We start from the raw sequence: 43,661 nt of genomic DNA, 5'->3' as shown, positions 1-43,661 counted from the left end.
CGGGAAGCTCGCTTAAACGTACTGCGGTTGCCTTGAACTGCATGCTGTAACGATGCACTTTTGGCGGTCTTGATTTGCCCATAAAACACCTCCGTTCCGTTAGGGGGAGGTGTCAACTATTTTGGGGGAAGATTAGCGTCCCTCTCGAACGCAATGTTAGGCATTGCGTTCAATGTGCCACTGTCTTGGAAAAAAGGTTAAGCACGATTACACCAGAAACAATGAGGGTGATGCCGATGATTGCGCCAATATCGAGTGACTGATGATAGACCGCCCACCCAACGAGTGCGACAAGGGCCACCCCAACACCAGCCCAGATAGCGTAGGCAACGCCGAGCGGGATGGTGCGCAACGTGAGTGAAAGAAAGTAGAACGCTGACGCATACCCGACGACGACAAGCACGGAGGGTACCCAGCGGGTAAAGCCCTCTGCGGCTTTGAGTGCGGAGGTTGCGATAACTTCCGACACGATTGCTATTGCCAGATAGATCCACTGCATATGTTGTGAATGCCTAACTAGAAATAGACAGCCCATATGATGTATGATTTTGCATCATTGTAGCAATAATATAAATTTTATATTTATAGGTCAATAGGTTATACAGTCATGCTAACTAAATAAAGAATTAAATTACCCCCGCCCAACGTTGCGGGTTGTGGACAGGAGTCTTTCAGATGTTCCGGCTATACAGCCGAAGCTGCTGGAGCGGATGCGTGATGCGATTCGTTATAAGCACTATAGCATTCGCACTGAGCAAAGTTACCTCGGCTGGGTGCGGCGGTTTATTTTGTTTCATGACAAGCGTCACCCGGAAACGATGGGCGAGCATGAAATCACCGCGTTTCTGACTTCGCTCGCTAAACAAAACGTCACGGCTTCGACGCAGAATCAGGCGCTTTCGGCGTTGCTGTTTCTTTACCGCGAGGTGCTGAAAAAGGAGTTGGCGTGGCTGGATGATGTGGAGCGGGCCAAGAAGCCTTCGCGTTTGCCGGTGGTGCTCTCGCAGCGTGAGGTGAATGATGTGCTGGCGCGGCTTGGCGGTACCAAGTGGCTGATGGCGAGCTTATTATATGGCGCGGGTTTGCGTCTCATGGAGTGTTTGCGGCTGCGGGTGAAAGATGTTGATTATGAGCAGCACCAAATCACGGTGCGCGATGGCAAGGGAATGAAGGATCGTGTGACGATGTTGCCAGACAGGCTGGTGGAGCCGCTCAAGCTGCATTTACAGAAGGTGAAGGCATTACATCAGAAGGATTTGGAGGAGGGCTTCGGCGCGGTGTATCTGCCGTTTGCGCTGGAGCGGAAGTATCCGGCTGCGCCGCGTGAATGGGGCTGGCAATATGTGTTCCCTTCGGCCAAGCGTTCGGTGGACCCGCGCAGCGGCGTGGTGCGGCGGCATCACGTGGATGAAAATGTTTTGCAGCGCGCCGTGAAGCAGGCGCTGCGCGATGCAGAGATAGCTAAACCGGCAAGCTGCCATACCTTACGCCACTCTTTCGCCACACATTTATTGCAGGCGGGATATGATATTCGTACGGTGCAGGAACTGTTGGGCCATAAAGACGTAAGCACGACGATGATTTACACGCACGTGCTGAACCGCGGCGGTAAGGGTGTAAAGAGCCCGCTGGATCAGCTATTTTAGAGGGCCGATGACCAAGACTGTAAAAACGTATGATGCCGGCGCCATAGGGCGCGGACAGGTTTACGTGCAGGCGGTGCGTAATTTGGTGCTTGATGAGTTGCGTGACATACAAGCGCGCGTTTATCTTTTCGGTTCATGGGCGCGGGGCACGCCGAAACGCACTTCTGATGTGGATATCGCCGTGGAGCCGCTCGAAGCCCTACCACCTGGTGCATTGGCGCGCTTGCGTGAAAGGATGGAATAAAGCACCATCCCTTACCGCGTGGAGGTGGTGGATTTATCCAATGCGGATGATGGCTTTCGGCAACGCATAAAAGAGGAAGGTATTTTATGGAGCGCTTGAGGCATCGCTGAAGTGCGACGTGCTGCTCTAACTGGAGGAAATCATGACAAGTTTACTGACGAGAATCACAGTTGATCCGGAAAAATGCGGCGGACGGCCGATCATTCGGGGTATGCGTATCCGGGTGGTAGACGTTCTGGATTTATTCGCAGCAGGGCTGAGTGCCGAGCAAATACTGAAGGAAATGCCTGACTTGGAGGTGGATGACCTGAAAGCGGCGCTGCTCTATGCCGCAAGGAGAATTGATCATCCCGTAATTGCGGCATGATTATCTGGGTGGACGCCCAGCTTTCTCCCGCCCTACCCTCCTGGATGAGAGAGCAGTTTTCAGTTGAGGCCAACGCCTTACGAGACTTAGGGCTTCGAGATGCAAGTGATGAACGGATATTTTTTGCTGCGAGGGAAGCATCCGCAGTGGTAATGACCAAAGACGCCGGTTTTGTGCGCTTGTTTGAGCAACATGGGGCACCACCACAGATTATTTGGATCACCTGTGGCAATACCTCGAATGCTTATCTCCAACAGGTTTTTATCAAGGCTCTCCCAGCGGCATTAAAGCTTTTAACATCCGGGGAAAGTCTAGTGGAAATTAGCAATACCTGAACAAACTGTACTATGCAGTACCAAAATAAATTCGATGTCATTATCGTCGGCGGCGGGCACGCCGGCACCGAAGCGGCTCTGGCGTCGGCGCGCATGGGTGCGCGCACGCTGTTGCTCACGCAGAGCATCGAGACGCTGGGCCAGATGAGTTGCAATCCGTCCATCGGCGGCATCGGCAAGGGGCATCTGGTGAAAGAGGTCGATACGCTCGGCGGCCTGATGGCGCACGCGGCGGATCAGGCCGGCATACAGTTTCGTATTTTGAATGCGAGCAAGGGTCCGGCGGTGCGCGCCACGCGCGCGCAGGCGGACCGTGTGCTGTACCGGCAGGTCGTGCGCCATGCGCTGGAGACGCAACCCAATCTTTCGATTTTTCAGCAGGCGGTGGAAGATTTAATTATCGAAGGCGAGCGCGTCACGGGTGTGGTCACCCAAATGGGCGTGCGTTTCAATGCGCAATGCGTCGTGATGACGGTGGGCACGTTTCTCGCCGGGCGGATTCATGTCGGGCTTTCCAATTATCAAGGCGGGCGCGCGGGCGACCCGCCCGCGAACGCGCTGGCGAGCCGCATGCGCGATTTGCCGTTTCGTGTGGGACGTTTGAAAACCGGCACGCCGCCGCGCATAGACGGGCGCACGATAGATTATTCAAAGCTCACGCCGCAGCCGGGGGACGATCCGCTGCCGGTGTTTTCCTTTATGGGGCGCGCCGAAGATCACCCGCGCCAAGTGTCCTGCCACATCACGCACACCAACGAAAAAACGCACGAGATCATTCGTAACGGTCTCGACCGCTCGCCCATGTACACCGGCGTGATCGAGGGCGTGGGGCCGCGTTACTGCCCGTCCATCGAAGACAAGATCGTGCGCTTTGCCGACAAGACTTCGCACCAGATTTTTGTCGAGCCAGAGGGGCTGACCACGCACGAAGTCTATCCCAACGGCATTTCAACGAGCCTGCCGTTCGACGTGCAGATGGAATTGGTGCGCTCCATCAAGGGTTTTGAAAACGCGCATCTCACGCGTCCCGGTTACGCGATTGAGTACGATTATTTCGATCCGCGCGATTTGCAGCCGTCGCTCGAAACCAAAATTATTAGTAATTTATTTTTCGCGGGCCAGATCAACGGCACCACCGGCTATGAAGAGGCCGCCGCGCAAGGCATCATCGCGGGCATCAACGCCGCGTTGCGCGTGCAGGATAAAGCCCCGTGGTGTCCGCGCCGCGACGAGGCCTATGTCGGCGTACTCATCGACGACCTCATCACACGCGGCACGAGTGAGCCTTATCGCATGTTCACCAGCCGCGCGGAGTATCGCTTGTTGCTGCGCGAGGATAACGCCGACCTGCGGTTGACGCCCAGGGGGCGCGAACTCGGTGTGGTGGATGACGCGCGCTGGCGCATATTTGAAACCAAACGCGAGGCGATAGAAAAAGAGCAGCAACGCCTGCAGACGACTTGGGTGCGGCCGGAATCGTTATCTGCCGGCGATGCCGAGCGCGTGCTCGGCCAGGCGATAACGCGCGAATATAATCTGCTGGATTTGCTGCGCCGTCCGGATGTCACTTATCGCTCCTTGATGACGTTGCCGGGCGCAGGCGAGGCGCTGGCGGACGACAAGGCCGCCGAACAGGTGGAGATACAGGCAAAATACCACGGCTACATCGAGCGCCAGCACGATGAAATCGCACGTCAGCGCAGGCACGAAGAAACCGCGTTGCCGTCGGATTTCGATTATATGAACGTGCGCGGGTTGTCCAGGGAAATCCAGCAAAAACTGAACAGCCACAAGCCAGCCACGCTGGGCCAGGCGGGCCGTATTTCCGGGGTTACGCCCGCAGCCCTTTCGTTGTTGCTGGTACACATCAAACAGTATCGCGCACGGTAACCTCATGCCCGAGCCGCTGAGGAACCTGCAAGATAAGGTGTTGCGCCTGGGTCTGAAGGAGTTGGGGTTGGCACTGCCCGCTGAGACCGGGCGGCGCCTGCTGGACTACGTGGCGCTGCTCGACAAGTGGAACAAGACCTATAATCTCACCGCGGTGCGTGATCCTGTGCAAATGATTACGCACCATATTCTCGATAGTCTGGCGGTGCGGCCGTTTCTGAAGGGGCCGAACATCCTGGACATCGGCACCGGCGCCGGCCTGCCGGGGATTCCCTTGGCCCTCGCTTGCCCGCAGCATCAATTTACCTTGTTGGACAGCAATGCCAAAAAGACCCGCTTTGTGCTTCAGGCCAAGGGTGAGCTTGGGCTTGACAACGTGCAGGTGGTGCACGAGCGGGTAGAGAGGTACCGGCCGGCGCAAAAATTCGATACACTGCTTACACGCGCCTTTGCGAGCCTTGCCGAGATGTTGAGGCTTGCGGGGCATCTCTTGACGGAAGACGGCGAATTTCTGGCCATGAAAGGCAGCTACCCCAAAGACGAGCTGGGACAGGTCATCTCACCCTTCAAGGTTCTGGAGGTCTGCAAGCTGGTGGTGCCCGGCCTGGACGAGCAACGTCATCTCGTGCGCATCGGTAAAAATGTAATTTAATGGGAAAAATCATTGCATTGGCCAACCAGAAGGGCGGCGTCGGCAAGACCACCACCGGCATTAATCTGGCCGCCTCGCTGGCCGCGTGCGGGCGGTGCGTGCTGTTGATTGATCTCGACCCGCAGGGCAACGCCACCATGGGCAGCGGGATAGACAAGAATACACTGCAATCCTCCTCCTATGAAGTGCTGATGGGCCAGGCTACGGTCGCCGATGCCGCCGTCGAGACGCGCATCAAACGGTTCTTTGTGCTGCCCGGCAACTCCGACCTCACCGCGGCCGAGGTCGAACTGATGCAGCGTGAGGATCGTGAGTCACGGCTGCGCGCCGCGCTGGAGCCGGTGCGCGACCAGTACGACTACATCCTGATTGACTGCCCGCCCTCCCTGAACATGCTGACGGTCAACGCCCTGGTGGCGGCGCACTCGGTGCTGATTCCCATGCAGTGTGAGTACTATGCGCTGGAGGGTTTGTCCGCCCTGCTCAGCACGATAGACAAGATCCGCGAGGCGCATAACCGCACCCTCAGGATCGAAGGCCTGTTGCGCACCATGTTCGACCCGCGCAACAATCTCGCCAACGACGTGGCGGCCCAGCTTGCCCAGCACTTCGGCGACCAGGTCTACGCCACCGTGATCCCCCGCAATGTGCGCCTGGCCGAGGCCCCCAGTCACGGGCTGCCGGCGCTGGTCTATGACCGCGCCTCGCGGGGCGCGCTTTCCTATCTGGCCTTGGCCGGCGAGATGCTGAAAAAAGACGCCGGGCTGGCCGGGGCGGCCAATGAGGCGGCGTCTGGCGCTGCGGTTTAGAAAAGGAGACGAGGCAAGGTGACAGTCAAGAAACGCGGCCTGGGGCGCGGCCTGGAGGCGCTGCTCTCCGGCGCTCGCGCCGATGAGGGAAAGGGCGGTACTCAGGGAGCGCTACGCCATCTGCCGCTCGACGTCATCCAGCGCGGCAAATATCAACCGCGCACGAACATGCACACCGAGAGCCTTGAAGATCTCGCCAACTCCATCCGCGCCCAGGGCGTGGTGCAGCCTATCGTGGTGCGCGCGTTAAGCACACCGGGCAGTTATGAGATCATCGCCGGCGAGCGCCGCTGGCGCGCGGCCCAGCTTGCGGGCCTCACCGAAATCCCGGCGGTCATACGCAATGTGCCCGATCAGGCCGCCGTCGCAATGGCGCTTATCGAAAACATCCAGCGCGAAGACCTCAACCCTTTAGAAGAGGCCAACGCGCTGCAACGCCTCATCAACGAATTTGAGCTGACTCACCAGCGTGTCGCCGAAGAGGTCGGCCGCTCGCGCGCCGCAGTCTCGAATCTGCTGCGCCTGCTCACACTCAACGAGGATGTGAAACGCCTGCTCGAAGAAGGCAACCTGGAGATGGGCCACGCCCGTGCGTTGCTAGGGCTTGAAGGCGGGCCGCAGAGCGAAGCGGCGCATACCGTGGTGGCGAAGGGGCTATCGGTGCGTGAGACCGAACATCTGGTGCAGCGCTTGCAGGCTCAACCCAAGCCGCGTTCGCCAACGGGCAAACCGCTCGATCCCAATATCCGCAACCTCCAGGAAGAACTCTCCGAAAGGCTCGGCGCCAGCGTCATCTTTCAGCAGGGCAGCAAAGGCAGGGGCAAGCTAGTCATTCAGTATAATAGCCTGGATGAACTGGAAGGCATTCTAGCCCATATCAAATAGTGGGTTCTCAGAACGGTATCCAAGTTTTTTCTTTGGTGTAGTTGATATAACCTAAATTCACCCCGCCGCGCAGGCCTACTCCCACCCGGATTGGCGCGAGGATGATGTTGCCCCGCTGCTGGTAATTGATGCCTGCCCCGGCCACGTAATAAAAACTGCCCTCGACGGCGGGATAGCGCTGATAGATGGCGTTAGCGTTCGGCAGATGGTAGACCAGCACAAACACCTTGGAGGCGTTGGCGCCCACGTCGAAACCGATCGAAGGCCCCGTCCAGTGCACTTTGCGGCCGCCACCCTTTTTCAGGGTAAGGCTGCCATTGCCATAGCGCAGCCCCACACCTAAAGCGCCGCTCACCTCTTCACCTTTAATATAGCCGTTTGGACGGCCCTGGTCGGCAAAGGCCTTTTCGATCACCCCGGCAAGTCCCGCCGTGGTCTCGCCGAAGAAGGAATTAGCCTCTTTGAGGATAGAGTCTTTGTCGTAAGTGTCGTTATCGTTGCCGGCGGCACAGACAACGGCGCTGAACAGACTGATGAGCAAAAAAGAGAGCACACGCATACCGAGTTACCTCCTTAGCGGTCTACTGCCGATAAGCATAATACAACAGCTTGGGAGAGTATACTTTTCCTGTGTTACAGCCCGCTATACATAGCGTCATAAATCTACTGCGCGGCTTTGATGCGGGTGCGTGCGGTGCTCGGAATCCTCATGTACTCTTATGTACACTCCGGTTCCTGCGCTCCGCCGCCCCCGCCTGAAACCCGCTCGCTACGATTTCTGTCGCTATGTATAAAACAATCGAAGCTGCATTTTGGAACCTTCCGCTCGACGCGCTGCTTGCTCGGCTCGACGCGCGCCCGGAGGGGTTGACCCAGGCCGAGGCGAAGGACCGGCTACGCCGCTACGGGCCCAACGTATTGCAAAAGAGGCCTGAGCGGGCCCTGATGATTCAGTTTTTGCTGCGCATCAATAATCCGCTGATTTTGCTGTTGCTCGCCGCGTCGGCGGTGTCGGCCTTCACCGGTGAGGTGACGGGAGCGCTGATCATCGGCGTCATCGTGATGTCCAGCGTCGCGCTCGACTTCGCACAGGAACGGCATGCCGAACGCGCGGCGGAAAAGCTGCGCCAGTCGGTCGCCGTGCACGCGCAAGCAGTGCGCGACGGTCAATCGCGCGAGGTGATGGTCGCCAAGATCGTCCCCGGCGACATCATGCTGCTGACCGCCGGTGATATCGTGCCCGCCGATGGCCGGGTGCTGGAGGCACGCGATTTCTTCGTCAACCAGGCCCTGCTCACCGGCGAGCCCTACCCGGTTGAAAAGCACCCGGGCGACCTTGCGGGCGCCGTCGAGGAGATGGGCGGCGCGCAGAACACGGTGTTCATGGGCGCATCGGTAGTGAGCGGCATGGCGAAGATACTGGTGTGCGCGACAGGCGCGGAAACGTCTGTCGGCGGCATTGCCCAAACGCTTGCCCGCAAGGCCCCGCGCACCGCCTTTGAGCTGGGCACCCGCCAGTTCGGCCTGCTCATCCTGCGCATGACCTTCCTGCTTGTAGTGTTTGTCTTATTGGTGAATGCGCTGTTTCACCGGCCGATGCTGGAGTCGCTGCTGTTTGCGTTGGCGCTCGCGGTGGGATTGACGCCGGAACTGTTGCCGATGGTGGTGACGGTCACGCTGGCGCGCGGCGCGCTGCGCATGGCCGAGAAGCACGTCGTTGTCAAACAGATGATAGCGATACAAAACCTGGGCAGTATGGATGTACTCTGCACCGACAAGACCGGCACGCTCACAGAGGCGCGCATTCGTCTCGAGCGCCACCTCGACGCCTACGGGCGCGACAGCACGGAGGTGCTCAGGCTCGCCTACCTCAACAGCTATTTTGAAACCGGCCTTAAAAGTCCGCTCGATGAGGCCATCCTCGAACACGAAGAGATTGACGTCAGCGCTTGGCAAAAGATAGACGAGGCGCCGTTTGATTTCGAGCGGCGGCGCGTGTCGGTGCTGGTGGACAACGGGGCTACGCGGCTCCTCGCGGTCAAGGGCTCGCCGGAGGATATTCTGCGTCTCTCCACTCACTACCTCGCCGGCGCCGAAGCGGCGCACCAGCCGCTCGATCAGGCGACGCTCTCCAGGATTCAATCACTCTACGATGATCTGGGCCGCGAGGGCTTCCGGGTGCTCGGCATCGCCTTTCGTGAGGTGGCGCGCGACCATCCGCACGCGGTAGTGAGCGATGAGACCGGACTGGTGTTTGCCGGTTTGGCGGCCTTTCTCGATCCTCCGAAACAGAGTGCGGCGGGGGCGCTGGCCGCACTCGCGGGCAGTGGTGTGGCGGTCAAGGTCATCACCGGCGACAATGAACTCGTTACCCGTCACGTGTGCAAGGAGTTGGGGCTGGCGGTCACCGGCATGCTGAACGGGTCGCAAATCCAGCAGTTGGACGACCCGGCGCTGCAGGCGCAGGCCGAGGCCGTCAATCTCTTTTGCCGCGTCACGCCCGCGCAAAAAAACCGCATCATCCTGGCGCTCAAGGCAAGGGGCCATACCGTGGGTTATCTCGGCGACGGCGTCAATGACGCGCCCTCGCTGCACTCGGCGGACATCGGGATCTCGGTGGACAGCGCCGTGGATGTCGCCAAGGAGGCGGCGGAGATGATTTTGCTGAGGCGGGATCTGCATGTGCTCCACGACGGCGTGCTGGAAGGCCGCCGCACTTTCGGCAATGTCATGAAGTACATCATGATGGCGACCAGCTCCAACTTCGGCAACATGTTCAGCATGGCCGGGGCGGCGCTGGTCCTGCCGTTTATCCCCATGCTGCCGTTGCAGATCCTGCTCAACAATTTCCTCTATGACATCTCCGAGATCGCGATACCCCTGGACAGCGTGGATGAAGACGATCTCAAGCGCCCGCGCCACTGGGACATGGCCTTCGTGCGTAATTTCATGTTGAGCATCGGGCCGGTCAGTTCCGTGTTTGATTTTCTCACTTTTTACGTGATGCTCAAGGTCTTGCACGCCGGCGAGGCCCTGTTTCAAACCGGCTGGTTTGTGGAATCGCTCGCCACGCAGGTTTTAGTGATCTTTGTAATCCGCACCCGCGGCAATCCGTTCAAGTCCAGACCCCATGCCTGGTTAATTTGGAGTTCTTTGACCGTGGTCGCCATTGGGGCGCTGCTCCCGTACACCCCCCTGGCCGCGCAGTTCGGTTTTGTGCCGCTGCCGCCGGCCTTTTTTGTTATCCTCGCGGCTATGGTTGCGGCCTATCTGGTCATCGTGGAAATGGGCAAGCGCTGGTTCTATCGCCATTTCGTAACGTCATAAGCGAGTTTGAGCGCCGTCAAAGTGATCGGGAGTCGCGGTTGGGCCTCGTAAGGGTGAAGAGGTAATGAGCCTTGGATAATCATCAGACTTGCCGCGGACCGTGCATTTAGGTAAAATTTACATTCTTTGTACATCGGGAGCAGCGCAATGAAGACCTTTAACGCCAAGTCCGAGACCGTCCGGCGTGACTGGTATGTGGTAGATGCCGCAGGCAAGACCCTGGGCCGGCTCGCGAGCGAGATCGCCCGCCGCCTGCGCGGCAAGCACAAAGCCGAATTCACCCCCTACATGGACGCCGGCGATTATATCATCGTCGTCAATGCCGAAAAGGTGCGGGTCACGGGCAACAAGGCCCAAGACAAGCTCTACCACCGGCACTCCGGCTACATTGGCGGGCTCAAGACCATCACCTTCGCCAAGCTTATCCAGAAGGCCCCGGCGCAAGTGCTCGAGATCGCCGTCAAGGGCATGTTGCCTAAGGGCCCGTTGGGGCGCGACATGTTTCGCAAACTCAAGGTGTATGCCGGCAGCCAGCATCAACACGCCGCGCAACAACCGCAAATCCTGGATATTTAGCAGAAAACTATGGCAGACAAACTTTACTACAGCACCGGCCGCCGCAAGAGTTCCACCGCGCGCGTCTATCTCAAGCCCGGCAAGGGCGCCATCACCGTCAACCGCCGCACCCTCGATAATTACTTCGGGCGCGAAACCGCGCGCATGCTGGTGCGGCAACCCCTGGAGACGGTGAATCTGGTTGATAACTTCGACATCAGCGTGGTGGTGCGGGGCGGCGGCAGCAGCGGCCAGGCCGGCGCCATCCGGCACGGCATTACCCGCGCCCTGCTCGAATACGACGCGGCCCTGCGCCCCGCCCTGCGCAAGGCCGGTTTCGTCACCCGCGACGCCCGCGAAGTCGAGCGCAAGAAGGTGGGTCTGCACAAGGCACGCAGAGCGCCGCAATATTCGAAGCGCTAAAGCGCAGATACAAGATACAAGGGAAAAGATACAAGCTAGGGCGTGGATGCTTTTGAGAAGCTTGAAGTATGGAAGCGCAGCTCTCGCCTTTGTGCCGAAATTTACAAGACTCTAGATAATTGCAAAGACTGGGTATTCAAGGATCAAATTACTCGATCTGCATTGTCAGTACCTTCCAACATAGCGGAAGGTTACGAAAGAAGCTCGGCGAACGAGTACGCTCGTTTTCTTAAGATTGCCAAAGGTTCTTGTGGGGAGTTGCGTACCCAGCTTTATATCGGCATTGAAGTAGGGCTGCTTGATAAAGTAAGTACCGGGCGCTTCATCCAAGAGGCCACTGAGATAGCGCGAATGCTACAAGTCCTCATTCAAAAAATCAGCAGTACCGGTAAATAGACGCTTAGCTTTACTCTTCCCCCTTGTATCTTGTATCTTTTCCCTTGTATCTGTTGTCAATTGGGGGATCGTCTAGCGGTAGGACTACGGACTCTGACTCCGTTAACCGAGGTTCGAATCCTCGTCCCCCAGCCATACAACGACAGATACAAGATACAAGCTTGAGGGAAGGGGCGTATAGCTTCTTTAACTTGTATCTTTGCCCTTGTATCTTGTATCTGTATTTCAAGTCCACAACCGCTCCCCCCTGGCCACCCTGGCCGCCATCTCCTGCTGAAAGGCCGCGGGGCCATAACCAAACCACTGCTCATTGATCTGATACATAAACGGGCGCATCGTTTTGGTGGAATAGTCACGATACCAGCCCAATATCCGCTCATCCGGGTCACGCCCGGCGGATACCAGCACATCCACCGGTTGCCCGCGCCATTGCGAACGGCCGGTGAGCACGATCACGCCGGTTTTATTGGGCCACATCCACTCCGGGAGATGACTCCCCGCCTCCGCCCAGCCGCAGAAAAACACGCGGCACGGATCTTCCGGCCGTCTTTCATGTATGGTGCAACGATGCCCGTCGCTGTAGACGCAGGGGTGGCCGAGATAAATATCATGGCCGAGCACATGCGTCCTGAGCCAGCCGTCGCAGCACAGCGAACAGTCTCCGCAAGGGCGCGGCGTACCGACCTGCGTTTGACTTCTTGTCCCTATCATGGAAATAGGGATAACCTTGGGCGCCGCCGGTTTGGCGGCGCCGTGGCACTTTTTATATTTTAGTCCGCTGCCACAGGGGCAGGGGTCATTGCGTCCGGGGGCGTTCAATGAAGCCTCACTGATTGACATCCATTCAAGTTGATATAAACTAGTTTAGCAACCAGACTGAACAGAGGATATACATGAAAACTGTCGGCGCTTTCGAGGCTAAAACCCATTTATCAAGCCTGCTCGATGAAGTCGCTAAGGGTGAAGAGATTACCATAACCCGGCACGGTACGCCCGTGGCCAAGCTCGTTTCCGCATCCCTTCAGGCAAAACCCGATATAGAAAAAGTAATTGAGGAGCTGCGCGCCTTCAGTAAAGGTAACAGGCTCGATGGCCTGACCATCCGGGAAATGATCGAAGAAGGTCGCCGCTACTAATGAGCTTTGTGCTGGATTGTTCCGTCACGATGTCCTGGGCTTTCGACGAAGAGCGCGATGCCTGTTCCGATGCCTCTCTTGAACTCTTGAGGGAGGGTGATGCCTGGGCGCCCGCCATCTGGTCCCTGGAGGTCATGAACTGCCTGCTGGTGGCTGAACGAACGCGGCGTCTCACCAGGGCAAAGGTGGATTACTTCACCAACCGGATCTCCAAATTTAGAATACATATTCGCTCAATCGAATTTGCCCCCGTGATAACAGTGCTATTACCCCTTGCCCGTGAATATAAGCTCTCCAGCTACGACGCGGCCTATCTTGAACTCGCCATGCGGGAAGGCTTGCCGCTCGCCACGCGAGATGGCCGATTGAAAGCGGCGGCCAAACGGGCCGGTCTGGCCTTAGTCACCGGATAAAACTGTATCTTTTTTACAACAATAAAAATATTTTGTGGTTTTTTTCAAAAAAACTGTTGCAATGCTGAACAGTCTTGATATATTTACCCCCGTCAATAGACGCTTTGTAACCCTAATTAAGGAGAAACAAATGAATAAAAAACTACTTGCTGTAGCAATCGCAGGCGCCATTACCGCCCCAATGACTGCGCTTGCTGATGAAGGCAATGTTAAGCTCTATGGTTCGGCTAACGTATCTGTCGACTCCATCGATAACGGCAAAGACCGTACTACCAATGTATCCAGCAATCAGTCCGTACTCGGCGTAGAAGGCTATGAAGGCTTGGGCAACGGTCTGAAGGCCGTATTCCACTTTGACGTCTTCGCTGGTTACGATACCGGAAGCAGTGCTACCGGGCTGGGCGGACCTGCCTTCTTAGGGGGTGCCCGTGACAGCTGGGCCGGTTTAGCGGGCGCCTTCGGCACCGTCGCCCTTGGCGCGCAAGGCCGCCCCTGGAAAACGGCTACCAATAACGTAGATATCTTTGTAAACACCATCGCCGATTACAGCTCAATTATCGGTAGCACGAAAGGCGGTGTCTATCTCGACAGTGGTATTGGTAATTCCATCATCTGGTTTGCTCCTTCTGTCAATGGCTTTAGCGGGCATGCACAGTATGGCTTTGACGAAACTCCGTCCAAGAACAGTGATCAATGGGGCGCCCAAGTCAATTATAGCAATGGACCCTGGGGTGCTACCTATGCCTATAGTGACCAGAAGAATGGCGTTGGTCTCGAAGACATCACCGCCCATAAGGTTTCACTAAGCTATACCTTCGGCGGTGCTACAACCGTTAGCGCCATCTATGACAACATCCAGTCGGATGCATCAGCCAGCGCCAATGAGCGTGATGCTTGGTGGTTAGGTGTGTCACACAATCTGGGCAATAACACCTTCAAGCTGGCCTATGCTAAAGCCGATAACAGTAATGCTCCGGGCGGCAATGATGGCGCTACGTTCTGGGCCGCTGGTGTGTCGCACCACCTTTCCAAGCGTACTGAAGTCTATGGTTTGTATGCCAGAACCAACAATGACAGCAATGGTAACTACAACCTGGGTGGAAGCCAAAACGCCACCAGCGGCGTTACCTTTCCTGCCTCTCCCGGACAAGATGTCAGTGCCTTTTCAGTTGGCTTCAAGCACAACTTCTAAGTCTACCTAATAACAATAATAGTTGTTTAAACGGGCGCCTCGGCGCCCGTTTTTTTGGAGGCGAGGCAGGGGTATTCAGTCCTTCCTCGCTCTCACTTCACTTTGCAGATCGCGTGCGCCGTTGCGCAGTCACCCCGGTCTTTGGCCGCTTTTGACGTGGCGCCGTTGCGCGTGATGGCTTTATATAAAGCAGATCGCGGAATTGCTGTACCACCTGACGCACGTATTCCTCTCGGCCTTCAATGCGGGCGGCCAGCATAGCGCCTTCAAGACTGCTGAAGATCAAACGCGCCATATTGTCAGGATCTGTCTCGGGCTTGAACACGCCTTGAGTGATTCCGGTTTGGATCACTTCTTTCAGCCATTCCTCATTAACGCGGCAAAACTCAGCGATGGCCCTGTGGATGGTTTTTGGCAGAGTAAGGAGCTCCGCACCCATAATCCCCCCGAGACAAAGCTTTTCATAATTGGAGCTGCTCAGGGTGTAGTCAAACAGGTAACAATAGGCTTCGATCTGTGCACGTGGACTGGTGTGCTCCGCGGGTATGTTATGTATTATTTCTGAGAATTTCTCGGTGTAGCGCTTGATGAGTGCAAGTCCGATATCTTCCTTTTTTGGGAAGTGGTGATGAATGCTTGCCTTGCGGATGTGGACTCTATTGCAGAGGTCCTGATAACTGAAGGCATTGTATCCACGACGCTGAATAATGTCCTGCGCGACATCCAGGAGTTGTTCCCTCCGGTCTTTCATTAAAGTTTAATCCTTTGGTCCCTGCGACGGAGTTTATTCTGATGAAGTAAAGGGCTCAGAACAGGCTTGCCGCGGCTCGCCCTGCGCTCAGCGTGCCGGTGTACGATGCGCCGTACATGGCAGCTAAAACCCGCGGGTCCGCTTGCAGTAGTATAGTTAAATTGCTTAATTATTATACCAAAAGCAACGCCAGAAGTAGGCAGGGTCGCCGCAAAGAAGCATCCCTCACTTCAATAAAAAGTTGACGTGCGAAATTCGCACCCGCGTAGGTTCAATCCTAAGTCCTGAGTTTATCGAAGGACGGAGGGCCGAATTGATTCGGCCACTATCGAGCAGTCAACGAGTTCGACCGATATGGGGAGCGGGAGAATTTATGGCTATGAGTTAAACGATGACTATTCGCCCAAAAGCTGTCCCAAGCGTGCTTGGCCTTGGTATAACCGGCAGCAATCTGTTCTACACTGCTCGGATCAGTGTCAACGATTTCATTGATGGCCGCTCGCACCTTTTGGCGATGTTCGATGTCTACCTCTCCGGTATGAATCTCCCAGAAGGTCCAATCAATGTTGTTTTTTATTTTTAGGATGACCGGATTTTTGAGCAGCTGTTTGAACACGGCGGTAAGGTAGATCTGGCATAGACACTCGCCACCCATGCCGCGTAACCCGATCGCGTACGCCGGAGGGTTCGCCAGCATAAGCTGGCGTGCCTCCTCCAGCAACAAGGCGTTTTCAGATTCGAGCGAGTTTTCCAGGTCCTCGCCATCTACCCCTATACCCAGCAGGAAATGGTCCAACAACTTAGTGTGAGCGCGCACAGGGTCGCCGTTTCCCAGCTCTTCGTAGAGGATCTCGGCCATCAGGCTTTTGAATTTCCCATCAGGTACCTTAAAAATCAGCAGTCCTAAGTCACCACTGTAATATTTTGTGAAATAGCGGTACTGAAGAAAGATGTTTTGCAGGGCCTCAAGTGAGGCGCTTTGTAAGCTGATGACAAGATGATCTACGGTGTATTCTGTTTGTAGGCGGGTGTCATCCACCATTTCCCAAAGCTCCGTGCTATTCATTCGCATAGTATGCCTCCTGAGGTTAGTCAAGGTATGTACACGTAGGTGTAGATACAGCCGCGGCGTTGACGTAAGTAACCGTAGACCTCGCTTTATGCTATCCGGCGCTTTTTAGGCCTTTGTGATCGGTAATGTCCCTTGCAGGCTGGGTGATTCACCCTGCGTACCAAATCTGTGCGCCGGCGCCTCCCCCAGTGATGCTTTCCGAGAGAAATACTACCTATAGGATGGTAGATACGTTAGTCAGTACCCGAGGTCTTGTCAAGGTGATGTTAAGCCAGCGCTTGATGAGCTGAACCCGATCCCCGCTTATCTTCAAATTATCCTGAAAATACAGTGACATGTACTTCATAAGGTCTGTCCATGCAACTTATTGGGGGTGGGAGCCAAGGGCGGTGTTATTACTCAGGAGTCACAAAGTAAGGCAACAATGCTTATGAGGTGACTCCTGAGTAAATACCCTATTTTACTACCCCCACCCTGTCCCGCCCCCTACACAGGGGGCGGGGACGCGATCGGAAGTGTGTCTTACTTACTGACCTATGAGTAACTATTTAAAGAGTCACTTTTAAATTTAATTACTTAATTAGAGTTAGAGCTTATCCTGAAGTCTACCTACTAGTAGGTATTTACAGCGACCTAAGAGAACGATTAAATAGGACCGAGTCGAGCTGATCCGATCCAACAAATCAATCATCCGGGTGTTTGATTCCTGTAGGCAAGCCCGGCGCGTGCACTCATTTAAGGGCTTGACGCAAGAGTTTTCAGATTTTTCTACAGATATTTCACTCATTCGATACCCATGAGGGATGCTAGGAGGCATGGCATGAATCCACTAGACGGCATTGATATTGAAGCACTGGAGAAAGAAACAGAGAGACTATATGACAAACTCAGCAAGACGGGTTACCGCAGGGATGATTGTGAGGTCATTGCCCCGTTTACCTATGCCATCAACAAACTAAAAAGAGAAAAGAACGCGCTCATCCTGGCGCATCACTATATGACACCGGACATCGTCTATGGCGTGGCGGATTATGCGGAGGATGCCTTGGGGCTCATCCGGCGGGGTGAGGAATCCGATGCCGGGGTGATTATCGCCTGCGCGGTGACCTCGCTTGCCGAGATGATCAAGATCGGCTCGCCTGAGAAAACGGTGATCTGTCCCAGTATAGAGGCAGGCTGCTCCGTGGCGGACAGCATCACGGTGGACGAGGTGCTGGAACTCAAGGCGCACCACCCCGGTGCCCCGGCGGTGGCCTACGCCACGACCACCGCCGAGGTGAAGGCGGTATCGGATTATATCGTCACCTCAGCCAACGCGCGTAAGGTGATCGCAAATATTCCCGCCCCCAAGGTATTGTTTTATCCCGATCATGCGTTCGGCAAATCTCTGCAGCAGGAACAGCAGGCGTTGAACAAGGAGATCGTCACCTGGGAAGGCAAGTGCGTGGTGCACGATACGTACACCGTGGATCAGGTCATCAGCTTTAGAAAAAAGCACCCTGACACGGCGGTGTTATTTCACTCCGAGGTGGATCCTTCGCTTTATAGCCACGGGGATATGCACGGCGGCACCGGCGCAATGAAGAAGTTTGTCGCGGATCATCCCGAGATCAACAGCTTCTTTATGGTGACCGAATGCGGCCTGAGCGATCAGTTGCGGGTTGAATACCCGGGCAAGAAGTTCATAGGCACTTGTTCACTATGCCCCTTCATGAAAACCATCAATCTGGAAAACATACTGCTTGCACTGCAGGGAGAACTGCCGATCGAGAACACCATCATTTTTACGCCGCCGATACTCGAAAGCATCCAGGCCGCTTATCAGCGCAGCGAACGTATCATGCACCAAGCGGCGTGAGGACGATATGAAAATTCATCCCGTGACAACCGAAACGATACGGCCGGCCGTTCTGTCCGATACTCCTCAGTTTACCCTGGATAGCAGCAATTGTTCATGGTTGCTTGCGGAGTTCATTGGGAGCGCCGTACTGCGCTGTTGGGCTCCTTGGTGCGCGTCATGTCGTATTCTTGAACAAGAGTTATTGAGTTTTCTACGGGAGTATCCCGGGGCGTTTCAATTGGTGGAACTGAATGTGGATCGAAACTTTGGGGTGGCGCGCGATCTGGGCGTGAAGTACCTGCCGGAATTAATAATTCTCCATGATGGCCAGGAAGTGCACAGAATCATCGGGGAGGTTGCTCATTTAAAAGAAGAGTTGCAGCAGTATATTCCTTCAATTGGATAGGCTGCCCGTTAACTTTCGTCCAACACCAAAGCCAATGCGGAAAATCTGCGCTGCAAGGTCCGGATCCTGAACGGGAGGAGGACAGGCAATGAACATGAAAGCCACGATGCGCCTAGGCGGAAGACGTACAATGAGTGTCGTTTTTTAACACAAATTGAAATCATATAGGCCATGAATAAAAAAATTATCGCATTAGCCATCGCTGAAACACTGGGCATGGCGCCGCCTCTTCAGGCGGATGAGGGTCAAGTGACGCTCTACGGCCAGGCCAATTTGGCCGTGGAGATCAGCTCTCAAGGAGGGGGAGGGTCAAACCTGGGACAACGAACCAATATCGCGAGCAATGGTTCACGCCTTGGCGTGAAGGGTTGGGAGGGATTGGCTGGAGGTTTAAAAGCGGTATTCTTGATAGAAGCCAGCGCCGACGGCATGGACAGCGGCGCGGCGCCGGGTGCGGGCGGTTCGTTCTTTGGCGCACGTGAAGGCTATGCGGGTTTGAGCAGTGCCGAATACGGGACCGTCGCGTTAGGGTTTTTTGGTCAACCGTATAAGACCGCCACGGCTGCGCTGGATGTGTTCGGCGGGATCATCGCCGATTACGCCTCGATCATGGCCAATGTGCATGGCGCCAATCTCTACGATACGAGCATCACCAATTCCATCATTTATTTTGCACCGAAATCGCACGGGGTTGGCGGCCAGTTGCAATACGGTTTCGGCGAGAACGAGGGCAATAATCGCGACCGCTGGGGCGCGCAGATCAATTACAGCAACGGACCCTGGTACTTTACCTACGCGCACGCGGCACAAAATAATTTTAACGTCGCTAATAGCCGCAGTGCAGACAAGTTCGCCGGCAGCTATGCCTTCAATGGCGCCACGACGCTGATTGCCCTCTACGAATCCCTGCGCTCAGATGAGGATACGGCCACGACGCCACGGACCTCCGACCGCGACGCCTGGTATTTAGGGTTGACGCATAAACTGGGCAACAGCACGTTGCGTTTCGCTTATGCCAAAGCTCAGGACAGCGATGGAAGTTTAGCCGATGACGGCGCGCGTTATTTCGCCCTTGGAATATCTCACACCTTTTCCAAACGCACCGAGATCTACGGTCTCTACACACGTATGGATAACGCGGCCGACGGTACTTATGGCTTAGGCCAGACCGGCTCGACTAATATTGTGCTCCCCGGCATTCCGGGCAGAGACCCGCATTCCTTTGCCTTGGGGGTGTTGCATAAGTTTTAGGATGTGTGTCTTACGCAATCATCCCCGCCGCGACGGTGTTGTTGCTGTGCTCGTCTATGACGATGAAGGCGCCGGTGGCGCGGTTGTCGCGGTAGGAATCACACAGCAGCGGCTTAAGGGTCTTGACGCGCACGCGCGCGATGTCATTCATCTTTAATTCAGCCGCCGCGTTGTGCGCCAAAGTGTTGATGTCCACCTTGTATTCGATCTCAGGCATCATGGCCTTGACGGTTTGCGTGGTGTGTTTGATGAGATATTTGCGATGGGGCGCAAACGGTTCGTTACTCATCCAGCACAGCATGGCGCTGAATTCCTTGTCCACTCGCGGCGGCTGCGCGGAGCGCACCAACATGTTGCCGCGGGAAATATCAATCTCGTCGGTGAGCGTGAGGGTGACGGATTGCGGCGCACAGGCGGTGCGCAGCGGGCCGTCATAGGTAACAATCTCCTTGATATGGGAGCGTAGCCCTACAGGCAACACGGTGATTTCGTCTCCCACCGTGACCCTCCCCGATTCGATGCGACCCATGTAGCCACGGAAGTCCTGCATATCTGGAGGGCGGCATACGTACTGGACCGGGAAGCGAAAATCACGCTGATTGATGTCCTGGGCGATTTTTACCGTCTCCAAAACATCCAGCAAGGTTTCGTCCTGATACCAGGGCATGTTCGCGCCCTTGTCCACCACGTTGTCGCCGTACCAGGCGGAGAGAGGAATATAGCGCACGTCTTTGATACCCAGCTTATCGGCAAAGGCGCTGAACTCGGAGCGTATGGTTTGGTAAATATCTTGGGCGTAATCCACCAGGTCCATCTTGTTCACCGCCACGACGATGTGCGGGATGCCGAGCAGATGGGCGATGTAGGCGTGACGCCGTGACTGAATAAGCATACCCTTGCGCGCATCAATAAGTATGATGGCAAGATTGGCGGTGCTGGCGCCGGTCACCATGTTGCGCGTGTATTGCTCGTGGCCGGGGGTGTCGGCGATGATGAATTTCCGCTTGGGGGTGGCGAAGTAGCGGTAGGCGACGTCTATGGTGATGCCCTGCTCGCGCTCGGCCTGCAGGCCGTCGGTGAGCAGGGACAAGTCCACGATGGCGCCGCCACGGCGCTGCGTGGTGAGTTCGATAGCCTTGAGTTGATCCTCGAAGATGGATTTGGAGTCGTAGAGCAAACGGCCGATGAGCGTGCTCTTGCCGTCGTCCACGCTGCCTGCGGTGCTGAAGCGTAATAGGTCCATCAGAAATAGCCCTCGCGCTTGCGCAGTTCCATGGAGACCTCCGAGGTCCGGTCGTCCATGCGCGTGGCGCCGCGTTCGGTGATGCGGGTCGCGGCGGTTTCTTCAATGATCTGTTCGGGCGTCGCGGCGTCGGACTCCACCGGGCAGGTGCAACTCATGTCGCCCACGGTGCGAAAACGCACCATGAGATTTTTTACGTCCTCCCCTTCCTTGGGCTGCACCAAATGTGACACCGGCAGCCAGCCGCCGCGCCACACCACATCGCGCTTGTGCGCGTAATAAATGATGGGTACTTCGAGCTTTTCCTGCGCGATGTATTGCCAGATGTCCATCTCTGTCCAGTTGCTCAGGGGAAACACGCGCATGTGCTCGCCGGGGTGCACGCGGGTGTTGTACAGGTCCCACAGTTCGGGGCGCTGGTTTTTCGGGTCCCACTGGCCGAATTCGTCGCGGAACGAAAAGATGCGCTCCTTAGCGCGCGCCTTTTCCTCGTCGCGCCGCGCGCCGCCGAAACAGGCGTCGAAACCGAATTCCTGTATGGCGTCGAGCAATGTCACGGTCTGCATCACGTTGCGGCTTTCGTTTTCCTGGCGCAGCTTCACGCGCCCCTTGTTTATGGAATCCTGCACCGAACGCACGATGAGGCGTTCGCCGAGTTCGGCGGCGCGTTTGTCGCGGAATGCGATCACCTCGGGAAAGTTGTGCTCGGTGTCTATGTGCATGAGCGGAAACGGGAAGCGCCCCGGACGAAACGCTTTTTCCGCCAGACGCAGCATGACGATGGAATCCTTGCCGCCGGAGAATAACAGCGCCGGGTTTTTGCATTCGGCGGCCACCTCACGCATGATGTGGATGGCCTCGCTCTCCAGTATCTGCAAGTGCGTGAGCACCGCGCCTGGCGCGGTCGCCGTAGAAATATTAAGTTCCATAACCAATGTATTCATTGCTGTGTTACATCTGTCGTCTGTTTCGGATGCAGGCCGCATTCTTTGGCAGTCTCTTCTTCCCACCACCAACGGCCGGCGCGTTCATCCTCGCCCATAGCGAGGGCGCGCGTGCACGGCGTGCAGCCGATGCTCGCATAACCTTTGTCATGCAAGGCATTATACGGGACATCAAAGCTGCGGATATACTCCCACACCTCGTCGCGCGTCCAACCGGCCAGCGGGTTGAATTTATGCAACTGGTGATCTTCGTCCCATTCCGCGAGGGGGAGGTCTTTGCGATTCAGCGACTGCTGCCGGCGCATACCGGTAAGCCAGGCCTTTTTGCCTTCGAGGGCGCGCCGCAACGGCTCCACCTTACGCATATGGCAGCACGCCTTGCGTAACTCCACGCTCTCGTAAAAGGCATTGGGGCCGTGTTGTTGAAGATACTGCTGCACAGCTTCGGCGCGCGGAAAGTAGGCCGTCAACGCGCGCCCATAGTGGCTGCGAATGAGTTGGATGAGGCGATAGGTCTCCTCCGGCAGGCGGCCGGTATCGAGCGTGAATATCTCTATCGCCGGTGCGTGCTTGCAGATGAGATCGGTGAGCACCATATCCTCGGCGCCCAGACTGGAGGCGAGGGCGGCCGGCGCGTATTCGCGGGCAATGGTTTTTAGTGTCTCTGTTGCCTCAGAGACCTTGTGTTTAATATCCATGATATAGGTGTAGACGCTGCTAGGCGTTTAGGCATGGGCGACGGCGGTGGCCTTTTGTACCCGCACGCGGGTCAATGCCCCCTCGCTGGTCGAGGCGAGTATCGCATGCCCTTCCTTCTCCAGGCTTTCCGAGACCTGCTGCGTGGCGTCGCCGGACTCCAGCAGAAATTCGATGACTCCGCCTGCGGATAGTTTGCCAAGCTCGATGCGCGCCCTCATGAAATGTACCGGACAGGCATAGGTAGACAAGTCTACCGTGCTCACCGTTGCGCCCGGCGTAGCTGCGGCTTCCGACGTACACGGATGTACTAGTGTCGCGGGAGGCAGGATGCCGGAAGCGGCCCCATTGAGCTTGGATTTCGCCGCCCGCCCGTGCGCAGGCGCGACGTATACCGGCGTATTGACCGGCGGCAGCGTGGCGGAGAGGTCGAGCTGCGGATCGAAGCTTTCGCAGGCGCGCGCGGACTGGATCATCCACGCGTCGAGATCGGCCATCAGCGTGTTAAAGCGCGCCTCGTCCTGACTCTCTTTAAGGGCGTGCAGCGCGTGCGCGAATTCGCCGAGCGTATTCGCGAGGGGCGCGTATTCCGGGCGTAATGCCTGTAATTCAGTGCGCGCGGCCTGGGCGATCTCGCTGAGATCATCGAGCGATTTTTGGCCGGTGACAAACAGCAGCGACTGGCCAACCAGTCGCGCCATGGCCTCGGCGCACTCGGTGGCATCAAGCAGCTTGTGCTGATAGATGAAGGCGTTGCGGCAACTGCGTTCGTAGGCGGCTTCTGAAAAGCGCGCCGAGACCAGCTCCTGCGCCGCGCCCGCGCACTCGCCGCCACCCAGTTGCAGCACCTTGAAGGCCCCCGCCTCGCCGTGATCGCTCAACAGCACGGGGACATCTTCCGGGTTGACCACGGTGAGATCGGCGAGCAGTTCCTTGAAGGATTCCTTGCCGCGCCGGCGTGTCCACTGAAAAAACGTCTCGCCGTTGACGCGATCCTTTGAAAAGGTTTCTTGCACGCGCGCGATGGCCTGCTCCACGCGCAAGGCGGGCACCGACACGCTCTTGAAGCCCAAGCCGCCTCCCGCACGGCCGTCGCCGCCGAAATACATCTGATAGTGCGGCACCAGCTTGCCGTGCAGACGGTTGCCTTCACCGTAGATGCCGATGTCGCCGGTCTCCGGCTGCGCGCAGCCGTTGTGACAGCCGCTGGCGCGGATGCGTAGATCGGCCTCGCCGCCGGAAAGCTTGGCGCCGATGACTTTGCTGGAGGTTATCCCCAAGCGGCAGGTGGAGGTACCGGGGCAGGCGACCACGTCGTCGCCGGCTTTGGGCTCGGCCAGACCCAAAGGCGCAAGCGCCTTGCGTATCGGCTCGATACGCGCGCCCGGCACACTCATAATCATCAGGTTCTGATCCTGCGTGGTGCGGATGTCGTTCAAGTCTTCATCTTGCATAATCTTGGCGATGCCGCGCAGTTGCGCCGCGTTGATGTCGCCGATCTTGAGGCTGATGGGGAACACGTTCAGGCCGCGCTGTTTCTGCGCCAACACCCCACGCGGCGCGCCCATGCCGCAGGCCGGGCCCGGCTCTACCACACCCGTCCACTCGCCCTTGGGGTAAACCTTGCCCTCGAACGCCGCCTTGGTGCGCGCGTATTCCTCGCGGTATTTTTCCCGGAAGCCCTCCGGGCCGAAGCGGTCCACCAGGAATTTGATGCGCGCCTTGGCGCGCTTGACGCGATCCGAATAGCGGTGGTGCAACGACACGATGGCCTCCATGCAGGGCAGTAAATCCTGTTCCTCGATGAACTCCTCGACGGTAATCGCCTCGTGCGGCTTGTGGCCCAGGCCGCCGCCCGCCAGCACCTTAAAGCCGTAACGTCCGTCTTTTTGTACGGCCACCACACCGAGGTCGTGCATCATGCCCTGCGCGCAGTCGTGCTCGCAGCCGGAGAAGCTGATCTTGAACTTGCGCGGCAGATGTTGGGTGAGCGGGTGACGTAGAAAGTGCGCCACTGCGCCGTCCATCACCGGTATGACGTCCAAATGTTCGCGCGGGCACACGCCGGCCAGCGGGCAGGCGGTGACGTTGCGCACCGTGTTGCCGCACGCCTCGCGCGTGGTGAGCCCGGACGCGGCCAAGTGGCGCAGCGCCGCAGGCGTGTCGGCGGTGGGCACGTAGTGAATCTGAAAATCCTGGCGCGTGGTGACGTGCACCACGTCGTGCTGGACGTACTGCTCCAGCACCTCGGCGATGGCCACCAGTTGATGCGGTAGCATCTTACCGCCCGGCACCTTGACGCGGATCATGTGCACGCCGTCCTGGCGCTGGCCATAGACGCCCTGTTGCAGGCGCGTGGCCATGAAGCGGTCGGCGTCCAGCTCTTTGCCTAAAAAGGCACCCACCGCTTGTTCATAGCGTTCGATCTCGTCGAGATTGACCAATACTGTTGGGTCGTTCATAACTTTCTCCTTAAACGCGCAAACTTAATGCGCGATCAACCTAAATCCGACCAGCATCAACATGCTGGCGAGCGCGATGCGCAACACCTTCTCCGGGATGTTGACGCTCATGTGACTGCCCAGATAAATGCCCGGCAGCGAGCCCAGCAATAGACTTCCCAGCAGCACGAAGTCCACGTTGCCCATGCCGAGGTGCCCCAAGCCCGCCACCAGGGTGAGCGGCACGGCGTGGGCGATGTCCGAACCGACGATTTTGGTGGTGTGTATCAGCGGATACAACAAAAATAACGCCACCACGCCTATCGCTCCCGCGCCGATAGAGGTGAGCGTGACGAGCGTGCCCAGCACCGCACCCGTCACCACCGTAGACGCGGAGAGGCTCGCACCGGCGGTCGGCGACTTGAACCACGGGTGGCGTTGCAGTTGCGCCTTAAAGATCAACGCGAACGCGGTCAGGATCACGGCCACGCCAATGAGCGGCACAATCAGCACGTCCACCTTCCAGCCTTGTGCACTTAAGTATTGCAGCAGCCAGAGGGTCAACAGCGATGCAGGCAAACTGCCCGCCGCAAGCAGGCCGACGATCCTCCAGTCTATCGTGCCGCGCCGGCCGTGCACCCAGACCCCACCCACCTTGGTGATGCAGGCGAACAAGAGATCCGTGCCCACCGCCTTGACCGGCGGGATGCCGAACAGGATCAGCAGCGGCGTCATGAGCGAGCCGCCGCCCACGCCCGTGAGGCCGACCAACATGCCGACTGCAAAACCTGATACGGTATAGGCCCAATCCATATAATCCCCCACGGCGCCTCAAAGTAAGCCCTATAACTGTGGAAAGTAGGGGCAAACTATAGCAGAATTTATATACTCAATAAAGAATATGATAGTATAAATATATAGTATTTGGTTATAAGTCAATATGATTTCGCACCGCGCGGATTGAATCCGCGCGGGCGACCAAAGGAGAGAGCTAGCGCCTCTCCCCTTTGGAAACCCCATTGCTTAGGTGCCCGCGGCAAAGCCGCGGGGATTGATATTTAACCCATGAACCTACAACAACTGCGTTACATTTGCGAGGTCGAGCGCCAGGGCCTGAATATTTCCCTGGCCGCCGAGAGCCTGCACACCTCCCAACCGGGTGTGAGCAAACAGATTCATCTCCTGGAAGAGGAGCTGGGAGTACGCATCTTCGAGCGCAGCGGCAAACGGCTGACCGCTATCACCCCGCCGGGGCGTATTATCCTCACGCAGGCCAAAGAGGTGCTGCGCGACCTGCAAAACATCAAGCAGATCGGCACCGAGTTCACCAACGAGGAAGGCGGCAGCCTATCCATCGCCACCACCCATACCCAGGCGCGATATGTGCTGCCCAAGGTCATCAAGGCCTTCACCGAGCGCTATCCGCAGGTCAATCTGCACATCCACCAGGGCAACCCCACCCAGACCGCCGAGATGGTCGAGTCCGGCTTGGCGGATGTCGGCATCGCCACCGAAGCCTTAGCCTCGCATCATGAGTTGGTGGTGATGCCCTGCTATCAGTGGAACCGTTGCGTAGTCGCGCCGCCCCATCATCCCATTTTACAGGAGAAGCCGCTCACTCTGGAGGCCCTGGCGCGTTATCCCATCGTGACCTACGACTTTGCCTTCGCCGGCCGCTCGCTCATCAACAAGGCCTTCGAGGCGCGCGGCTTGAAACCCAACGTGGTGCTCACCGCGCTCGACTCGGATGTCATCAAGACCTATGTGGAGGTGGGGCTGGGCGTGGGCCTGCTCGCCAAAATGGCTTTTGAACCGGAGCGCGATAAAAATCTGCGTATGCTGGACGCCGCGCATCTGTTCGAGACCAGCACCACGAACATAGCGGTGCGCCGCGGCACGTATCTGCGGGGCTATCTGTATGCCTTCATCGAATTGTTTGCGCCGCATCTCACGCGCGGGGCGGTGGATGAGGCGATGCGGGCTACTTAGAGCATATCCGTAATAGTCCCTCCCCCGGTCCCTTGCGGTGAAAGGCTTCACCGCAGAGAATGCGGAGGAGAATCAAACTGTCTTTTGATCGTATTCCTCTGCGTCCTCTGCGGTAAATTATTTTATAGATAAGCTCTTAACGCGCGGGGTAGGCCGAATGAATTCGGCCTTACGCTTCAACGGCAGCTGCGGCCCTTACTTCGTACGGTTCGGCGTAGCCGCATTCTTTCTGCGGACAAACTTTTTCGGCGCCGCGGCGTTTGGTGGTCTTGATCGTCAAGATCGGCCACTGGCACTTGGGGCAGGGGCCGGGGACGGGTTCGTTCCACACCGCGTAGGTGCAGGCGGGATAGGTCGAGCAGGAGTAGAAAATCTTGCCGTAGCGTGACTTGCGTTTGAGCAGTGTGCCTTGATGGCATTGGGGACACTCGACACCGGTGTCCGCGGGTTTTTCCAGCGGTTCGATGTGTTTGCAGTTCGGGTAGTTGGTGCAGCCGATGAACTTGCCGTAGCGGCCCTGCTTGATGACCAGGGGCGACTGGCATGCCGGGCAGGTGCGGTCCGCCACGATCTCGGGTTCGACGAGGCCGGGCTTGTCATCCAGATTGCGCGTGTAATCGCATTCGGGATAAGCGGTACAGCCGATGAATTTTCCGCGCCGGCCGAGACGGATGGATAACGGTTTGCCGCACTTGGGGCACATCTCATCCATCGCTTCTTGGGTGACATCCTTGCGCGTGACGGTTTCCTCTTTGAGATCCACTTGCTCCTTGAAGGGTTTCCAGAAATCCTTCATGAGCGGTATCCATTCCTTCTCGCCGCGCGCCACGGCGTCGAGATCATCTTCCAGCTTCGCGGTGAAGTCGTAATCCACGTATTTTGCGAAGTGCTCAGTCAAGAGCTTGTTGACCACACGGCCGACATCGGTGGGGGCAAACTGGCGCTTGTCCAGCACTACGTATTCGCGCGCCTGTAGCGTGGAGATGATGCTGGCGTACGTCGAGGGACGGCCGATGCCGTATTCTTCCAGCGTCTTCACCAGGCTGGCTTCGGTGAAACGCGGCGGCGGTTCGGTGAAGTGTTGTTCGGGGCGGATGCCGAGCAGGTCCACGGCCTCGCCCACCAGCATCAGCGGCAGCAGGCGGTCTTCGTCTTCGTTCTTGCCCTCGTCCAGCCCTTCCTGGTAGACCGTCATAAAGCCGGGGTCCACCACGATCGAGCCATTGGCCCGGAACAGCCCGGCATTTCCGGCGCGCAGATCCACCGCCACGGTGTCTATGGTGGCGTGTATCATCTGGGAGGCGACGGTGCGCTTCCAGATGAGTTGATAGAGTTTGAGCTGATCCGCGCTGAGGTATTCCTTGATCGTCTCGGGCACCCGTTCCGCCGAGGTCGGGCGGATCGCCTCGTGGGCCTCCTGGGCGTTCTTGGATTTGTTCTTGTAGAACTGCGGTTGCGCGGGGACGTTGTTGCTGCCGTAGCGGGTTGCGATGAGCGCGCGGATTTCATCGAGCGCCTCCTGCGCGAGATTCACCGAATCGGTGCGCATATAGCTGATGAGACCGACGCTGCCGCCGCCGACATCAATACCTTCGTACAATTGCTGCGCGGCACGCATGGTGCGTTGCGCGGTGAAACCGAGCTTGCGCGCGGCCTCTTGCTGCAAGGTGGAAGTAGTGAAGGGCGCCGCCGGGTTGCGCTTGCGCTGTTTCTTGTCCACCTTGCCGACCACCAGTTTACCCGCTGCGGACGTAAGCAGCTCGGCCTGCACCTCGTGGGCACGTGCGGTGTCGGTGATGCTGAACTGGGTGATCTTCTTGCCCTGATATTCGATGAGCTTGGCGCTGAAGTTCTGAGCCTTACATGCCGCCTGTGCCTCGATCGTCCAGTATTCACGGGGAATGAATTTTTCGATCTCCTGTTCGCGCTCGACAATCATGCGCAGAGCCGGGCTCTGTACGCGGCCGGCGGAGAGTCCGCGCCGGATCTTTTTCCACAACAGCGGCGAGAGGTTGAAGCCCACCAGGTAATCCAGCGCGCGCCGCGCCTGCTGGGCGTTGACCAATTCGGTGGATAATTCGCGCGGATGCTCGACCGCCTCGTTCACCGCGCGCTTGGTGATCTCGTAAAACACCACGCGCTTGACGTCCTTGCCCTTGAGCAATTTCTTTTCCTTGAGGATTTCGTACAGATGCCAGGAAATGGCCTCGCCTTCGCGATCCGGGTCGGTGGCGAGATACAGCGCGTCGGCCTTTTTCACGGCCTTGGCGATGGCGTCTACATGCTTTTCATTTTTTTCGATGAGCTGGTATTTCATCGTGAAGTCGTGGTCGGGGTCCACCGCGCCTTCCTTGGGCAGCAGATCGCGCACATGACCATACGAGGCGAGGACCTCAAAGCCCTTGCCCAGATATTTTTTTATGGTCTTCGCCTTGGCGGGCGATTCAACGATGACGAGATAGTTCATATATTCAGAGAAAAGAGGCAAGAGAAAGGAGAAAAGGGGGAAAGGGGAACCCTGTTTTCTTGTATCTTTTCTCTTGTATCTTGTATCTTGTATCTTGTATCTTGTATCTTGTATCTGCCTTTATAAAGCAAAGCCCGCTCGCGCGGGCTTGGTAAAAAAATTGCGTGGATTTTTATATGTCGCCGGAGTCGATTAATGCATCGTACCGGTCATTTCTTCATAGACCAGGTCTTCCATCCAGGCGACGGCTGCCTCCTGGCCCGGCTGGTTGAACAGTACCATCAATACCACCCACTTGACCTGATCGAGATCAATCTCTTCGGTCTCCAGCGCCATCACGCGGTCTATCACCAGTTCGCGGTTACGCTGGTCGAGCACACCGACCTCCTCCAAAAATTGCAGGAAGCCGCGCAGCTCGGTGCCCAGTTTGCCCTGTTCGCGTTCGGTGTAAATGCGGATGGACTGGCTGTTCGAAAAGGTCTCGGCCGGATGATGCTGTCTTAACGCGGCCAGCCCATCCATCCACGCAAAGGCCTTGCTGATCTCGCTGCGCGGGAAACCCGCCTCCAGCAGTTCCGCCATAAGGGTCTCTTGATCGGAGTCGACCTCGACCTCTTCATCCATATAGTTCTCGAAGAGGTACATCAGTACATCAAGTACATTTTCCTTCATGTCAAACCCTCTTAGTCACGCGGGTATAGTGTCCGCCGGGCGCCGATACCACATGGCCTTGCAATTCCAGTACCAGAAGCATGGAGGAAACCGCCTCCGGCGTCAATCCACTGCGTTCAATCAGACTGTCCACAGGGGTTGGGTCAAAACCCAGGCAGTCGAGCAGTGTCGTAGCTTCGACACCCAGCCCGGTCGCTATGTTCCCTGCGCCGTCAGTTTGGTGCGCCGGGGTCGCTTCCGGCGTCTTGCCTCCCGCGACGTTAGTGCTTCCCTGTACGGCAGCGGTGACCCGGGCTATAGGACCCAGCTCTTCCAGTATGTCGGCCGCCGTTTCGACGAGCTTGGCCCCCTGCCGGATCAGTGCATGGCAGCCGCGCGCCAGGGGGTTATGGATGGAGCCGGGGATGGCGAATACCTCACGGCCCTGCTCGGCGGCGAGCCGCGCGGTGATGAGCGAACCGCTTTGCAGTGCCGCTTCGACGACCAGCACACCCAGACTGAGGCCGCTGATGATGCGGTTGCGGCGCGGGAAATTTGAAGGCAGGGCGGGTGTGCCGAGCGGAAATTCCGAGATCAGCGCCCCCTGTCCGGCGATCTCATGGGCGAGTTCGCGGTGCCGCGCCGGGTAGACGCGATCGAGCCCCGTCCCGGCGACGGCGATCGTCTTACCCCCTGCCGCCAGCGCCCCGCGATGCGCGGCGGCGTCTACGCCCAATGCAAGCCCGCTGGTGATGGTCAGCCCCGACTGGGTGAGGTAGCTGGCAAAGGCATGCGCGGTCTCGCTGCCGCCCGGCGTCGGGTTGCGGCTGCCGACGATGCCCAGTTGGGTAGCCGACAGGAGATCAGGGTCGCCAATCACGTAAAGCACGGCGGGCGGGTCGGCGATCTCGCGCAGCAGTGGGGGATAGCGTGGGTCAGAGAGGGTGATAAGGTGATGGTTGGGCTCCGCCAGCCAGGCGATCTCGTGTTCGGCGGCGGCTGGGCTTTTCATAACGGCAAAGGGCGTAACCGACAAGTGAGGCGTGAGGGGTGAGGCGTGAGGGGAAATCGGTTTTACGCCTCACTCCTCACCCCTCACTGTTTTTGCCCCTCACTAGCCCCTCAGGGATTTCTCACCACGTCATTGAGCCGCAGCGGCCCGGTCGCCTCCATCACCAGGGCGTAGCTGATCCGGTCGTAGGTGCGGAACACGATGAGGACGCCGGCCTGTTCGTCGGGTAATTGAACGGTGTCATCCGACGGCGGGCTCACGATGTCGCGCACGGCCTGTCCGCGTTGATAGACGGCGAGCACGGTGCCCTGTTCCATGCCTTGTTCGGCGCCGAGATCGAGCGCGACGACCTGGTAGCGGCCGAGGCTTCTAACACCCTCAAAGATTGAGATGATGTTGCCCTCGACGGTGTTTTTGGGGGGGTGGGGGAAAAAGTTTTGTTCGTAGCGCTCGCCCGTGATGGGCAGCAAGCGGTCGCCGATGACGGTCTCGCGCTCGGCGCGCACCAGGCTCAGCGTAGTGACCGGATCACCCCACTTCTCTACTGTGGCCTCGCCGACGTAAAGGGCCTCGTAACCGAGGATCTCGTCCTCTTTTTTGGGCTGTTCCTCTTTATGGACCTGGGTCGGGTCCATAATCGGCGGTTCTTCTTCCAGCTTCACGGGGGGCGGCTTGCGGTAGGGCTGGCCGAGGCGCAGGATATGATAGCGGCCAGCCGTCGCTCCCGGCATCCTGCCTCCCGCGACATTAGTACGTCCCTGTACGTCAGGATTTTCCTTCAACCCGCGTACATAGACGCGATCTCCCGTGCCGCTGGCCAGGTGTTCGCCGGCGCTGGCGACGACGTAGGGGGCGGCCCCCATCTCCTCCTGCGTGACGACTCGCGGCTTGGTCAGAAACGGGGCGATGGCCTCATAGGGGATGGTGGGAATAGGGCGTTCCAGAGCGGTGACGCGGGTGCGCGGCGAAAGCTTTACGGTGCTGCCGCGGAGCGAGCCGCGTTGTAGGCCGAGTCGCGGCGCGCCGTCCTGGTAAGTGAGCACGACGACATCGCCGGGATAGATCAAATGGGGGTTCTTGATGCCGGGATTGGCCTTCCAGATCTCCGGCCAGCGCCAGGGCTTGGCGAGAAAACGTCCCGCGATGTCCCACAGCGTGTCGCCTTTGACCACGGTGTAACTGTCGGGGTGTTTGGGATTGAGTTCGACAGGCGCTGCGGCAACACTGGTAATGCTCAGCACGAGCATGAGACCGAACCATTTTGTCATCGTCACGGGTGCCCCCTTTTTAGCTAACGTTGCTGGCCGTCACCCCTATGCGGAGGGTGGCGAGCCGCCCATATATCCTTTACAATGTACCAGATTAAACGTTGTCACGACTACTGTCCAATCGAGATCTTATGGCTTTGCTTCCGATACTGCATTTCCCGGATCCGCGCCTGCGCATTAAGGCTGCGCCGGTGGCCGCGGTGGACGACGCCCTGCGCAAACTGGTGGACGACATGTTCGAGACCATGTACGCCGCGCCGGGGATCGGCCTCGCCGCGCCGCAGATCAACGTGAGCAAGCGCGTGGTGGTGATAGATATTTCCCTGGAGCGCAATCAGCCGCTGTGTCTCATCAATCCCGAGATCCTGGCCCGCGCAGGCGAGATCAGCTCGGAAGAAGGTTGTCTGTCGGTACCTGATGAGTTCGAGGTCGTCGAACGCGCCAGCAAGGTCGAGGTGCGCACTCTGGGGCGGGACGGGCGGCCGTTCGAGATGGAGGCGGAGGGCTTGCTCGCGGCCTGCATCCAGCATGAGCTGGATCACCTCGACGGTAAGTTATTCGTGGATTATCTCTCCGCCCTTAAAAAGCAGCGCCTCCGCAAGCGTCTGGAGAAGCAGGAGAAAATGGAGAGGTCGTCCGACTCCCACCGTCGCCGCTTGAGTCTATGAACGAGCCGACCTCTCTCATCCGGCCCTTCGGGCCACCTTCTCCCAGCGGGAGAAGGGAGTCAGCGCGGCCTCGGCCGCAGATTTTTATGGGTAGGGTATCGCGCCACACCCTGTGAGGCCTCTTAAAATCATCTTTGCCGGCACCCCTAAATTCGCGGTGGCGGCATTGCAGGCCCTGCTGGATTCGGCGCACGAGGTCTGTGCGGTATATACCCAGCCGGACCGGCCCGCCGGGCGCGGACGCACGCTGCGGGCGAGCCCGGTCAAACAGCTTGCGTTGGGCCATCATATTCCCGTGTTTCAATCGTATAGCCTCAAGGAGCCCTCGGCGCAAGAGGCGCTGCGGGCGCTGCGCGCCGATCTCATGGTGGTGGCGGCCTATGGGCTGCTATTGCCTGCCACGGTGCTGAGCGCGCCGCGCCTCGGCTGCGTCAATATCCACGCCTCGCTGCTGCCGCGCTGGCGCGGCGCCGCGCCCATCCAGCGCGCCATCCTGGCGGGCGATGAACAGACCGGCATCACCTTGATGCAGATGGACGAGGGACTGGACACCGGCGCCATCCTGGCGCAGCGTTCGTGCCCGATTTTAACCACGGATACCGCCGCAACCCTGCATGACCGTCTGGCTGCTTTGGGGGCCGAGTCGCTGATCGAGACCCTCGGCCCGCTGCAAGAGGGCGCGATCACCCCTCGCCCACAGGATGAGAACGAGGCCTGCTATGCGTCCAAACTGTCTAAACAAGAAGCCATGCTGGACTGGCGGGACGAAGCTGCCGCGCTGGCCCGCAAGGTGCGCGCCTTCAACCCGAGCCCCGTGGCGCAGACCACGCTGAACTGCCCCGGCCGCGAACCCCGCACCCTGCGCATCTGGTTCGCCCAGCCTTTAAATGAAACGGTTGATGCAGAGCCCGGGAACATTTTGCGCACCGGCCGGGACGGCATTGATGTCGCAACGGGGCGAGGCGCGCTGCGTCTCTTGGAAATGCAATTTCCGGGCGGGCGAGCTGTCACGGCGGCGGATTTTGTCAATGCACAACACCTGGAAGGGTGTAGATTCGGTTGACGAAAATTCTCAACGCGAAGACGCCAAGATTAGCCATAAATAATTTACCGCAGAGGACGCAGAGGAATACCCTCAAGAAGGGTTTGTTTCTCCTCAGCGCCCTCCGCGGTGAAGCTTTTTCAACCGCAAGCCTGCACGCCATATTGAGTACTAAACAAAAATTGATAAATCCACGCGCGGCTGCCGCCAAGGTGCTGGTCCAGGTGTTGGGGCAAGGACGGTCACTCGATAAGGCGCTGCCGCCGGCGCTGGCTGAAGTCGAAGCGGGGCCGCGGGGGCTGGCGCAGGAGCTTTGCTACGGTGTGCTGCGCTGGCGGTTACGCCTGGAGGCTCTGGCCGAGCGCGTGCTGCACAAACCCATCGAAGACGCGGCGATTCATGCGCTGCTGCTGGTGGGCCTCTATCAGCTGCTCTACCTGCGGGTGGCGGCGCATGCGGCCGTGGATCAGACGGTTGCGGCCTGCAAGGACTTGGGAAAGCCGTGGGCCAAGGGGCTTATCAATGCGACGCTGCGCAACTTTCTTCGTAACAGCGCCGCGCTGCTGGGCGAACTCGATCTATCGGATGAGGCCCTATATGCCCACCCGGCCTGGCTGCTGGAGCGGCTGAAGCACGACTGGCCCGGACACTGGCCCGCCATCGTCAAGGCCAATAACGAACGGCCGCCGCTGTGGCTCCGCGTCAACATCCGGCGCACCACGCCGGATGCCTATCTGGAGCAACTCGCTGCGGCGGGTATAAAGGCCGGCGCCTCGCCGCACAGTCCGCAGGCGGTGTTGCCCGAAGAGCCGGTGGGTGTGGACGCGCTGCCCGGTTTTCAGCAAGGTCTGGTGTCGGTACAGGACGCCGCGGCCCAGCAGGCGGCGCTGCTGCTCGGCCCCCAGCCGGGAGAACGCATTCTCGATGCCTGCGCCGCGCCCGGCGGCAAGACCTGTCACATCCTGGAGCTGCAACCCGAACTGGGCGAGCTGGTGGCCGTGGACAATGATGAGCGGCGCAGCGCGCGTATCCGGGAAAATCTCACGAGACTGGGGTTGGTCGCGCCTGGCCGAATGAATTCGGCCCTACAATCGCAGGCGCGTCTGGTGACGGGCGATGCGAGCCGCCCGCAGGATTGGTGGGATGGCAAATTATTTGATCGCATCCTGCTCGATGCGCCCTGTTCGGGCGCCGGCGTGATCCGCCGTCATCCGGACATCAAACATCTGCGCACCCCGGCTGACATCGGGATACAGAGCCGCCTGCAGCAAGAGATGCTCACGGCGCTGTGGCCCTTGCTGCGCGCAGGCGGTATGCTGTTGTATGTCACCTGTTCAATCCTGAAGCGGGAAAACGAGCAGCCAATACTACATTTTCTTACAACCCATCCGGATGCGCGCGCCGATGAAATACGGTTTGCCTGGCATGAGCAGGCGCTGGCGCCGGTGGGCGACTATATCTTGCCAGGGGAACAGGGGATGGATGGATTTTATTATGCACGCTTGCGTAAGGCCTAAGAACTTATCCATAAATAATTTACCGCGGAGGACGCAGAGGAATACCCTCAAGAAGGGTTTGTTTCTCCTCCGCGCCCTCCGTGGTGAAGCTTTTTCACCGCAAGGGACACAGGGGAACTATGTATGGATATGCCCTAAGGCAGTGCTGAAGAATGCCCTGCTGGGGCTATTGGCATTAGGGTGGATGTGTGTAGGCGCGGCGGGCGCCGAAGAGGGGCCTAAACCACTGGAGCGTTTTGTGGTGGAGCACGCCGGCACCCGTCTCGTAGAAGAGGTCTATGTGCTTAATGCGCGGATTTCGTATCACTTCAACCCGGACGTGCTGGAGGCGCTGGAGAGCGGCGTGCCGTTGATCATCAGGCTGGACGTCGAGATACTGCGGCCGCGGGAGTGGCTGTGGGATGAGACCTTCACCACACTCGTGCAGCGCTACCAGCTGCAGTACCACGCCCTCACTCAGCAATACCTGGTGAAAAACCTCAACAGCGGTATTCAATACAATTTCCCTACCCGGCAGGGCGGCCTGGAGGCGCTCGGCGAGATCAGCGATCTGCCGCTGCTCGACAAACGCCTGCTCGATCCCGGCACGCGCTACACGGCGCGGCTGCGCGCTAATCTCGATGCCGAGTCACTACCCGGACCCTTGCGCCTGCTGGCGTATCTGTCACCGCAGTGGCGCGTCCAAAGCGAGTGGTACACATGGCCGCTAACTCAGGAGTCACAAAGTAAGGTTACATCGCCCATAATGTGACTCCTGAGTTAAAGACCGTGTTTTATCTACCTCCACCCTGTCTTTTGCGCTGTGCTTCCTGCGCCGCGCAAAAGTCCAGGGTGCACATCCCTGTGCACCCGTTCGGCAGCCTCGCTGCCTCACCCCCCTACACAGGGGGCGGGGACGTATCGTTAAGTGTAGTCTTACTTAGGCAGACTTATGGCTAGTTCACTGAGACGCCCGCGCCTCGGCCTCACCTGGGTGGCGATCCTGTTCATCCTGCTGTTCGCGTCGCTCTATCTGGTGAGCGATATCACGCAGAACTCCGAGCAATTCGGGCGCATCTATTATCTGTTGCTCGTACTGAACGGCGTAGGGCTGGTGATCCTCGCGGCGCTGATCGGCATCCAGCTCACGCGCCTGGTGCGGCAATACCGCGCGGGCGCCGCGGGTTCGCGGCTCACTGTGCGGCTCGTGATTATGTTTGTCGTCTTGTCGGTCGCGCCGGTCTCGATGGTGTTTTATTTCTCCGTGGGATTTTTGCGCAGCGGCATCGATAGCTGGTTCGATGTGCGCGTCGAGCAGGCCTTGAGCGACGCGCTGGATTTGAGCCGCGCCGCGCTCGATGTAAGGTTGCGCGAGCTGTTGCGGCAAACCGAACTGCTCGCCGACGAGCTCGCCGACGTGACCGACGCCGGCGCGGCGCTGACCATCAATGACCTGCGCGGCCGCAGCGCGGCGGAGGAGCTCACCCTGCTGGCGCAGAACGGGCGCATCATCGCCTCCAGCAGCGTCAATCCGACCATGGCCACGCCGAGTCTGCCGCCCGAGCACATACTGGCGCAGGTGCGGCAGGGCCGCAATTACGTGGCGCTGGACCCGATCCGCGACGCCGGCCTGCACGTGCGCGTGGTGGTGAGCGTCCCGGTGACGCATCCCAACGCCGAGTTGCGGGTGCTGCAGGCGCTCGCGCCCATCGCCGAGCGGCAGAGCCGCCTCGCCGACAGCGTGCAGTCCGCCTTCGCCCAGTATAAAAAGCTCGCCTTCCTGCGCAAGCCGCTCAAGGACAGCTTCACGATGACCTTGTCACTGGTGCTGGCGCTCAGCCTGTTGTCGGCCGTGTGGGCGGCCTTCTTTTCCACGCGCCGGCTGGTCGCGCCGATCCGCGATCTTGCGGAAGGCACCCGTGCGGTGGCCGCCGGCGATTACGGCAAGCGCCTGCCGGTTTCGTCCAATGATGAATTGGGTTTTCTGGTGCAATCCTTCAACGATATGACGCGCAAGATCGCGCAGGCGCGTGATGCGGTGAGCATGAGCCGGCAGCAGGCCGAGAGTCAGCGCGTCTATCTGACGGCCCTGCTGGAGCGGCTTTCCTCGGGCGTACTGACGCTGGATTCGCAGCAGCACTTGCGCACCGCGAACGCCGCGGCGAGTCAGTTATTGAACACCGACCTCGGCGCGGCGCTGGGCCGTACGTGGGAGGAGATCGCCGCCGCACACCCGCACCTAGCGGAATTCGGCGGCGCCATCGGCCGGCATCTTTCCGCGCCCTCTCAACAGGACTGGCGCGAAGAGTGCGTCATGACGACGCCCGCCGGGCGGCAGACGTTGATGTGCCGCGGCACCTTGCTGCCGGGCGCCGACGGAGCGAAGCCGGATTATCTGGTGGTGTTCGATGACGTCACCGCCCTGATCCAGGCGCAGCGCGACGCCGCTTGGGGCGAGGTGGCGCGCCGTCTGGCGCATGAGTTCAAGAACCCCTTGACGCCGATCCAGCTCTCCGCCGAGCGCCTGCGTCACAAGTACCTCAAGACCATGGACGCCAAGGACGCCGAGGTGCTGGACCGCTCCACCCACACCATCGTGCAGCAGGTGGAGGTGATGAAGGACATGGTCAACTCGTTTGCCGAGTACGCCCGCAACCCGCAGATGCAGCCGCGGCCGCTGCAGTTGAACCCGTTGGTCAACGAGGTGCTGGACCTGTATCGCGGCGGAGGGGCGGGTGCGCAATTTTACGTGCGTCTGGAGCCGGATCTGCCGCTGATTGAGGCCGACCCCGGACGCTTACGCCAATTGTTGCATAATCTCATCAAGAACTCGCTCGAGGCGATGAGCGGCAAGCGCGGTTCGCGCATCATCGTCGGCACGCGCAGCGTCCTCGATCACGATACCCGGTTTGTCGAGCTGTGGGTGGAGGATCGTGGGCCCGGGATCCCCGAGGAGATCATGGCCCAATTGTTCGAGCCCTACGTGACTACCAAACCCAAGGGGACTGGGCTAGGATTGGCGATCGTGAAGAAGATCGTCGAGGAGCATGGCGGCACGTTGACCGCGGAAAATCCCAAGGAGGGCGGAGCGTGCCTGAAGATTCGTTTTCCGGTGTTGTCTACGTTGCAGGTCAGTGATAGCGGCACGGCGGCATAACGTAAAAAAACCCTTCACTTACCCCCACCCTGTCCCGCCCCCTAAACAGGGGGCGGGAACGAGGCGGAAATGTCATCTTACTTACTGAACAGCTTAGTAACTATATGAGCACTGCGCACATTTTGGTGGTAGACGACGAACCCGAGATCCGGCGCCTGGTCAGGGAGATCCTGGAGGACGAGGGCTACGAGGTCACGGTCGCCGAGGGCGGCAACGAGGCGCGGCAGGCGCGCCGCGCGCGTCGCCCGGACCTCACCCTGCTCGACATCTGGATGCCAGACATAGACGGCATCTCGCTGCTCAAGGAGTGGTCGAACGGCGGTACGCTGCCCTCGCCGGTCATCATGATGTCCGGGCACGGCTCGGTGGAGACGGCCATCGAGGCGACCCGTCTCGGCGCCTATGACTTCATCGAAAAGCCCTTGTCGCTCGCCAAGCTGCTGCTTACCGTGGAGCGCGCCCTGGAGGCGGATAAGCTGCACAAGGAAAATATCGGACTGCGCCGTCACGTCCAGGCCGTCTCCGAACCCGTCGGGAAGAGTCCGCCCATCCAGCAATTGCGCGAACAGATCAAACGCATTGCGCCGCATGAAAGCTGGGTGCTGATCAGCGGTGAGCCGGGCAGCGGCAAGGAGACCTTCGCGCGCACTCTGCATGCGTTGAGCGCGCGCAGCGGCGGGCCGTTTGTGGACGTGAGTGTCGCCTCCCTGGCGCGCGAAAACGCGGCGGCAGAGTTGTTCGGCAGCGAAGAAGGAGGGCACATCCACTTCGGACGCCTGGAACAGGCCAACGGCGGCACATTGTTTCTTGATGACGTGAGCGATATGGATCCGGCGATTCAGGCCCGCCTGTTGGGCGCCCTGCAGACCCATTCCTTTTTGCGCCTGGGCGGCAGCGAGCCGGTGCAGACCAATGTGCGCATCATCGCCGCCACCCATCGTGACCTGCGCGAGGAGGTGCAGGCCGGACGTTTCCGCGAGGACCTCTATTTTCATCTCAATGTCGTGCCACTCACCATTCCGCCGTTGCGTGATCACTGCGAAGACGTACCGGACTTGTTGAACTTTTATGTAAACGCCATTGTTGATCAGGAAAATCTCCCTTACCGGAAATTCAGCGTCGCCGCGCAAAACCGCTTGCGCAACTACGGCTGGCCGGGTAATGTGCGCGAACTCAAGAATCTGGTGCAGCGGCTGCTGATTCTGGGCTCGGGGGAAGAGATCAGTCTCGCGGAGGTGGATGCTGCGCTGGGGGCTGCGCCGCGCGAGACGGTCACGACGGCCGCAGCGAACTTCGACCTGCCCTTGCGCGAGGCCCGCGACCAGTTCGAAAAGGCCTATCTGGAGCACTTGATGGCCAAGACCGGCGGCAGTGTGGGTAAAACCGCAAAGCTCGCGGGTATCGAGCGCACCCATTTGTACCGTAAATTGCGCAGCTTGGGTCTAGCCGCAAAACATGAGAAATCGGAATAAAACAGATACAAGAGAAAAGATAAAATACGCCGATATGCCAACTCCTATCGCCCCTTCCCTTGTATCTTGTATCTTGTATCTTGTGTCTGCCTCAATATGAAAATCATCATCCTAGGCGCCGGTCAGGTCGGTTCATCGGTCGCCGAAAACCTGTGCAGCGAGGCCAACGACATCACGGTGGTGGACACCGATGCGCGCCGTCTGCAGGAGTTGCAGGTGCGTTTTGATCTGCGCACCGTGGTGGGGCAGGCCTCGCACCCCGACGTGCTGGCGCGCGCCGGGGCCGAGGATGCGGACATGCTGCTCGCGGTCACCAACAGCGACGAGACCAACATGGTCGCCTGCCGGGTCGCCTATAATCTGTTCCATACCCCGACCAAGATCGCCCGCGTACGTTCTCTTGAATATCTCAACTATCCGCAGCTATTTTCGCCCGACGCCTTTCCGGTGGACGTGCTCATCAGCCCCGAGCAACTGGTCACCGATTATGTACAGCGCCTGATCGAATTTCCCGGCGCCTTGCAGGTGCTGGATTTTGCCCGCGGTCTGGTGCAGTTGGTCGCGGTCAAGACCTACCATGGCGGGCCGCTGGTGGGGCGCGAGCTGCGCGAACTGCGCGAACACATGCCGGGTATCGAGACGCGGGTGGTGGCGATCTTCCGCCGCGGGCAGTCCATCGTCCCGCAGGGCGGCACCGTGATTGAAGAGGATGACGACGTGTTTTTCATCGCCGCCACCAAAAATTGCCGGGCCGTGATGAGCGAGCTGCGCAGGCTCGACAATCCTTACAAACGTATCATGATAGCGGGCGGCGGCAACATCGGAAAACGCCTCGCCAAGGCGCTGGAAGACGATTACCAGGTCAAGCTCATCGAGCATAATCCGGGGCGCGCCCGCCAGATCGCGGAGGAGCTGCACAACGCCACGGTGCTGCAAGGCGACGCCACCGATGAAGACCTATTGAGCGAAGAGAATATTCAGGACACCGACATCTTTTGCGCGCTCACCAATGACGACGAGGACAATATCCTTTCCGCCATGCTGGCCAAAAAACTCGGCTGCCGCAAGGTGATGGCGCTCATCAACCGCGCCGCTTATGTAGATTTGATGGAGAGCGGCAGCATAGATATCGCCATCTCGCCGCAGCAGGCGATGATCGGCAGCCTGTTGGCCCATATCCGGCGCGGCGACGTGGCCGTGGTGCATTCGCTGCGGCGCGGCGCCGCCGAGGCCATCGAGGCGGTGGCGCACGGCGACAGCCGCACCTCCAGGGTGATCGGGCGCGCCATCGAAGACATCAAGCTGCCCGCCGGCGCCACCATCGGCGCCATCGTCCGCGGCGATGAGGTGCTTATCGCCCATCACGACACCGTGATCGAGGCCGAGGATCACGTCATCCTGTTTCTGGTGGACAAGCGCCGGATCGCCGAGGTGGAACGGTTGTTTCAGGTCGGCGTGACGTTTATCTGAAAAACAGATGCAAGATACAAGATACAAGATACAAAAAAAACAGCACAATCATGCTGCCATCATGTTTAACTTGTATCTTGTATCTTGTATCTTGCATCTGTAGTTATGCAATTCCTCGTCATTCAACGCATCATGGGTTTGTTGCTGATGCTGTTCAGCCTTACCATGCTGCCCTGCATCGTGCTTTCCTGGTTCGATCAGGACGGGGGTTTTGCGCCGTTCCTCAAAGCCTGCCTCATTACTTTAGTGACGGGTTTTCTGTTGTGGCTGCCAGTGAGGCGCCAGGGCAGGGAGCTGCGTACGCGCGATGCCTTTGTCATCGTGAGCCTGTTTTGGACCCTGCTCGCGTTGTTCGGCGCGCTGCCTTTCCAATTCGTCGGCACCACCTCGCTCATGGCGGATGCCTATTTTGAAACCATGTCCGGGCTGACCACCTCCGGCTCTACCGTACTCACCGGCCTCGATCATCTCGCGCCTTCGATGAATTTATGGCGCGGTATCTTGCAGTTCATGGGCGGGATGGGCATTGTGGTTCTGGCAGTGGCCATCCTGCCCATGCTGGGCGTAGGCGGCATGCAGCTCTATAAAGCCGAAACGCCGGGGCCGATGAAGGAGAGCAAGCTCACGCCGCGCATTAAAGAAACCGCCAAGGCGCTGTGGTATATCTATCTGGGACTCACCGCGGCCTGCGCCCTGGCCTTGTGGGCCGCGGGCATGACGCCGTTTGACGCACTGTTTCACGGCTTCGCGTCGGTCTCCACAGGAGGCTTTTCCACCCATGACGCGAGCATAGCTTATTTCAACAGCCCCGCCATTGAAATGATACTCACGCTGTTCATGTTTTTAGGCGGCACGAGTTTCGCGCTGCATTTTCTGGCATTCCGCGGACGCAGTCTGCGCAGCTATTGGCAAGACACCGAGTTTCGTGTTTATTCCGCCATCATCATCGCGGCGACCTTGTTTATCGGACTTTACCTGTTCCTCACGGAGACCTATCCCACGCTGCTACAGTCCTTCCGCTATGCGGTATTTCAAGTAGTCACCATGGCCACCACCACCGGCTATATGAGCGCGGACTTCGGCGCCTGGCCGCCGGTGCTGGGCGCCTTGCTCATGATCATCAGCTTTTTTTCCGGCTCGGCGGGCTCCACCTCGGGCGGCATGAAGGTGGTGCGCGTCGTGCTGCTGTTCAAACAGACCTTGTGTGAAATCCAGCGCTTGATCCATCCGCATGCCATCGTACCCTTAAAGCTCTCCGGTAAACCCGTACCGGAGCGCACCATCGCCGCGGTGTCCGCGTTTTTTGCAACTTATCTTGCAAGCTTCGCCATCATCGCCTTGAGTATCTCGGCGATGGGTGTGGACCTCGTCACCGCCTTCAGCGCCACCGCAGCGGCGATCAACAACACCGGCCCCGGCCTCGGCGCGGTGGGCCCTGCCGCCAACTTCGCCGCGCTGCCCGAGGCCGCCAAGTGGCTGCTGTCGCTGGCCATGCTGTTAGGCCGGTTGGAGCTGTTTACCTTGTTTGTGATATTGACCCCCGCCTTTTGGCGCAGATGAACTACCCGGTAACGAGGAGGAGCGATGAGACAACTGCGATGGCTACTGGTGGCGGTGCTGCTGGCCGTGTTGACGGCCTGCTCCGGCAATCCGATTCTGGGAAAGTGGGAGACCAAACCGGTGAATGTGATGGGGATCAGCATAGACATCACCCCCGGTCTGGAATTTACCCGCGACACCATGAAACTCAACGGCCAGATGCACAAGGTTACCTACAAGACCGAGGGCAGTACTGTCCACGTCATAGGCGAGAGCGGTATAGGGCTGGTGGTGCATGTGGTGGACAGGGATCACATTTATACGGAGATCGGCGGCATCCGCATTGATTACACCCGCGTCAGGGACCAGCAGGCTGCTAGAGCATTTTTGATTTAAGCACATACATATCCAGAAGACGCAAAATAGTTTTTGCATTCGTCTAGCGAGAACGCATCAAGGAGTTTTCCGATTTCATCCCACAAATCGCTGACTGTACGTTTGGCGGCCTTGCGCAAT

The 43,661-nt window shown here is 58.5% G+C and carries 41 protein-coding genes, 1 tRNA gene, 1 other RNA gene and 1 pseudogene; 30 read left to right on the top strand and 14 right to left on the bottom strand.

Going from position 1 to position 43,661, the window contains the following annotated elements:
* Window positions 1–169 precede the first annotated feature (169 nt).
* Complete coding sequence (locus tag HY028_04360; protein MBI3344081.1) at window positions 170–499, bottom strand: multidrug efflux SMR transporter; 330 nt, start codon at window positions 497–499, stop codon at window positions 170–172.
* 211 nt (window positions 500–710) lie between these two features.
* Between HY028_04360 and HY028_04355 the strand changes: the two genes are divergently transcribed.
* The 8 genes from HY028_04355 to HY028_04320 all read left to right on the top strand — a co-directional run bounded on the left by HY028_04355 (window position 711) and on the right by HY028_04320 (window position 6,828).
* A complete protein-coding gene (locus HY028_04355; GenBank protein ID MBI3344080.1) occupies window positions 711–1,646 on the top strand; it encodes an integron integrase in 936 nt (311 codons plus the stop codon).
* A 7-nt stretch (window positions 1,647–1,653) separates the two neighbouring features.
* A complete protein-coding gene (locus HY028_04350; protein ID MBI3344079.1) occupies window positions 1,654–1,890 on the top strand; it encodes a nucleotidyltransferase domain-containing protein in 237 nt (78 codons plus the stop codon).
* Window positions 1,891–2,032: 142 nt separating this feature from the next.
* On the top strand, window positions 2,033–2,257 hold the full coding sequence (locus HY028_04345; protein ID MBI3344078.1) for a DUF433 domain-containing protein: 225 nt from the start codon (window positions 2,033–2,035) through the stop codon (window positions 2,255–2,257).
* Entirely contained in the window at window positions 2,254–2,592 is a 339-nt protein-coding gene (locus HY028_04340) for a DUF5615 family PIN-like protein (protein ID MBI3344077.1), read from the top strand. The genes HY028_04345 and HY028_04340 overlap by 4 nt, the downstream gene beginning before the upstream one ends.
* Before the next feature lie 12 nt (window positions 2,593–2,604).
* Window positions 2,605–4,482, top strand: a complete 1,878-nt coding sequence (gene mnmG, locus HY028_04335) for a tRNA uridine-5-carboxymethylaminomethyl(34) synthesis enzyme MnmG (GenBank protein ID MBI3344076.1) — start codon at window positions 2,605–2,607, stop codon at window positions 4,480–4,482.
* 4 nt (window positions 4,483–4,486) lie between these two features.
* Window positions 4,487–5,134, top strand: coding sequence for a 16S rRNA (guanine(527)-N(7))-methyltransferase RsmG (rsmG, locus tag HY028_04330; protein MBI3344075.1), 648 nt, complete (start codon window positions 4,487–4,489; stop codon window positions 5,132–5,134).
* Window positions 5,134–5,943, top strand: a complete 810-nt coding sequence (locus HY028_04325; GenBank protein ID MBI3344074.1) for a ParA family protein — start codon at window positions 5,134–5,136, stop codon at window positions 5,941–5,943. Before rsmG ends, HY028_04325 begins: the two co-directional genes overlap by 1 nt.
* Before the next feature lie 18 nt (window positions 5,944–5,961).
* A complete protein-coding gene (locus HY028_04320; protein ID MBI3344073.1) occupies window positions 5,962–6,828 on the top strand; it encodes a ParB/RepB/Spo0J family partition protein in 867 nt (288 codons plus the stop codon).
* A 7-nt stretch (window positions 6,829–6,835) separates the two neighbouring features.
* Here HY028_04320 and HY028_04315 read toward each other — a convergent pair whose 3' ends face one another.
* Window positions 6,836–7,387: a DUF1134 domain-containing protein gene (locus tag HY028_04315; GenBank protein MBI3344072.1), complete on the bottom strand. Its 552-nt coding sequence runs from the start codon at window positions 7,385–7,387 to the stop codon at window positions 6,836–6,838.
* Between the two features lie 150 nt (window positions 7,388–7,537).
* Between HY028_04315 and HY028_04310 the strand changes: the two genes are divergently transcribed.
* The 6 genes from HY028_04310 to HY028_04285 all read left to right on the top strand — a co-directional run bounded on the left by HY028_04310 (window position 7,538) and on the right by HY028_04285 (window position 11,664).
* Window positions 7,538–7,611: non-coding RNA, sX9 sRNA (locus tag HY028_04310), on the top strand.
* A gap of 3 nt (window positions 7,612–7,614) precedes the next feature.
* A complete protein-coding gene (mgtA, locus tag HY028_04305; protein ID MBI3344071.1) occupies window positions 7,615–10,155 on the top strand; it encodes a magnesium-translocating P-type ATPase in 2,541 nt (846 codons plus the stop codon).
* Window positions 10,156–10,302: 147 nt separating this feature from the next.
* Window positions 10,303–10,731 (top strand): 50S ribosomal protein L13, encoded by a 429-nt coding sequence (gene rplM / locus HY028_04300; GenBank protein ID MBI3344070.1) that lies wholly within the window; start codon window positions 10,303–10,305, stop codon window positions 10,729–10,731.
* A gap of 9 nt (window positions 10,732–10,740) precedes the next feature.
* A complete protein-coding gene (rpsI, locus tag HY028_04295; GenBank protein ID MBI3344069.1) occupies window positions 10,741–11,133 on the top strand; it encodes a 30S ribosomal protein S9 in 393 nt (130 codons plus the stop codon).
* A 42-nt stretch (window positions 11,134–11,175) separates the two neighbouring features.
* Window positions 11,176–11,529: a four helix bundle protein gene (locus tag HY028_04290; protein MBI3344068.1), complete on the top strand. Its 354-nt coding sequence runs from the start codon at window positions 11,176–11,178 to the stop codon at window positions 11,527–11,529.
* Between the two features lie 61 nt (window positions 11,530–11,590).
* Window positions 11,591–11,664 (top strand) — tRNA-Gln (locus HY028_04285).
* Between the two features lie 612 nt (window positions 11,665–12,276).
* Here the strand turns inward: HY028_04285 and HY028_04280 are convergent.
* Window positions 12,277–12,357, bottom strand: a pseudogene (locus tag HY028_04280) (SEC-C domain-containing protein).
* Between the two features lie 65 nt (window positions 12,358–12,422).
* Here HY028_04280 and HY028_04275 point away from each other — a divergent pair.
* The 3 genes from HY028_04275 (at window position 12,423) to HY028_04265 (ending at window position 14,270) form a co-directional block, all read left to right on the top strand.
* Window positions 12,423–12,665 carry a type II toxin-antitoxin system Phd/YefM family antitoxin gene (locus HY028_04275; protein ID MBI3344067.1) on the top strand — a complete coding sequence of 81 codons (243 nt, stop codon included), beginning with the start codon at window positions 12,423–12,425 and terminating at the stop codon, window positions 12,663–12,665.
* Complete coding sequence (locus tag HY028_04270) at window positions 12,665–13,078, top strand: type II toxin-antitoxin system VapC family toxin (GenBank protein ID MBI3344066.1); 414 nt, start codon at window positions 12,665–12,667, stop codon at window positions 13,076–13,078. The genes HY028_04275 and HY028_04270 overlap by 1 nt, the downstream gene beginning before the upstream one ends.
* Before the next feature lie 130 nt (window positions 13,079–13,208).
* Window positions 13,209–14,270, top strand: coding sequence for a porin (locus HY028_04265; protein ID MBI3344065.1), 1,062 nt, complete (start codon window positions 13,209–13,211; stop codon window positions 14,268–14,270).
* 97 nt (window positions 14,271–14,367) lie between these two features.
* Here the strand turns inward: HY028_04265 and HY028_04260 are convergent, their stop codons facing one another.
* Window positions 14,368–15,021 carry a TetR/AcrR family transcriptional regulator gene (locus HY028_04260; GenBank protein ID MBI3344064.1) on the bottom strand — a complete coding sequence of 218 codons (654 nt, stop codon included), beginning with the start codon at window positions 15,019–15,021 and terminating at the stop codon, window positions 14,368–14,370.
* A gap of 325 nt (window positions 15,022–15,346) precedes the next feature.
* The gene (locus HY028_04255; GenBank protein MBI3344063.1) at window positions 15,347–16,093 is read right to left on the bottom strand and encodes an iron-containing redox enzyme family protein; all 747 of its coding nucleotides are present in this window, start codon (window positions 16,091–16,093) and stop codon (window positions 15,347–15,349) included.
* Window positions 16,094–16,913: 820 nt separating this feature from the next.
* On the opposite strand from HY028_04255, the gene HY028_04250 reads away from it, so the two are divergent.
* The 3 genes from HY028_04250 to HY028_04240 all read left to right on the top strand — a co-directional run bounded on the left by HY028_04250 (window position 16,914) and on the right by HY028_04240 (window position 19,590).
* Window positions 16,914–17,951, top strand: a complete 1,038-nt coding sequence (locus tag HY028_04250; GenBank protein MBI3344062.1) for a quinolinate synthase NadA — start codon at window positions 16,914–16,916, stop codon at window positions 17,949–17,951.
* Between the two features lie 7 nt (window positions 17,952–17,958).
* Window positions 17,959–18,339, top strand: a complete 381-nt coding sequence (locus HY028_04245) for a thioredoxin family protein (GenBank protein MBI3344061.1) — start codon at window positions 17,959–17,961, stop codon at window positions 18,337–18,339.
* A gap of 171 nt (window positions 18,340–18,510) precedes the next feature.
* Complete coding sequence (locus HY028_04240; protein MBI3344060.1) at window positions 18,511–19,590, top strand: porin; 1,080 nt, start codon at window positions 18,511–18,513, stop codon at window positions 19,588–19,590.
* Between the two features lie 10 nt (window positions 19,591–19,600).
* Here HY028_04240 and cysN read toward each other — a convergent pair whose 3' ends face one another.
* Genes cysN through HY028_04215 form a run of 5 tightly spaced genes read right to left on the bottom strand, consistent with a single transcriptional unit; the run spans window position 19,601 to window position 25,727 of the window.
* Window positions 19,601–20,833, bottom strand: a complete 1,233-nt coding sequence (gene cysN, locus HY028_04235; GenBank protein ID MBI3344059.1) for a sulfate adenylyltransferase subunit CysN — start codon at window positions 20,831–20,833, stop codon at window positions 19,601–19,603.
* On the bottom strand, window positions 20,833–21,777 hold the full coding sequence (gene cysD, locus HY028_04230) for a sulfate adenylyltransferase subunit CysD (GenBank protein ID MBI3344058.1): 945 nt from the start codon (window positions 21,775–21,777) through the stop codon (window positions 20,833–20,835). The genes cysN and cysD overlap by 1 nt, the downstream gene beginning before the upstream one ends.
* The gene (locus tag HY028_04225) at window positions 21,774–22,475 is read right to left on the bottom strand and encodes a phosphoadenylyl-sulfate reductase (protein MBI3344057.1); all 702 of its coding nucleotides are present in this window, start codon (window positions 22,473–22,475) and stop codon (window positions 21,774–21,776) included. Before HY028_04225 ends, cysD begins: the two co-directional genes overlap by 4 nt.
* A gap of 27 nt (window positions 22,476–22,502) precedes the next feature.
* On the bottom strand, window positions 22,503–24,935 hold the full coding sequence (locus HY028_04220) for a sulfurtransferase TusA family protein (protein ID MBI3344056.1): 2,433 nt from the start codon (window positions 24,933–24,935) through the stop codon (window positions 22,503–22,505).
* Between the two features lie 24 nt (window positions 24,936–24,959).
* The gene (locus HY028_04215; protein ID MBI3344055.1) at window positions 24,960–25,727 is read right to left on the bottom strand and encodes a sulfite exporter TauE/SafE family protein; all 768 of its coding nucleotides are present in this window, start codon (window positions 25,725–25,727) and stop codon (window positions 24,960–24,962) included.
* A 252-nt stretch (window positions 25,728–25,979) separates the two neighbouring features.
* Between HY028_04215 and cysB the strand changes: the two genes are divergently transcribed.
* Window positions 25,980–26,903, top strand: a complete 924-nt coding sequence (gene cysB / locus HY028_04210; protein ID MBI3344054.1) for an HTH-type transcriptional regulator CysB — start codon at window positions 25,980–25,982, stop codon at window positions 26,901–26,903.
* Window positions 26,904–27,072: 169 nt separating this feature from the next.
* Here cysB and topA read toward each other — a convergent pair whose 3' ends face one another.
* The 4 genes from topA to HY028_04190 all read right to left on the bottom strand — a co-directional run bounded on the left by topA (window position 27,073) and on the right by HY028_04190 (window position 32,301).
* The gene (gene topA, locus HY028_04205; protein MBI3344053.1) at window positions 27,073–29,370 is read right to left on the bottom strand and encodes a type I DNA topoisomerase; all 2,298 of its coding nucleotides are present in this window, start codon (window positions 29,368–29,370) and stop codon (window positions 27,073–27,075) included.
* 192 nt (window positions 29,371–29,562) lie between these two features.
* The gene (locus HY028_04200) at window positions 29,563–30,042 is read right to left on the bottom strand and encodes a DUF494 domain-containing protein (protein ID MBI3344052.1); all 480 of its coding nucleotides are present in this window, start codon (window positions 30,040–30,042) and stop codon (window positions 29,563–29,565) included.
* Window position 30,043: 1 nt separating this feature from the next.
* Window positions 30,044–31,033 (bottom strand): DNA-protecting protein DprA, encoded by a 990-nt coding sequence (gene dprA / locus HY028_04195; protein MBI3344051.1) that lies wholly within the window; start codon window positions 31,031–31,033, stop codon window positions 30,044–30,046.
* A gap of 110 nt (window positions 31,034–31,143) precedes the next feature.
* The gene (locus HY028_04190) at window positions 31,144–32,301 is read right to left on the bottom strand and encodes a LysM peptidoglycan-binding domain-containing protein (GenBank protein ID MBI3344050.1); all 1,158 of its coding nucleotides are present in this window, start codon (window positions 32,299–32,301) and stop codon (window positions 31,144–31,146) included.
* Between the two features lie 131 nt (window positions 32,302–32,432).
* Between HY028_04190 and HY028_04185 the strand changes: the two genes are divergently transcribed.
* The 9 genes from HY028_04185 to HY028_04145 all read left to right on the top strand — a co-directional run bounded on the left by HY028_04185 (window position 32,433) and on the right by HY028_04145 (window position 43,541).
* Window positions 32,433–32,969 carry a peptide deformylase gene (locus tag HY028_04185; protein ID MBI3344049.1) on the top strand — a complete coding sequence of 179 codons (537 nt, stop codon included), beginning with the start codon at window positions 32,433–32,435 and terminating at the stop codon, window positions 32,967–32,969.
* 112 nt (window positions 32,970–33,081) lie between these two features.
* On the top strand, window positions 33,082–34,032 hold the full coding sequence (locus HY028_04180; GenBank protein MBI3344048.1) for a methionyl-tRNA formyltransferase: 951 nt from the start codon (window positions 33,082–33,084) through the stop codon (window positions 34,030–34,032).
* Window positions 34,033–34,196: 164 nt separating this feature from the next.
* On the top strand, window positions 34,197–35,528 hold the full coding sequence (gene rsmB / locus HY028_04175) for a 16S rRNA (cytosine(967)-C(5))-methyltransferase RsmB (protein ID MBI3344047.1): 1,332 nt from the start codon (window positions 34,197–34,199) through the stop codon (window positions 35,526–35,528).
* A 142-nt stretch (window positions 35,529–35,670) separates the two neighbouring features.
* Window positions 35,671–36,279, top strand: a complete 609-nt coding sequence (locus HY028_04170; protein ID MBI3344046.1) for a DUF4390 domain-containing protein — start codon at window positions 35,671–35,673, stop codon at window positions 36,277–36,279.
* Window positions 36,280–36,459: 180 nt separating this feature from the next.
* Complete coding sequence (locus tag HY028_04165) at window positions 36,460–38,664, top strand: HAMP domain-containing protein (protein ID MBI3344045.1); 2,205 nt, start codon at window positions 36,460–36,462, stop codon at window positions 38,662–38,664.
* 104 nt (window positions 38,665–38,768) lie between these two features.
* Window positions 38,769–40,136 carry a sigma-54-dependent Fis family transcriptional regulator gene (locus tag HY028_04160; GenBank protein MBI3344044.1) on the top strand — a complete coding sequence of 456 codons (1,368 nt, stop codon included), beginning with the start codon at window positions 38,769–38,771 and terminating at the stop codon, window positions 40,134–40,136.
* 96 nt (window positions 40,137–40,232) lie between these two features.
* Window positions 40,233–41,606, top strand: a complete 1,374-nt coding sequence (gene trkA / locus HY028_04155; GenBank protein ID MBI3344043.1) for a Trk system potassium transporter TrkA — start codon at window positions 40,233–40,235, stop codon at window positions 41,604–41,606.
* A gap of 105 nt (window positions 41,607–41,711) precedes the next feature.
* Window positions 41,712–43,166: a potassium transporter gene (locus tag HY028_04150; protein MBI3344042.1), complete on the top strand. Its 1,455-nt coding sequence runs from the start codon at window positions 41,712–41,714 to the stop codon at window positions 43,164–43,166.
* A 24-nt stretch (window positions 43,167–43,190) separates the two neighbouring features.
* On the top strand, window positions 43,191–43,541 hold the full coding sequence (locus HY028_04145; GenBank protein ID MBI3344041.1) for a hypothetical protein: 351 nt from the start codon (window positions 43,191–43,193) through the stop codon (window positions 43,539–43,541).
* Window positions 43,542–43,661 lie beyond the last annotated feature (120 nt).

It is taken from the genome of Gammaproteobacteria bacterium (assembly GCA_016195665.1).
In the GTDB taxonomy this organism is placed as follows: domain Bacteria; phylum Pseudomonadota; class Gammaproteobacteria; order SURF-13; family SURF-13; genus JACPZD01.
Note: the sequence above shows the minus strand (reverse complement) of the source record. Positions and strands in the feature narration are given on the sequence as shown.

What these genes read in the sequence shown, in the direction of transcription:
- HY028_04360 (MBI3344081.1), bottom strand. Translation starts at nt 499, where the DNA reads ATGCAGTGGATCTATCTGGCAATAGCAATCGTGTCGGAAGTTATCGCA.
- HY028_04355 (MBI3344080.1), top strand. Translation starts at nt 711, where the DNA reads ATGCGTGATGCGATTCGTTATAAGCACTATAGCATTCGCACTGAGCAA.
- HY028_04350 (MBI3344079.1), top strand. Translation starts at nt 1,654, where the DNA reads ATGACCAAGACTGTAAAAACGTATGATGCCGGCGCCATAGGGCGCGGA.
- HY028_04345 (MBI3344078.1), top strand. Translation starts at nt 2,033, where the DNA reads ATGACAAGTTTACTGACGAGAATCACAGTTGATCCGGAAAAATGCGGC.
- HY028_04340 (MBI3344077.1), top strand. Translation starts at nt 2,254, where the DNA reads ATGATTATCTGGGTGGACGCCCAGCTTTCTCCCGCCCTACCCTCCTGG.
- mnmG (MBI3344076.1), top strand. Translation starts at nt 2,605, where the DNA reads ATGCAGTACCAAAATAAATTCGATGTCATTATCGTCGGCGGCGGGCAC.
- rsmG (MBI3344075.1), top strand. Translation starts at nt 4,487, where the DNA reads ATGCCCGAGCCGCTGAGGAACCTGCAAGATAAGGTGTTGCGCCTGGGT.
- HY028_04325 (MBI3344074.1), top strand. Translation starts at nt 5,134, where the DNA reads ATGGGAAAAATCATTGCATTGGCCAACCAGAAGGGCGGCGTCGGCAAG.
- HY028_04315 (MBI3344072.1), bottom strand. Translation starts at nt 7,387, where the DNA reads ATGCGTGTGCTCTCTTTTTTGCTCATCAGTCTGTTCAGCGCCGTTGTC.
- mgtA (MBI3344071.1), top strand. Translation starts at nt 7,615, where the DNA reads ATGTATAAAACAATCGAAGCTGCATTTTGGAACCTTCCGCTCGACGCG.
- rplM (MBI3344070.1), top strand. Translation starts at nt 10,303, where the DNA reads ATGAAGACCTTTAACGCCAAGTCCGAGACCGTCCGGCGTGACTGGTAT.
- rpsI (MBI3344069.1), top strand. Translation starts at nt 10,741, where the DNA reads ATGGCAGACAAACTTTACTACAGCACCGGCCGCCGCAAGAGTTCCACC.
- HY028_04275 (MBI3344067.1), top strand. Translation starts at nt 12,423, where the DNA reads ATGAAAACTGTCGGCGCTTTCGAGGCTAAAACCCATTTATCAAGCCTG.
- HY028_04270 (MBI3344066.1), top strand. Translation starts at nt 12,665, where the DNA reads ATGAGCTTTGTGCTGGATTGTTCCGTCACGATGTCCTGGGCTTTCGAC.
- HY028_04265 (MBI3344065.1), top strand. Translation starts at nt 13,209, where the DNA reads ATGAATAAAAAACTACTTGCTGTAGCAATCGCAGGCGCCATTACCGCC.
- HY028_04260 (MBI3344064.1), bottom strand. Translation starts at nt 15,021, where the DNA reads ATGAAAGACCGGAGGGAACAACTCCTGGATGTCGCGCAGGACATTATT.
- HY028_04255 (MBI3344063.1), bottom strand. Translation starts at nt 16,093, where the DNA reads ATGCGAATGAATAGCACGGAGCTTTGGGAAATGGTGGATGACACCCGC.
- HY028_04250 (MBI3344062.1), top strand. Translation starts at nt 16,914, where the DNA reads ATGAATCCACTAGACGGCATTGATATTGAAGCACTGGAGAAAGAAACA.
- HY028_04245 (MBI3344061.1), top strand. Translation starts at nt 17,959, where the DNA reads ATGAAAATTCATCCCGTGACAACCGAAACGATACGGCCGGCCGTTCTG.
- HY028_04240 (MBI3344060.1), top strand. Translation starts at nt 18,511, where the DNA reads ATGAATAAAAAAATTATCGCATTAGCCATCGCTGAAACACTGGGCATG.
- cysN (MBI3344059.1), bottom strand. Translation starts at nt 20,833, where the DNA reads ATGGACCTATTACGCTTCAGCACCGCAGGCAGCGTGGACGACGGCAAG.
- cysD (MBI3344058.1), bottom strand. Translation starts at nt 21,777, where the DNA reads ATGAATACATTGGTTATGGAACTTAATATTTCTACGGCGACCGCGCCA.
- HY028_04225 (MBI3344057.1), bottom strand. Translation starts at nt 22,475, where the DNA reads ATGGATATTAAACACAAGGTCTCTGAGGCAACAGAGACACTAAAAACC.
- HY028_04220 (MBI3344056.1), bottom strand. Translation starts at nt 24,935, where the DNA reads ATGAACGACCCAACAGTATTGGTCAATCTCGACGAGATCGAACGCTAT.
- HY028_04215 (MBI3344055.1), bottom strand. Translation starts at nt 25,727, where the DNA reads ATGGATTGGGCCTATACCGTATCAGGTTTTGCAGTCGGCATGTTGGTC.
- cysB (MBI3344054.1), top strand. Translation starts at nt 25,980, where the DNA reads ATGAACCTACAACAACTGCGTTACATTTGCGAGGTCGAGCGCCAGGGC.
- topA (MBI3344053.1), bottom strand. Translation starts at nt 29,370, where the DNA reads ATGAACTATCTCGTCATCGTTGAATCGCCCGCCAAGGCGAAGACCATA.
- HY028_04200 (MBI3344052.1), bottom strand. Translation starts at nt 30,042, where the DNA reads ATGAAGGAAAATGTACTTGATGTACTGATGTACCTCTTCGAGAACTAT.
- dprA (MBI3344051.1), bottom strand. Translation starts at nt 31,033, where the DNA reads ATGAAAAGCCCAGCCGCCGCCGAACACGAGATCGCCTGGCTGGCGGAG.
- HY028_04190 (MBI3344050.1), bottom strand. Translation starts at nt 32,301, where the DNA reads ATGACAAAATGGTTCGGTCTCATGCTCGTGCTGAGCATTACCAGTGTT.
- HY028_04185 (MBI3344049.1), top strand. Translation starts at nt 32,433, where the DNA reads ATGGCTTTGCTTCCGATACTGCATTTCCCGGATCCGCGCCTGCGCATT.
- HY028_04165 (MBI3344045.1), top strand. Translation starts at nt 36,460, where the DNA reads ATGGCTAGTTCACTGAGACGCCCGCGCCTCGGCCTCACCTGGGTGGCG.
- HY028_04160 (MBI3344044.1), top strand. Translation starts at nt 38,769, where the DNA reads ATGAGCACTGCGCACATTTTGGTGGTAGACGACGAACCCGAGATCCGG.
- trkA (MBI3344043.1), top strand. Translation starts at nt 40,233, where the DNA reads ATGAAAATCATCATCCTAGGCGCCGGTCAGGTCGGTTCATCGGTCGCC.
- HY028_04150 (MBI3344042.1), top strand. Translation starts at nt 41,712, where the DNA reads ATGCAATTCCTCGTCATTCAACGCATCATGGGTTTGTTGCTGATGCTG.
- HY028_04145 (MBI3344041.1), top strand. Translation starts at nt 43,191, where the DNA reads ATGAGACAACTGCGATGGCTACTGGTGGCGGTGCTGCTGGCCGTGTTG.